Origin of the sequence: Crenobacter oryzisoli (assembly GCF_030385785.1) — a bacterium.
GTDB lineage: Bacteria > Pseudomonadota > Gammaproteobacteria > Burkholderiales > Chromobacteriaceae > Crenobacter_A > Crenobacter_A oryzisoli.
Genome location: NZ_JAUEDK010000003.1, coordinates 1 through 55,655, shown reverse-complemented (window position 1 = coordinate 55,655; position 55,655 = coordinate 1). Strand labels below are relative to the sequence as shown.

At 65.2% G+C, this 55,655-nt stretch carries 52 protein-coding genes; 24 read left to right on the top strand and 28 right to left on the bottom strand.

The window, feature by feature from the left end:
• Positions 1-131 precede the first annotated feature (131 nt).
• The 6 genes from QU481_RS02275 to QU481_RS02250 all read left to right on the top strand — a co-directional run bounded on the left by QU481_RS02275 (position 132) and on the right by QU481_RS02250 (position 8,525).
• Complete coding sequence (locus QU481_RS02275; protein ID WP_289828254.1) at positions 132-1,211, top strand: tartrate dehydrogenase; 1,080 nt, start codon at positions 132-134, stop codon at positions 1,209-1,211.
• A gap of 570 nt (positions 1,212-1,781) precedes the next feature.
• The gene (locus QU481_RS02270) at positions 1,782-3,392 is read left to right on the top strand and encodes a BCCT family transporter (protein ID WP_289828253.1); all 1,611 of its coding nucleotides are present in this window, start codon (positions 1,782-1,784) and stop codon (positions 3,390-3,392) included.
• 10 nt (positions 3,393-3,402) lie between these two features.
• Positions 3,403-4,395, top strand: coding sequence for an alpha/beta hydrolase (locus QU481_RS02265; RefSeq protein WP_289828252.1), 993 nt, complete (start codon positions 3,403-3,405; stop codon positions 4,393-4,395).
• A 218-nt stretch (positions 4,396-4,613) separates the two neighbouring features.
• Entirely contained in the window at positions 4,614-5,732 is a 1,119-nt protein-coding gene (locus tag QU481_RS02260; protein ID WP_289828251.1) for an aromatic ring-hydroxylating oxygenase subunit alpha, read from the top strand.
• Between the two features lie 202 nt (positions 5,733-5,934).
• Entirely contained in the window at positions 5,935-7,383 is a 1,449-nt protein-coding gene (locus tag QU481_RS02255) for an NAD-dependent succinate-semialdehyde dehydrogenase (RefSeq protein WP_289828250.1), read from the top strand.
• 173 nt (positions 7,384-7,556) lie between these two features.
• Positions 7,557-8,525, top strand: coding sequence for a PDR/VanB family oxidoreductase (locus QU481_RS02250; protein WP_289828249.1), 969 nt, complete (start codon positions 7,557-7,559; stop codon positions 8,523-8,525).
• Between the two features lie 284 nt (positions 8,526-8,809).
• On the opposite strand, the gene alkB is transcribed toward QU481_RS02250, so the two are convergent.
• Positions 8,810-9,490, bottom strand: a complete 681-nt coding sequence (gene alkB / locus QU481_RS02245; protein WP_289828248.1) for a DNA oxidative demethylase AlkB — start codon at positions 9,488-9,490, stop codon at positions 8,810-8,812.
• Positions 9,491-9,609: 119 nt separating this feature from the next.
• The gene (locus QU481_RS02240) at positions 9,610-11,169 is read right to left on the bottom strand and encodes a jacalin-like lectin (RefSeq protein ID WP_289828247.1); all 1,560 of its coding nucleotides are present in this window, start codon (positions 11,167-11,169) and stop codon (positions 9,610-9,612) included.
• 302 nt (positions 11,170-11,471) lie between these two features.
• On the opposite strand from QU481_RS02240, the gene QU481_RS02235 reads away from it, so the two are divergent.
• Positions 11,472-12,836 carry a PAS domain S-box protein gene (locus QU481_RS02235; protein WP_289828246.1) on the top strand — a complete coding sequence of 455 codons (1,365 nt, stop codon included), beginning with the start codon at positions 11,472-11,474 and terminating at the stop codon, positions 12,834-12,836.
• Positions 12,837-12,916: 80 nt separating this feature from the next.
• Here QU481_RS02235 and QU481_RS02230 read toward each other — a convergent pair whose 3' ends face one another.
• From QU481_RS02230 to QU481_RS02195, 8 genes are all read right to left on the bottom strand, one after another.
• On the bottom strand, positions 12,917-13,615 hold the full coding sequence (locus QU481_RS02230; RefSeq protein WP_289828245.1) for a dienelactone hydrolase family protein: 699 nt from the start codon (positions 13,613-13,615) through the stop codon (positions 12,917-12,919).
• Positions 13,616-13,953: 338 nt separating this feature from the next.
• A complete protein-coding gene (hutI, locus tag QU481_RS02225) occupies positions 13,954-15,195 on the bottom strand; it encodes an imidazolonepropionase (RefSeq protein ID WP_289828244.1) in 1,242 nt (413 codons plus the stop codon).
• Positions 15,192-15,794, bottom strand: coding sequence for a HutD/Ves family protein (locus QU481_RS02220; protein WP_289828243.1), 603 nt, complete (start codon positions 15,792-15,794; stop codon positions 15,192-15,194). The genes hutI and QU481_RS02220 overlap by 4 nt, the downstream gene beginning before the upstream one ends.
• The gene (gene hutG, locus QU481_RS02215) at positions 15,795-16,760 is read right to left on the bottom strand and encodes a formimidoylglutamase (RefSeq protein WP_289828242.1); all 966 of its coding nucleotides are present in this window, start codon (positions 16,758-16,760) and stop codon (positions 15,795-15,797) included.
• A 12-nt stretch (positions 16,761-16,772) separates the two neighbouring features.
• Complete coding sequence (hutH, locus tag QU481_RS02210; protein ID WP_289828241.1) at positions 16,773-18,323, bottom strand: histidine ammonia-lyase; 1,551 nt, start codon at positions 18,321-18,323, stop codon at positions 16,773-16,775.
• 112 nt (positions 18,324-18,435) lie between these two features.
• Positions 18,436-20,139 carry a urocanate hydratase gene (hutU, locus tag QU481_RS02205; RefSeq protein WP_289828240.1) on the bottom strand — a complete coding sequence of 568 codons (1,704 nt, stop codon included), beginning with the start codon at positions 20,137-20,139 and terminating at the stop codon, positions 18,436-18,438.
• A 492-nt stretch (positions 20,140-20,631) separates the two neighbouring features.
• Positions 20,632-21,342 carry a histidine utilization transcriptional repressor HutC gene (hutC, locus tag QU481_RS02200; RefSeq protein ID WP_289828239.1) on the bottom strand — a complete coding sequence of 237 codons (711 nt, stop codon included), beginning with the start codon at positions 21,340-21,342 and terminating at the stop codon, positions 20,632-20,634.
• A gap of 257 nt (positions 21,343-21,599) precedes the next feature.
• The gene (locus QU481_RS02195; RefSeq protein WP_289828238.1) at positions 21,600-22,724 is read right to left on the bottom strand and encodes a succinylglutamate desuccinylase/aspartoacylase family protein; all 1,125 of its coding nucleotides are present in this window, start codon (positions 22,722-22,724) and stop codon (positions 21,600-21,602) included.
• Between the two features lie 555 nt (positions 22,725-23,279).
• Between QU481_RS02195 and QU481_RS02190 the strand changes: the two genes are divergently transcribed.
• From QU481_RS02190 to QU481_RS02175, 4 genes are all read left to right on the top strand, one after another.
• Complete coding sequence (locus tag QU481_RS02190) at positions 23,280-24,047, top strand: ABC transporter substrate-binding protein (protein ID WP_289828237.1); 768 nt, start codon at positions 23,280-23,282, stop codon at positions 24,045-24,047.
• Between the two features lie 134 nt (positions 24,048-24,181).
• A complete protein-coding gene (locus tag QU481_RS02185; protein ID WP_289828236.1) occupies positions 24,182-24,871 on the top strand; it encodes an ABC transporter permease in 690 nt (229 codons plus the stop codon).
• The gene (locus QU481_RS02180) at positions 24,868-25,581 is read left to right on the top strand and encodes an ABC transporter permease (protein ID WP_289828234.1); all 714 of its coding nucleotides are present in this window, start codon (positions 24,868-24,870) and stop codon (positions 25,579-25,581) included. Before QU481_RS02185 ends, QU481_RS02180 begins: the two co-directional genes overlap by 4 nt.
• A 49-nt stretch (positions 25,582-25,630) precedes the next feature.
• Positions 25,631-26,398 (top strand): ABC transporter ATP-binding protein, encoded by a 768-nt coding sequence (locus tag QU481_RS02175; RefSeq protein WP_289828232.1) that lies wholly within the window; start codon positions 25,631-25,633, stop codon positions 26,396-26,398.
• A gap of 62 nt (positions 26,399-26,460) precedes the next feature.
• Here QU481_RS02175 and QU481_RS02170 read toward each other — a convergent pair whose 3' ends face one another.
• Both QU481_RS02170 and QU481_RS02165 read right to left on the bottom strand, forming a co-directional pair.
• A complete protein-coding gene (locus QU481_RS02170) occupies positions 26,461-26,940 on the bottom strand; it encodes an Mpo1 family 2-hydroxy fatty acid dioxygenase (protein WP_289828231.1) in 480 nt (159 codons plus the stop codon).
• 119 nt (positions 26,941-27,059) lie between these two features.
• A complete protein-coding gene (locus tag QU481_RS02165; protein ID WP_289828230.1) occupies positions 27,060-27,503 on the bottom strand; it encodes a multidrug/biocide efflux PACE transporter in 444 nt (147 codons plus the stop codon).
• A 230-nt stretch (positions 27,504-27,733) separates the two neighbouring features.
• Between QU481_RS02165 and QU481_RS02160 the strand changes: the two genes are divergently transcribed.
• Complete coding sequence (locus tag QU481_RS02160; RefSeq protein WP_289828229.1) at positions 27,734-28,594, top strand: LysR family transcriptional regulator; 861 nt, start codon at positions 27,734-27,736, stop codon at positions 28,592-28,594.
• A 184-nt stretch (positions 28,595-28,778) separates the two neighbouring features.
• Here QU481_RS02160 and QU481_RS02155 read toward each other — a convergent pair whose 3' ends face one another.
• On the bottom strand, positions 28,779-29,603 hold the full coding sequence (locus QU481_RS02155; protein ID WP_289828228.1) for a hypothetical protein: 825 nt from the start codon (positions 29,601-29,603) through the stop codon (positions 28,779-28,781).
• Positions 29,604-29,632: 29 nt separating this feature from the next.
• On the opposite strand from QU481_RS02155, the gene QU481_RS02150 reads away from it, so the two are divergent.
• Complete coding sequence (locus QU481_RS02150; RefSeq protein ID WP_289828226.1) at positions 29,633-29,758, top strand: hypothetical protein; 126 nt, start codon at positions 29,633-29,635, stop codon at positions 29,756-29,758.
• Positions 29,755-30,078: a hypothetical protein gene (locus QU481_RS02145; protein ID WP_289828225.1), complete on the top strand. Its 324-nt coding sequence runs from the start codon at positions 29,755-29,757 to the stop codon at positions 30,076-30,078. Before QU481_RS02150 ends, QU481_RS02145 begins: the two co-directional genes overlap by 4 nt.
• A gap of 86 nt (positions 30,079-30,164) precedes the next feature.
• On the opposite strand, the gene QU481_RS02140 is transcribed toward QU481_RS02145, so the two are convergent.
• Both QU481_RS02140 and QU481_RS02135 read right to left on the bottom strand, forming a co-directional pair.
• A complete protein-coding gene (locus tag QU481_RS02140) occupies positions 30,165-31,370 on the bottom strand; it encodes a DUF1501 domain-containing protein (RefSeq protein ID WP_289828224.1) in 1,206 nt (401 codons plus the stop codon).
• Between the two features lie 26 nt (positions 31,371-31,396).
• Positions 31,397-32,836 (bottom strand): DUF1800 domain-containing protein, encoded by a 1,440-nt coding sequence (locus QU481_RS02135; RefSeq protein ID WP_289828223.1) that lies wholly within the window; start codon positions 32,834-32,836, stop codon positions 31,397-31,399.
• A gap of 327 nt (positions 32,837-33,163) precedes the next feature.
• Between QU481_RS02135 and QU481_RS02130 the strand changes: the two genes are divergently transcribed.
• The 3 genes from QU481_RS02130 to QU481_RS02120 are packed head-to-tail and all read left to right on the top strand — an operon-like array spanning position 33,164 to position 36,718.
• Complete coding sequence (locus QU481_RS02130) at positions 33,164-34,189, top strand: thiamine ABC transporter substrate-binding protein (protein WP_289828222.1); 1,026 nt, start codon at positions 33,164-33,166, stop codon at positions 34,187-34,189.
• A gap of 23 nt (positions 34,190-34,212) precedes the next feature.
• Positions 34,213-35,775: an ABC transporter permease gene (locus QU481_RS02125; protein ID WP_289828407.1), complete on the top strand. Its 1,563-nt coding sequence runs from the start codon at positions 34,213-34,215 to the stop codon at positions 35,773-35,775.
• Positions 35,768-36,718, top strand: coding sequence for an ABC transporter ATP-binding protein (locus tag QU481_RS02120; protein ID WP_289828221.1), 951 nt, complete (start codon positions 35,768-35,770; stop codon positions 36,716-36,718). Before QU481_RS02125 ends, QU481_RS02120 begins: the two co-directional genes overlap by 8 nt.
• A 431-nt stretch (positions 36,719-37,149) precedes the next feature.
• On the opposite strand, the gene QU481_RS02115 is transcribed toward QU481_RS02120, so the two are convergent.
• The 3 genes from QU481_RS02115 to QU481_RS02105 form a co-directional block, all read right to left on the bottom strand.
• On the bottom strand, positions 37,150-37,482 hold the full coding sequence (locus QU481_RS02115; protein WP_289828220.1) for a hypothetical protein: 333 nt from the start codon (positions 37,480-37,482) through the stop codon (positions 37,150-37,152).
• A 131-nt stretch (positions 37,483-37,613) separates the two neighbouring features.
• Positions 37,614-38,021, bottom strand: a complete 408-nt coding sequence (locus QU481_RS02110) for a hypothetical protein (protein ID WP_289828219.1) — start codon at positions 38,019-38,021, stop codon at positions 37,614-37,616.
• Between the two features lie 184 nt (positions 38,022-38,205).
• Positions 38,206-39,342 (bottom strand): cation diffusion facilitator family transporter, encoded by a 1,137-nt coding sequence (locus QU481_RS02105; RefSeq protein WP_289828218.1) that lies wholly within the window; start codon positions 39,340-39,342, stop codon positions 38,206-38,208.
• 121 nt (positions 39,343-39,463) lie between these two features.
• Between QU481_RS02105 and QU481_RS02100 the strand changes: the two genes are divergently transcribed.
• Positions 39,464-40,567 (top strand): FUSC family protein, encoded by a 1,104-nt coding sequence (locus QU481_RS02100; protein ID WP_289828217.1) that lies wholly within the window; start codon positions 39,464-39,466, stop codon positions 40,565-40,567.
• 934 nt (positions 40,568-41,501) lie between these two features.
• Here QU481_RS02100 and QU481_RS02095 read toward each other — a convergent pair.
• From QU481_RS02095 to QU481_RS02065, 7 genes are all read right to left on the bottom strand, one after another.
• Entirely contained in the window at positions 41,502-42,350 is an 849-nt protein-coding gene (locus QU481_RS02095; RefSeq protein ID WP_289828216.1) for an ATP-binding cassette domain-containing protein, read from the bottom strand.
• Positions 42,347-43,216, bottom strand: a complete 870-nt coding sequence (locus tag QU481_RS02090) for an ABC transporter permease (protein WP_289828215.1) — start codon at positions 43,214-43,216, stop codon at positions 42,347-42,349. The genes QU481_RS02095 and QU481_RS02090 overlap by 4 nt, the downstream gene beginning before the upstream one ends.
• Positions 43,217-43,330: 114 nt before the next feature.
• A complete protein-coding gene (locus tag QU481_RS02085) occupies positions 43,331-43,603 on the bottom strand; it encodes a 2TM domain-containing protein (protein ID WP_289828214.1) in 273 nt (90 codons plus the stop codon).
• A 52-nt stretch (positions 43,604-43,655) separates the two neighbouring features.
• Positions 43,656-44,699: an ABC transporter substrate-binding protein gene (locus QU481_RS02080; protein ID WP_289828213.1), complete on the bottom strand. Its 1,044-nt coding sequence runs from the start codon at positions 44,697-44,699 to the stop codon at positions 43,656-43,658.
• 90 nt (positions 44,700-44,789) lie between these two features.
• The gene (locus QU481_RS02075; RefSeq protein ID WP_289828212.1) at positions 44,790-45,599 is read right to left on the bottom strand and encodes a phosphate/phosphite/phosphonate ABC transporter substrate-binding protein; all 810 of its coding nucleotides are present in this window, start codon (positions 45,597-45,599) and stop codon (positions 44,790-44,792) included.
• Entirely contained in the window at positions 45,596-46,441 is an 846-nt protein-coding gene (locus tag QU481_RS02070; protein ID WP_289828211.1) for a fatty acid desaturase, read from the bottom strand. The genes QU481_RS02075 and QU481_RS02070 overlap by 4 nt, the downstream gene beginning before the upstream one ends.
• Positions 46,442-46,596: 155 nt before the next feature.
• A complete protein-coding gene (locus tag QU481_RS02065; RefSeq protein WP_289828210.1) occupies positions 46,597-46,932 on the bottom strand; it encodes a DUF2325 domain-containing protein in 336 nt (111 codons plus the stop codon).
• A 219-nt stretch (positions 46,933-47,151) separates the two neighbouring features.
• Here QU481_RS02065 and QU481_RS02060 point away from each other — a divergent pair, with 219 nt between their 5' ends.
• The 6 genes from QU481_RS02060 (at position 47,152) to QU481_RS02035 (ending at position 53,322) form a co-directional block, all read left to right on the top strand.
• Positions 47,152-48,558: a sigma-54 interaction domain-containing protein gene (locus QU481_RS02060; protein ID WP_289828209.1), complete on the top strand. Its 1,407-nt coding sequence runs from the start codon at positions 47,152-47,154 to the stop codon at positions 48,556-48,558.
• A 399-nt stretch (positions 48,559-48,957) separates the two neighbouring features.
• Complete coding sequence (locus tag QU481_RS02055; protein ID WP_289828208.1) at positions 48,958-50,349, top strand: GntP family permease; 1,392 nt, start codon at positions 48,958-48,960, stop codon at positions 50,347-50,349.
• Between the two features lie 60 nt (positions 50,350-50,409).
• Positions 50,410-51,186 (top strand): 3-hydroxybutyrate dehydrogenase, encoded by a 777-nt coding sequence (locus tag QU481_RS02050; RefSeq protein ID WP_289828207.1) that lies wholly within the window; start codon positions 50,410-50,412, stop codon positions 51,184-51,186.
• 207 nt (positions 51,187-51,393) lie between these two features.
• A complete protein-coding gene (locus tag QU481_RS02045; protein ID WP_289828206.1) occupies positions 51,394-52,095 on the top strand; it encodes a CoA transferase subunit A in 702 nt (233 codons plus the stop codon).
• Positions 52,096-52,105: 10 nt separating this feature from the next.
• Positions 52,106-52,750, top strand: a complete 645-nt coding sequence (locus QU481_RS02040) for a CoA transferase subunit B (protein ID WP_289828205.1) — start codon at positions 52,106-52,108, stop codon at positions 52,748-52,750.
• A gap of 143 nt (positions 52,751-52,893) precedes the next feature.
• Entirely contained in the window at positions 52,894-53,322 is a 429-nt protein-coding gene (locus tag QU481_RS02035) for a CHRD domain-containing protein (protein WP_289828204.1), read from the top strand.
• Between the two features lie 215 nt (positions 53,323-53,537).
• Here the strand turns inward: QU481_RS02035 and QU481_RS02030 are convergent, their stop codons facing one another.
• From QU481_RS02030 to QU481_RS02020, 3 genes are all read right to left on the bottom strand, one after another.
• Positions 53,538-53,795, bottom strand: coding sequence for a hypothetical protein (locus QU481_RS02030; protein ID WP_289828203.1), 258 nt, complete (start codon positions 53,793-53,795; stop codon positions 53,538-53,540).
• A 134-nt stretch (positions 53,796-53,929) separates the two neighbouring features.
• Complete coding sequence (locus QU481_RS02025) at positions 53,930-54,220, bottom strand: hypothetical protein (protein WP_289828202.1); 291 nt, start codon at positions 54,218-54,220, stop codon at positions 53,930-53,932.
• Positions 54,221-54,492: 272 nt separating this feature from the next.
• On the bottom strand, positions 54,493-55,512 hold the full coding sequence (locus QU481_RS02020; RefSeq protein WP_289828201.1) for an IS110 family RNA-guided transposase: 1,020 nt from the start codon (positions 55,510-55,512) through the stop codon (positions 54,493-54,495).
• Positions 55,513-55,655 lie beyond the last annotated feature (143 nt).

Sequence of the window (55,655 nt, the reverse complement as noted above, 5' to 3'; positions counted from 1 at the left end):
AGCCATCCCAGCGTAGCGGTCCTGCCTAGGCGCTCTGCCGCAGACAGTACGACTAGTACGGCAAGGCAGAGCAACAACGCCAGGAGGGATGGGGGAGTGGCGGCAAAGACTGGTCTGCACCGGAGAACTGTATGAGCAAGGTTTACAAGATCGCCGCTATCGCCGGCGACGGCATCGGTAACGAGGTACTGCCGGAGGGCCTGCGCGTGCTGCGCGCCGCGGCCGCAAAATTCGATATCGAGATCGAGGTGACCTCGTTCGAGTGGGCGAGCTGCGATTACTACCTGGCACACGGCAAGATGATGCCGGACGACTGGTTCTCGACCTTGAAGGAATTCGATGCGATCTACTTCGGCGCGGTGGGGTGGCCGGACAAGGTGCCGGACCACATCTCGCTGTGGGGTTCGCTCTTGAAGTTCCGCCGCGAGTTCGACCAGTACGTGAACCTGCGTCCGGTGCGGCTGCTGCCGGGCGTGCCGTGCCCGCTGGCCGGTCGCAAGCCGGGCGACATCGATTTCTACGTGGTGCGCGAGAACACCGAGGGCGAGTACACCTCGGTGGGCGGCAAGATGTTCGAGGGTACCGACCGTGAGTTCGTACTGCAGGAGGCGGTGTTCACCCGTCACGGCGTCGACCGCATCCTGAAGTACGCGTTCGAGCTGGCCGACAGCCGCCCGCGCAAAAAACTGACCGCGGCGACCAAGTCGAACGGCATCGCGGTGAGCATGCCGTACTGGGACGAGCGCGTGGCCGAGGTGGCCGGTGCCTACCCGGATGTGGCTTGGGACAAGCAGCACATCGACATCCTGTCGGCGCGCTTCGTGCTGCAGCCGGACCGCTTTGACGTGGTGGTGGCCTCCAACCTGTTCGGCGACATCCTGTCGGACCTGGGCCCGGCCTGCACCGGCACCATTGGTCTGGCCGCTTCCGCCAACCTCAACCCGGAACGTACCTTCCCGTCGCTGTTCGAGCCGGTGCACGGCTCGGCGCCGGATATCTACGGCAAGAACATCGCCAACCCGATCGCGATGATCTGGTCGGGGGCGATGCTGCTGGACTTCCTGGGCGATGGCCAAGGCCGCTTCCGCGAGGCACACGATGCGATCCTGAAGGCGATCGAGAAAGTGCTGCAGGAAGGCCCGCGCACCCCGGACATGGGCGGTGCGGCCAATACGACGCAGGTCGGCGAGGCGGTCGCGGCAGCGCTGTAACAGCAACGTCGTGTTGTCACTAGCCGACGAACGGCAAAAATGCAGCATCAGGGACGAAACCGACATAGAGCGATGGCTCGGTCGGATTGTCTGGCAGTTTATGTGGTGAACAGCGCGTAGCACCGCGATTTCGTGCACGGCGCGCTGGCAAGGACAGGGTCAGGCGGTGGCGGAGTGATTGGTTGCCGGCCTGGCCTCTAGTAATCTCAGTTTGTTAACCAATGAATTATTGTAAGTTAATGGTTAACAAGCGAGGTGCAGGGATCGCAGAATTCTGCCGATGCGGCAGGTAGAGCTGCTTCACAGGGGGTTGCGAGTGATGCTCCACCGCCCGGGCCGACTGGAACGGGCGGGGCGGGTACGCCGGTTATCGGCACTGTTGGATGGCTTGGCAGTTTGTGTGGTATTCGGCAGGTGGGCCGTGGGTTGCTTGGCCAGCTTGCCTGCAGGAACGCGGCAGCGGTCGGACATCGTCCGTTGTCGTGGTAGTCGGTGAAGTCACACCCAGCAACAACACCCAGCGTGAACAACAACAAATACACGCTGCACAGCCCTACAAAAGGAGAAACCGTGAATAACCTCAAAAAAAGCAGGCGTGATACGCCGCTGGCCGTGGTCAGCCTGCTGATCATCTTTTCCCTGGTGGGCGGCATGACCGCCTTTCCGAAGACGTCGATCGACGGGGCCGAAAAGGTCCTGTACTGGTGCACGACGATCTTCGCCTCGCCGATTCTGCTGTTCGCCTTCTTCGCGGTGCTGTTCGTCGCGTGGCTGGGCTTTAGCAAGTACGGCAAGATCCGCCTGGGCGAGGGCAAGCCGGACTACTCGACCGCCTCGTGGATCTTCATGTTCATCCTGTCGGGCCTCGGCTCCTCGACGCTGTACTGGGGCTTTCTCGACTGGGCCTACTACTACCAGACTCCGGGCCTGAACCTGACGCCGGAGTCGCAGGAGGCGCTGAAGTACAGCGTGGCCTACTCGTTCTTCCACTCAGGCCTGAGCGCGTGGGCGATCTATGCAGTCGGCGCGGTGGCGATGTGCTACCACTTCCACGTGCGCAAGAACAAGGGCCTGAGCCTGGCGTCGATGATCGAGGCGATCACCGGCTGCAAGGCGAGCGGCCCGGTGGGCCGGTTGGTCGACCTGTTGTTCATGCTGTGCATGTTCGGCGCGCTGACCATCTCGCTGGTGCTGACCGCGATCACCTTCGCCAAGCTGCTGTCGATCCTGACCGGCATCCCTGACACCTTCACCACCCAGGTGATCATCATCCTGGCGGTGTCGGTAGTGTTCACGCTGTCCTCCTACGTGGGCATGGACGGCGGCATGAAGCGGCTCAGCCACATGGTGTGCTGGGGCGTGGTGATCCTGGCGCTGTACATCTACGTGTTCGGCCCGACCCAGTTCATCACCAGCAACTCGCTGTCCAGCCTGGGCCTGATGCTGACCCACTTCGTCGACATGAGCCTGTTCACCGACCCGATGGGCGACGGCAAGTTCACCCGCGAGTGGACGGTGTTCTACTGGCTGTGGTGGATCTCCTACGCGCCGGGCGTGGCGCTGTTCGTTACCCGTGTGTCGCGCGGTCGAACCATCCGCGAAGTGCTGATGGCGATGGTGGTGGGCGGCTGCGTCGGCATCTGGTTCGTGTTCGGCGTACTGGAAAACTACAGCGTGCACAGCTTCATGAGCGGCCTCGTCAACGTGCCGGATGTGCTGAGCAAGCAGGGCGGTGAAGTGGCGATCGGCATGCTGCTCGACCACCTGCCGGCCGGCCGCGCGGTGATGGCGTTCTTTCTGGCGGTGATGGTGGTGTTCCTGGCCGCGCACATGGACGCGGTGGGCTATGCGGTATCGGCCACCTGCACCCGCGACCTGGAAGAGGGCGAAGACCCGGCCCCGGCCGACCGACTGTTCTGGTGCGTGATGCTGACGCTGGTGCCGCTGGCGATGATCTTCGCCAAGGCCCCGCTCAACACCATGAAGACCGCGGTGATCGTGACCGCCATCCCGTTCGCGCTGATCATCTTGGTTAAGGTGTACGGCCTGCTCAAATGGCTGCGCGAGGACTACGGCCACGTGCCTAGCCACCAGATCGAAGAGTACCAGCGTCCGCTGCAGGTGGTGGCCGAGGAAGCGCCGACGGCCGGGCCGGTGGTGGCCAGCAAGCAAGCGGTGTAAGGAGACGGTGATGGCCCACTATCCGTTGAGCGAGGCGATGCAGGAGTTCGTGCACACCAGTGGCACCTTCACCGGCGCCGACGACAGCATCGACTCGGGCCGCGCCGCCTACGACGCGCTGTGCCGCTACTTCACCCCGGTGCGTACCGGCAATCCTGGTGTAGAGGACCTGGTCCTCGCCGCGCCGGGGCGGGACATCCCGTTGCGCGTCTACCGGCCACTGGGCGAGGCCCCGGCACAAGGCTGGCCGAGCGTGCTGTATCTGCACGGCGGCGGCTGGGTGGTGGGCGGGTTGGACTCGCACGAGTTCGTCGCCGCCCCACTGGCCTGCGACACGCAGTCGGTGGTGGTGGTGGTCGACTACCGGCTGGCGCCGGAGCATGTGTTCCCGGCGGCGTTCGACGATTGCCTAGCCGTCTGGCATTACCTGCAAGCACAGGCGGCGTCGCTCGGCATCGACCCGGCCAACGTCGTGGTGGCCGGCGACAGTGCCGGCGGCAATCTGGCGGCGGCGCTGTGCCTGGCCGTCGCCCCTAACGGAGGTCCGGCGCCGGTCGGCCAGGCGCTGATCTACCCGGGCCTGGGCACCGACCACAGCTTGCCGTCTTACCGCGACAACGCCGATGCGCCACTGTTGACCAGTGCCGATGTCGAGTACTACCTGAAGCTGTACGCGCCGGACCCGGCCACGCACGACGACCCGCGGCTGTCGCCGCTGTCGGCCAAGAGCCTGGCCGGGCTGCCGCCGGCCTTCGTGGCGGTGGCGGAGTTCGACCCGCTGCGTGACGACGGGCAACTGTACGTCGAACGGCTGCGCGGTGATGGCGTGGACGCGCAGTACCACCTGGGGCGCGGCCTGCTGCACGGCTGCCTGCGCGCACTGCACCGCTGTCCGGAAACCGCCCGGCTGTACCGGGCCTTTGCCGAAGCGGTCTCAGCGATGCAGGCGCAGGGTAAGGGCAAGGTCGGCGGAGCCTGGCCAGCCATGAGATTGTTGGGGTGACGTCACGCTAAGCGCGTGATCTGTCCCAGCCGGCCGCAAGGTCGGGCAGGGGGCCTGAGGCGATTCCGGTTGGCCGTTCCTCGGAGCGGGCTTGACAGCTGGGTGGACTTAGGCCAAATTTTTTCGCATGTATGTTAACCAATAGTATGTAGTTAACTATTAGATAACAAAGCCGGGCGGGCAGGCTCCGTCCCACCACTCAAGTAGAGGAGAAACCGATGAACGCCTTCACCAAACTGAACCCCGAGTTCTGCACCGATCCGGACAATGCCTGGACCATGCCGGCCGAGTACTACACCAGCGACGCGGTATACCAGTACGAGAAAGAGAAGATCTTCGCCAACAGCTGGATCTGCGTCGCTCACCGCAGCGAGCTGGCCGAAGCCAACGACTACATCACCCGCAAGGTGATCGGCGAGAACATCATCGTGGTACGTGGCCGCGACGAGGTGCTGCGCGCGTTCTACAACGTCTGCCCGCACCGCGGCCATGAGCTGCTGGAAGGCAGCGGCAAGGCCAAGAACGTGATCACCTGTCCGTACCACGCCTGGACCTTCAAGCTGGACGGCGACCTGGCCCACGCCCGCAACTGCGACAACGTGGCCAACTTCGACAAGGAAAAATCCAGCCTGGTGCCGGTGAAGGTGGAGGAATACGCCGGCTTCGTGTTCATCAACATGAACCCGGAGGCAGGCAGCGTGGAAGAACAGCTGCCGGGCCTGGAAGCCAAGCTGCGTGCCGCCTGCCCGGTGATCGACGACCTGCACCTGGGCGCCCGCTTCGTCACCGACACCCCGGCCAACTGGAAGACCATCGTCGACAACTACATGGAGTGCTACCACTGCGGTCCGGCCCACCCGGGCTTCGCCGACTCGGTGCAGGTCGACAAGTACACCCACGCCCTGAACGGCAACTGGACGCTGCAGTTTGGTCTCGCGAAGTCGTCGGAGAAGTCGTTCAAGATCGACGAGTCGGTGAAGGACCCGAGCTTCAGCGGCTTCTGGGCATGGCCGTGCACTATGTTCAACGTGCCGCCGGGCGCCAACTTCATGACTGTGATCTACGAATTCCCGGTCGACGCTGAAACCACGCTGCAGCACTACGAGATCTACTTCCTCAACAAGGAACTGACCGAGGAGCAGAAGGCGCTGGTCGAGTGGTACCGCACCGTGTTCCGCCCGGAAGACCTGCGCCTGGTGGAGAGCGTGCAGCGCGGCCTGAAGTCGCGCGGCTACCGCGGCCAGGGGCGCATCATGGTCGACCAGCAGCGCAGCGGTATCAGCGAGCACGGCATTGTGCATTTCCATCAGTTGGTGGCGAAGCAGCACGCCGAGTAAGGGAAACCTAACAAACCTGCTGCGCGGCACGGAGGCTTCGTTGGGCAGTGCTCGGAATCCTCATGGACATCGAGTCCATTCCGGTTCCTGCGCGCTGTCCGCCTCGCCTGCGTGTCGCTCGCGACGGTTTGCCGCAGTTCCCCAATGCCCGAATTCACATTGCGGCGGTGCCATGGCACCGCCGCAGCCTGAGAGTCACACGATGAAACTGAATGATCCCTTGTTGTTCCGCCAGCGCGCCTATGTCGACGGCGCCTGGTGTGACGCCGATAGCGGCGCCACCGTGGCGGTGCTGGACCCGGCGAGCGGCGAGACCATCGCTACCGTACCGCTGATGGGCGAGGCTGAGGCCGAGCAGGCCATCGAGGCGGCCCACGCCGCGCTGCCGGCCTGGAAGACCAAGCCGGCGAAGGAGCGCGCCAAGATCCTGCGCCGCTGGTTCGACCTGATGGAGCAGCACGAAGACGACCTGGCGCGGTTGATGACCTGGGAACAGGGCAAGCCGCTGACCGAGGCGGTTGGCGAAATCCGCTACGCCGCGTCGTTCATCGAATGGTTCGCCGAGGAGGCCAAGCGCCTCTATGGCGACGTGATCCCGTCGCCGACCGCCGACAAGCGCCTGGTGGTGGTGCGCGAGCCGATCGGCGTGTGCGCGGCGATCACCCCGTGGAACTTCCCGGCGGCGATGATCACCCGCAAGGCCGCACCGGCACTGGCCGCCGGCTGTACCATCGTGATCAAGCCGGCCAACGAGACACCGCTGTCGGCGCTGGCGTTGGCCGAGCTGGCCGAACGCGCCGGCATCCCGGCTGGGGTGTTCAACATCGTTACCGGAGATTCGGCCGCGATCGGCCGCCAGCTCACCGGCCACCCGCTGGTTCGCAAGCTGTCTTTCACCGGCTCGACCCCGATCGGCCGCCTGCTGATGGGCCAGTGCGCCAGCACCATCAAGAAGGTGTCGCTGGAGCTGGGCGGCAACGCGCCGTTCATCGTGTTTGACGACGCCGACGTCGATGCCGCAGTCGAGGGCGCGCTGATCGCCAAGTATCGTAATGCCGGCCAGACCTGCGTGTGCGTCAACCGCTTCTACGTGCACGACGCGGTATACGAGGAGTTCGCCAGCAAGTTCGCCAAGCGCGTCGCCGAGCTGCGTGTCGGCAACGGCTTCGACGCGGCGACGCAGATCGGCCCGCTGATCACCGCCAAGGCGGTCGGTAAGGTACAGGAGCTGCTCGACGACGCGATCGAGAAGGGCGCGCGCGTGCTGACAGGCGGTGCTTCCCTGTCGGAAGGTCTGCAGTACTTCGCCCCGACCGTGATCGCCGACGTCGGCGCCGGCATGCGCCTGCTCGACGAAGAAATCTTCGGGCCGGTGGCGCCGATCGTGAGCTTCAGTTCCGAGGACGAGGTGGTGCGCCTCGCCAACGACACGATCTATGGCCTCGCCTCGTACTTCTACAGCCGTGACGTGGCACGAGTGTGGCGCGTGGCCGAGCGGCTCGAGTACGGCATGGTCGGCATCAATACCGGACTGATTTCGAACGAGGTCGTGCCGTTCGGCGGGGTGAAGCAGTCGGGTCTGGGCCGCGAGGGCTCGAAGTACGGCATCGAGGACTACCTGGAAATGAAGTACCTGTGCATGGCCGTCTAAGCCGGCACTGATAGGCGGTTCGGCCAGCCCCAAGGCTGGTCGAACCGCCAGGGTTGATTCAAGGAGAAACCGGCCGCAATCCGCAGCGCCGATCACCGAGGCACCGACAGGGCGGGACACAAGATCGGGCAAGGTGGTGGTGTGCAGGGCCGGAAGGAATGATGGAGGCAGTAATGGCAAACAACTACCAGATGATGACCGTGCGGGTGACCGCAATCGAACAAGCGACCCCGCAGATCAAGCGCTTCACGCTAGCCGCCGTCGACGGCAGCGAGCTGCCAGCGTTCACCGGCGGTAGCCACGTGATCGTGCAGATGCAGGACGGCGACAAGCGCCACAGCAACGCCTACTCGCTGATGAGCTCGCCGCGTAATCTCGCCCACTACCAGATCGGCGTGCGCCGCGAGGAGCAATCGAAGGGCGGCTCGGCCTTCATGCATGACAAGGTGCAGGTGGGCGACGAGTTGACCATTTCCACCCCGAACAACCTTTTTGCGCTGACCTACGTGTCGGCCAAACAGGTGCTGATCGCCGGCGGCATCGGCATCACGCCGTTTTTCCCTCAGATGGTCGAGCTGGCCGAACAGGGCGCCGACTATGAGTTGCACTACAGCTTCCGCAGCCCCGAGCACGGCGCGTTCGCCGACGAGCTGGCGAGCAGCGCGCATGGCGCGAACTGCCACTTCTATGTCAATAGCGAGGGCCGCCCGCTGGAGGTCGATGCGCTGGTCGACCGCCTGCCGCGCGACGCACATGTCTACGTATGCGGCCCGCGCCCGCTGATCGACGCGGTGATCGACGCCTGTCGCAGCAAAGGCCTGGCCGAGGAGCAGATCCACTGGGAACAGTTCGCCGCTGCGCCGCAGAGCGGGGCTGGCTTCACCGTGGTGCTGGCCAAGTCCGGCCGCGAGATCGCGGTGGGCGACGACGAGAGCATCCTCAAGGCGATCGAGAAGGAAGGCAGCGTGCCGGTGGAGTGTCTGTGCCGCGAGGGCGTGTGCGGTACCTGCGAAACCAAGATTCTCGAAGGCGAGGCCGAGCACCGCGACCAATACCTGAGCGACGGCGAGAAGGCCGCGCAGAAGACGATGATGATCTGCGTGTCGCGCGCACGAGGCGCGCGGCTGGTGCTGGACCTGTAATACGCGGTGACGGGACACACACCGTCGCCATCCCCTTATCCATCCGTCTCCTGACGACCCTGTTCGGCCCGCCTAGGCGGGCCGTTTTTTGATGGGGAGGGGACATGCACATGGTCCATGGTGCTGGCGCCGCGAACAGAACGGGGTCTGCCGAGTTTCATTCGGCGCAGTGCTCTCGGTCAGGCAGGCTGCTGCAAACAGGCTCACCGACACGACGTCGCTACAGGGATTGGGTACCGCGTTTTGGGGCTACGGCTGGGGGAGACTCAGGCGGCCGATCGGTCTTACAAGGCCTTGCGGAAAGTCAGGTTGACCCGGCAGTGGCCGAACACCGGGTCGATCCCGTCCGCCACCGGCTTGACGCCATGAAAGGCCATGCGCGACGGCCCGCCCCACACCACCACGTCGCCGCTGTACAGCCAGACGGTGCGGGTCTTGTCGCTGCGCTCGTTGCCGCCGAACAGGAATTCGGCCGGCAGGCCGAGCGACAGCGACACGATCGGCGCGTTCGGGTCACGCTCGTCCTTGTCCTGATGCAGGCCGAGCTTGGCGCCGGGGCGATAGTAGTTGATCAGGCAGAAGTCCGGCACGAAGTCGGGGTAGTCGGCGGCCCGGGCGGCGGCCAGGGCCAGTTGCATCAGCGGTTCTGGAATCGGCGGCCACTCGCTGGCCCCGTGGGCGCGCACCCGGGCGTAGCGGTAACCGTGCTCGTCGCTGACCCAGCCGGCGTTGCCACAGCTGCTGGTCTTCACCGTCATCGGGAGACCCCCCGGCGTGTGCATCGCCTTCAGCGGCGCCCGGCGCAGCACGCCGCGGATCGCTTCGGCCATCTCCTCGACCCGGTCGCGCGCGAAGTTGCGCAGGATCACCGCGCCGGGCGCGAGCGCCTCCCGGTACGGCCCGGTGTCGGGCACCGGGTCGAACAGGTCGTTGACGAACGGAACGGGGCTGGTGGAGCGGCTCATGCTTGCATTTTATCGCGTCCGTTTCGCCGTGGCGGGCCGTTTGCTTAGGCGGTTCGGCGCGCAAACGACACAGCCCCCGCCGGGGCGGGGGCCGTGATTCGGGGAAACGGACTAGCGGCTTACTTCACCCACTGCGCCGGCTTCAGCGTCGCGTAGGTGACGCCGATCTGGTCCAGATACTTGCCGCTGCGGCCGTAGAAGCCCAACACCACGCTGCCGGACGGCACGTTCCAATCGAAGGCGCCGCCGCCGCTGCCGCCACCGCCGACATGGCGGCCGTCGCTGATGGTGATGTTGAGCTGATCCACGTACTTGCCAGAGCGACCGTTCACTTTGGTGATGAACTGGCCCGGCTGCAGCGTCAGCGTCTGGCTCTGGCCGCCGCCGCCGCCGCCGTGGTAGTCGTTCCAGCTATCGCCGGTGCTGTTGGAGCGGTAGGTGACGCTGATCGCATCCACGTAGCCGCCGCTGCGCAGCTGGATGCTCGACACGTAATCCTGGCGCTGGATGAAGGTGTTGATGTCTACGTCGTCGAACGGGCCGCCGCCATCGCCGCCCTGGGCCGGCGATTGGGCGATCTGGTACTGCAGCTTCGGCGAGCCCTGCTGCAGCGACGGCGTGGCCGGGCGGCTCAGCTTGGCGGTTGGGTCGTTCACGTAGCGGGTGAACTGCTCGTTCAGCGCCTGCTGGTCGGTCTGGGCCTGGCTGTCCACCTCGTTAAGCTTGGAATCGTTGAAGCCTTGGTAGAAGGCGTAGATCGATTTGAGCCAGTCGATCTGGTTGATCAGCTGGGTTTCCTTCACCAGGTCCTGCGCCAGGCCACCGTCGCTCTGGTTGCCGATCAGGAAGGCGCGGTTGCCGGCGATCGGCTCGAAGTTGCCCACGTCCGGCACGTGCTCGTAGCCGGTCAGGCCGAACGACAGGATGGCCGGGGCGTCGATCGGGATGCTCGGGAAGTCCAGCGCGTACTGCACCAGTTGCTCCGGCGTCGGCAGTTTCGGGTTGGCGATGCCGGCCACGTTCTGGTTGAACGAGATGCGTACCTGGGTTTTCTCGGTGACGCGGTTGAGCTTGGTCTGCAGGTCGGCGCCGACGCTGCCGAAGTCGAAGATGCCGTTGGCCTTCAGCTCGGCGCTGACGCTGTCCTGTTCTTCCCGGCTCTGCGCGTAGAAGGTGTAGACCGCGTAGTATTCAGCGCCGGTGGTGATCGACGACACGAAGGAGTCGCCATAGCTGCGGAAGAAGTTGCGCAGCGCCGCGTCGTCCTGCGGCGGCGTGATGCCATCTTTCAGCTTGAAGGCGGTGGCAGTGTCGGTGCCTTTGACGTGGCGCGCGTGCACCACGATGTTCAGGCTGTAGCTGGTCAGGCTGAGCTGCTGGACGAACTCACTCTTCTCGCTGACGCTGCCGAACGGCCCGAAGCCCACCGACACCGACTGAGAGATGTCCAGAGCCTGGTACAGCGTCTCCACGTCCAGCGCCACCTGGTAGAACACGCTGCTGGAGCCGCCGTGGCTGGCGTAAGTGCCTTCCACGGCGGTGGAGATGCCGTAGCCGTTCACACTGTCGCTGCCCTGGAACAGGCTGGCGGGCGGCGGCGGGGCGACGGTATTGGCGGCGAGGCGTTCGGCGCTCGTCGGTACTTGGGCGTGGAGGGCGACTTCACGGGCACTGGTCATGGGGCAATTCCTCTTTCAATTGACGGTTGAAGCTATCTTTAAACGACAAATTGACTAGGTGAGGCATTTGCTGCTGCGGTCAGAGTGATCTGTCCACAAGCCATGCTAGGACGGATGCAATTTATTACAAGAAAATTTTTATGTAATTTGAATATTCACAATGCGTTTAAAGGGGACGCCGCTTCCGGAAACCATCTGGGAGCGGCTTTGGCCACAGGTCCGGCGCAGCAGGGCAGGTGACGACGCCCCGGGCCGGGTGTACCTTACGCCGCACCATTTCGCTAACCCATGCCGATTGATTCATGACCGAAAACAGCTTCGCCTTCCGCCTGAAAGAACTGCTCGAACACAAGAAACTGACGCTGCAGGCAGTGGCGACGGCGCTAGGCGTGTCGCGCCCGGCGGTGCACAAGTGGACCCGCGGCGGCGAGATCGACTACGACAATCTGCGCCGGCTGGCGGCATTCCTGAACGTCAACTGGATCTGGCTGCGTTACGGCGAGGAGGCACAGCGCGATCTGGCCAACGCCGAGCCGGTCGAGCTGCCGATGACCGATGTGCGCCGCCGCTACACCGCCGAGATCATGGAGAACGAGGCGCGGATGAAGCTCGCACAGGAGAACGCGCGCATCGTCACCTGGGAGTGGAATCTGATCACCGACGCGGTCACCTATTCGACCAACGTTGAAGCGGTGTACGGCTGGCCGATAGGCCGCAACGAGGATTTCTGGCCGCATGTGCCGGACGCCGATGCGGCGATGATGCGTGGGGTATACGAGCATTCGATCGCCAGCGGCGAGCCGCATGAGATTGACTTTCGCATCGTTGATCCGGCCGGCGAGACGCGCTGGATCGCATCGCGGGCGACACCGATCCGCGATGCTGACGGACGCATCGTCAAGATGGTCGGCATCAGCATGGACAACACGGCGCGCAAGACCGCTGAGGAGGCGTTGCGCAGGAGCGAGGCGCGTTTTCGGGCGATCTTCGAAAACGCTTCGGGTGGCATCGCCTACATCGGGCTAGACGGCCGCTGGCTAAAGGCCAACCAGACGCTGTGCGAGCTGCTCGGCTACACGGCCGAAGAGCTGTCTACTTTGACCTTCCAGTCACTGACGCTGGAGGACGATCTGGCCGACAACCTGGTCCAACTCGACCGCCTGCTGGTCGGCGAGATCTCGATGTACTCGCTGGAAAAGCGCTTTCGCCGCAAGGACGGCAGCGTGATCTGGGTAAACGTGAAGACCTCGCTGCAGCGCAACCCCGACAACGGCGAGCCGGAGCACCTCGTCACCGTGATCGACGACATCACAGCACAGCACACCAGGATGGCGGCCTTGGAGCAGGCGGCCGGCGAAGCCGAGCTGCTGTTCGACGCGGCGGGTATCGGCCGCTGGCGCTTCGATACCGCAAGCGGCCGCGTGACGGCCGATGCGGTCGCGATGGGGCTGCTGATCGACCAGGAACGAGCCGGTGAACTCGGCCAGGCGCAGTGGTGGCGGCTGTGGTCGGCGGAGAGTGCCGAATGGCTGGAGGCCGCATTGCGCGATGTACGCTTCGACGGCGTGGGGCGTCGCCAGAATGGTGTGACGTTGAGGTTGTTCGCCGCGCGCCACCCGCGTGAGGGTGGGGTATGGCTGGGAGGGGTGAGCCGGCTGGATGGCTAGTCCGAACCCAGCTCGGCCATGTGGATACGACAACGCCGCCGCCCAAAAGGCGGCGGCGTTGTTTTTACCGCGCTAGCGGCTTACAGATGCTGCGACAGGAACTCGAGCGTGCGGCCCAGCGCCAGTGCGGCGGCGCGCTGATTGTAGACCGCGGTGCGGCCCCAGCAGTTGAAGCCGTGGTCGACGGCAGGGTAGTCGAAGAAGTTGGCGTTCGGTTTGCCGGCGAAGCGCGCCTTCACCTCGGCCACCGCGCTTTGCGGGATGTGGCCGTCCTGCTCGGCGTAGTGGAACAGGATCGGCTGGGTGACCTTGTCGGCTACGTCGAGGTGCTGGTTGATGCCGCCGCCGTAATAGGCGACTGCCGCATCCGGCTGGCCGATCGCCGCGGCGCGGTAGGCGAGCTGGCCGCCCAGGCAGAAGCCCAAGGTCGCGACCTTACCGGTCACCTCCGGCAGACCACGCAACGTGGTCAGTGCGCTGGCGACGTCGGCGGCGGCTTGCGCCGTGTCGACCTTCTGGTAAAGCTCGAATGCTTTGGCGGTACCGGCCTCGTCGTAGTTCAGGTCGACGCGCGGTTCCAGACGCCAGAACACGTCCGGAGCCAGCACCACGTAGCCTGCCAGCGCGTACTGGTCGGCAACGGCGCGGATGTGTTCGTTAACGCCCCAGATTTCCTGTACCAGCACGATGCCCGGGCCCTTGCCGGCCGGCGGCAGCGACAGATAGCCGGAGAAGGTTTCGCCCTGGGCGGTGGTGATGTCGATCCAGCGAGAATTCAAGGTGGACTCCTTAAAGGTTGACCGAACAAAGCGCCGGCTCGGGGCCGGCTTGTCAGACGATATCGGGGCGGGCCGGTCGATCAGCAAGAGCGACGGCGGCCATCCTGACGATATTAGGCGGAGGAGTGGCCCGATCCAAATCGGCGGGTGGTTTTGGGGCGGCGCCGACGTGACAGACCCGGCAAGTGTCCAGGCGTTGGCCTGGCATGCCTGTCTGGTGTGACGGTACAGGCGGTGCGGCAAGACGGAGTGACAACCCGGAAAGGGCAGAACTGGCACAAAAAAAGCCCCGCCCAGGAGCAAACCAAGGCGGGGAACACAAAGCATGAAGGAGAAAATTAATGCGGTGCGCGGGCGATACCGGCGTTGACCACCTGACGACAGGGGTTCAGGCCCATCGTGTAGGCGAGGTCGGCTGGTCGGTCGATGTCCCACAACGCGAAGTCGGCGATCTTGCCCACTTCCAGTGTGCCGAGCTCGCCGCCCAGCCCCAGCGCCGTGGCGGCGTGGCGGGTGAAGCCGGCCAGCGCCTCCTGCGGCGTCAGGCGGAACAGCGTGCACGCCATGTTCATCGTCAAGAGCGGCGAGGTCAGCGGCGAGGTGCCCGGGTTGCTGTCGGTCGCCAGCGCGATCGGCACGCCGGCATCGCGAAGCTGGGCGATCGGCGGCAGCTTGGTTTCGCGCAGGAAGTAGAACGCGCCGGGCAAGAGCACCGCCACCGTGCCGGCTTCGCGCATCGCGGCGATGCCCGAGTCGGACAGGTATTCCAGGTGGTCGGCTGAAAGGCCCTTGAAGCCCGCGACCAGCGCCGCGCCGCCCTGGTCGGACAGCTGCTCGGCGTGCAGCTTCACCGGCAGGCCGAGCTGGTGCGCCACGTCGAACAGCCGCGAGGTCTGCGCTGGAGAGAACGCGATCTTTTCACAGAACGCGTCGACCGCATCGACCAGCCCCTCTGCCGCCAGCGTCGGCAGCCAGTGGTCTGCCAACGCAGTCACGTAGTCGTCGGCGCGGCCCGCAAACTCGGGCGGCAAGGCGTGCGCGCCGAGGAAGCTGGTGCGCACCCGCACCGGCAGGCGTTCGCCGATGTTGCGCGCTACCGTCAGCATGCGCCGCTCGCTGTCCAGCGTCAGACCGTAGCCGGACTTGATCTCCAGCGTCGTCACGCCTTCGGCCAGCATCGCATCGACACGCGTGCGGCTGGCGGCGAACAGCTGCTCCTCGTCGGCGGCGCGCGTGGCGCGCACGGTCGACAGGATGCCGCCGCCGCGCTGGGCGATTGCTTCGTACGGCACGCCGTTCAGACGGTCCTCGAATTCATCGCTGCGGTTGCCGGCGTAGACGATGTGGCTGTGGCAGTCGATCAGGCCCGGGGTCAGCCAGGCGCCACCGCCGTCGTGCTCGACATCGGCCGACGCGCCGGCTGGCAGGTCGGTCTCTTCACCGAGCCAAGCGATGCGGCCATCCTTAACCGCGATAGCGGCGGCACGGATCTCGCCGTAGCCGTCGTGTTCGGCCAGCGTTGCCAAGTGCACATTGCGCCACAGCGCGTCCCAACGCGGGCCGGATGAAGAAATGCTCATGCAAGGTCTCCTTGCGCAATCCCCTGCGCAATCAAGATAACGATGAACAGCCGGCAGTCCGCTTCGGCCTGCAGCGAGACCATGCCGTCGGTCGGTGCCAGCAGCAGGCTCTCGGCCGCGGCGAGCACTTCGTTGTCGATGTTCAGTCGACCAGCGAAGCAGTGCACGAAGCGGATTGCATCGCCATCACTGGCGAGCGGCAGCGTCTCGCCGGCCGCCAGCGCGTGATGGGCGACGCGGTGCGCGAAACGGCCGCGCCGCGTCATCACGTTGAAGTCCTCGACCGCGTCGTCATTGATCAGCTCGGCGGCGACCGGCGTTTCGCCGGTGAAGCGCCAGACGCTGCCGTCGGCCTTGAGCGTGAGCGGGACAAAGCCGTCGCCGGTCAGGCGCAGCCCGGCGCCACTCAGCAGCGCGAGGCTGCGGTCAATGCCGGGAAACGCCGAGAACGGTCCAGCAGCACCGACACGAGCACGGCTGATGCGCCAGTCGAAGCTATCGAGGCCGGCATCGGCCGGGAACACCGCGAGCTCGACGGTGGTACCGGCGCCGTTCTTCCATGGTTGCTGACGGTAGTCGGCAGGACAGAGGCTCTGCATTCAGCCCCCTTGTTGCTCGGCGATCGCATCGGCGACGCGCGCGATCAGCCGCGCGGCGACGCGGGCGGTATGCGAGTCGATGTCGAGGCGCGGGTTGAGCTCGGCGACATCGGCGAGCCGCAATTTACCCGACGACAGCACCGTGTCGATCAGCGCTTCGACCACCTCCAGTGCCACGCCGTGCGCGGCCGGCGCGCTGACGCCCGGCGCAACCGCGGCCGGCAGCACATCGAGGCAGACGGTCAGGTACACATGGTCGACACCGGCCAGAAATTGCTCGAGCTGGGCGCGCGATTCGGCCAAGCGGTCGATGCCCATTTCCTCGTCGCGCCGCCAGCACACGCCCAGTTGCTCGGCGCGCTCGAACAGCGCGCGAGTGTTGGCGTAATCGCTGACGCCGAGGCAGGCGTAGTGGAACGGCCAGCCGCGCTCTGCGCAGTCCTCGGCGATCTGCCGGAACGGTGTGCCGGAGCTCGCGCGTTCGGCCAGGCGCAGGTCGAAGTGCGCGTCGAAGTTCACCACGCCGATGCGTGGCGCCGATCCACCTTGCGCTGCCAGATGACGTGCCAGCCCGCCGAACGAACCGTAGGCGATCTCGTGACCACCGCCGAGCGTGATCGGAAAGGTGCCGCGGCCGAGCAGGTCGGCAAGACGCTCGGACAGCTCGGCCTGGGCCGGCTCCAGCGCATCACCGTCGCAGCGCACATCGCCGGCGTCCCACAGCTTCTGGACGTGGCGCACCGGGGTGTTGCCGAGCAGGGCGCGCAGCGCGGCCGGGCCCTCGGCAGCACCGATGCGGCCATGGTTGCGCGCCACGCCGGCATCGCAGGCGAAGCCGACCAGCGTCACGCCGTCCAGAGGACCCGAAGCCGGCGCGGCGGCGGCGAGCTGGTGCCAGCGACGGCCCAGCTCGCCTTCCTCGGCGTCGATGCGGCCTTGCCAGCCTTGCAGGGTAGCTTGACCCATCGTCGCCTCCGCTTAGTCGAACAGCGCGTCGAGCAGGTCGCTCTGGGCGCTGGCCAGTTCACCCTGGCGCACCAGCGCGGTCGCCGCGTCGATTTCCGGTGCGAACAGGCGGTCGCGGTCGTAGAACGGCACCTTGGCGCGCAGCTGCTGGTGTAGCTTGGCCAGACGCGGCGAGGTCGCCAGCGGCTGGTGGAAGTCCACGCCCTGGGCGGCGGCTAACAGCTCGATGCCGACGATAGTGGCGGTGTTCTCGGCCATCTCAGCCAGGCGACGGCCGGCGAAGGTCGCCATGCTGACGTGGTCTTCCTGGTTGGCCGAGGTCGGCAGGCTGTCGACGCTGGCCGGGTGCGCCAGTGACTTGTTCTCCGACGCCAGTGCGGCGGCGGTAACGTGGGCGATCATGAAGCCGGAGTTCAGACCCGGTTCCTTCACCAGGAACGGCGGCAGGCCGGACAGGGTGGAGTCGATCAACAGCGCGATGCGGCGCTCGGACAGCGCACCGATCTCGGAGACCGCCAGCGCCAGCGTGTCGGCGGCGAAGGCCACCGGCTCGGCGTGGAAGTTACCACCGGACAGCACTGCGTCCGGCTCGCCGTTCTCGCCCGGGAATACCAGCGGGTTGTCGGTGACGGCGTTGGCTTCGGTCAAGAGGGTGCGCGCGGCCTGGCGGATCAGGTCGTGGCAGGCGCCCATCACCTGCGGCTGGCAGCGCAGGCTGTACGGGTCCTGCACGCGGTTGTCGTTTTCGCGGTGCGACTGGCGGATCGCGCTGCCGGTCAGCAGCTCGCGGTACACGCCGGCCAGGGCAATCTGGCCCGGCTGGCCGCGTACGGCGTGGATGCGCGGGTCGAACGGTGCATCGCTGCCCTTGGCGGCGTCCACCGACAGTGCGCCGGTGACCACACCTGCCTTGAACACGCGTTCGGCCATGAACAGGCCGTTCAGCGCCAGTGCGGTCGACACCTGGGTGCCGTTGATCAGCGCCAGGCCTTCCTTCGACGCCAGGCGCAGCGGGGTGATGCCGGCTTGTTCCAGCGCCTCGCGTGCCGGCATGCGGCGGCCGTCGAGGTAGGCATCGCCTTCGCCCATCAGCGTCAGCGTCATGTGCGACAGCGGGGCCAGGTCGCCGGAAGCGCCCACCGAACCCTTGGCCGGGATGTGCGGCAGGATGCCGGCGTTGAACACTGCCAGCAGCGTGTCGACGACCACGGCGCGCACGCCGGAGAAGCCGCGAGCCAGGCTGCCGATCTTCAGTGCCATCACCAGGCGGGTCACCGCCGGGCTCAGCGATTCGCCCACGCCGACCGAGTGCGACATGATCAGGTTGCGCTGCAACAGTTCGAGCTGCTCGTCCGGGATGCGGGTGAGGGCCAGCTTGCCGAAGCCGGTGTTGATGCCGTAGGCGGCGTCACCCTTGTCGGCGATGCGGCTTACGACGGCGGCCGAAGCGGCCATTGCCGGGTAGGCCTCGGCCGGCAGCACGAGGGTGGTCGGGTTCTGCCACAGCTGGCGCAGTTCGGCGAGGCTCAGTTGGCCGGGACGGAGGGTCAGGGTCTTGCTCATAATCTGTCTCTTTAAGCGAAATGAACGGGTGGCGGGGTAGTCGTCACGGGTTCGATATTTCGGGCGGCCCCCGCCAGAGGCGAGGGCGCTACAGGGTCGCGGATAGCGACGCTTATTTAATCATCGGCAGTTTCAGGCCGAAACGCTTAGCGCAAGCAATCGCGGTTTCGTAGCCGGCGTCGGCGTGGCGCATTACGCCGCTGCCGCAGTCGTTCACCAGTACGCGGGCCAGACGTTTCTCGGCTTCTTCGCTACCGTCGGCAACGATCACCATGCCGGAGTGCTGGCTGTAGCCCATGCCCACGCCACCGCCGTGGTGCAGCGATACCCAGGTCGCGCCGCCTGCGGTGTTCAGCAGGGCGTTCAACAGCGGCCAGTCGGACACGGCGTCGGTGCCGTCGCGCATTGCTTCGGTTTCGCGGTTCGGGCTTGCTACCGAGCCGGTGTCGAGGTGGTCGCGGCCAATCACGATCGGAGCCTTCAATTCGCCGTTGCGCACCATCTCGTTGAACGCGAGGCCAGCGAGGTGACGCTCACCCAGACCCAGCCAGCAGATCCGCGCCGGCAGGCCCTGGAAGGCGATGCGTTCACGCGCCATGTCGAGCCAGCGGTGCACCATCTTGTGCTGCGGGAACAGTTCCTTGATCTTGGCGTCGGTCTTGTAGATGTCTTCCGGATCGCCGGACAGCGCCACCCAGCGGAACGGGCCACGGCCTTCGCAGAACTGCGGGCGGATGTACGCCGGCACGAAGCCCGGGAAGTCGAAGGCGTTCTTCACGCCCTGGTCGAGCGCGACCTGGCGGATGTTGTTGCCGTAGTCGACAGTCGGGATGCCCATGGACTGGAAGTCCAGCATCGCCTGTACGTGCACCGCGCAGGAGCGGGCGGCTTCTTCGGTCAGGCGGGCGTGCTGCGCCGGGTCGCGCTGCGCGGCGCGCCAGTCTTCCACGCTCCAGCCGGTCGGCAGGTAGCCGTTCACCAGGTCGTGTGCCGAGGTCTGGTCGGTCACGAGGTCCGGCTTGATGCCACCGGCGCGGGCGCGCTTCACCAGTTCCGGCAGGATGTCGGCGGCGTTGCCCAAGAGGCCGATCGATACCGCTTCCTTGCGTTCGGTGTGGTAGCGCACCAGTTCCAGCGCCTCGTCGATGTCGCGAGCCTGCTTGTCGAGGTAGCGGGTGCGCAGGCGGAAGTCGATGCTCGACTGCTGGCATTCGATGTTCAGCGACACAGCACCGGCCAGGGTGGCGGCCAGCGGCTGCGCGCCGCCCATGCCGCCGAGACCGGCGGTCAGGATCCAGCGGCCGGCCAGGTCGCCGTTGTAGTGCTGGCGGCCGGCTTCGGCGAAGGTCTCGAAGGTGCCCTGCACGATGCCCTGGCTACCGATGTAGATCCAGCTACCGGCGGTCATCTGGCCGTACATGAACAGGCCGGCACGGTCCAGCTCGTTGAATTTTTCCCAGTTGGCCCACTTCGGCACCAGGTTGGAGTTGGCCAGCAGCACGCGTGGTGCGTCCGGGTGGGTCTTGAACACGCCAACCGGCTTGCCCGACTGGATCAGCAGCGATTCGTCGTTTTCCAGGTTCTTCAGCGACTCGAGGATCTGGTCGTAGCAGGCCCAGTCGCGTGCGGCGCGGCCGATGCCACCGTACACCACCAGGTGCTGCGGATTCTCGGCGACGTCCGGGTCCAGGTTGTTCTGGATCATGCGGTAGGCGGCTTCGGTCAGCCAGTTCTTGCAGGTCAGTTCGCTGCCGTGCGGGGCGCGGATGACGCGGGTCGGGTCGAGGCGCGGATCGGTGTTGTGCGACGAGTTCATTCGAGTCTCTCCTGGGTTCGACACCTTGCTGGTGCTTGTCAAATTGGGTTGCCGGGTTGTCTGGCCGCCTGAGAGGCCAGTCCCTGGCCAGCTGTCTTGGCGGATGGCACAGCCTGCGGCGTCTAATGCGATGTAACGCAGCCATGTCTATACAACGTGATCAAACTGTAGCGCACAATGTTTGTATATACAAGTACTGTCGATAAATTTTTTCGCGGCTTACCGGGCTGGATTGATGAGCGGTGCTGGTGTCGAGGCGCTGGGGCCTGGTCGGTTGTCAGGGAATGCCAGTGGAGGTAATGGCTAGTGACTTGATTATCGGCCGTTTTTCAGGCTTTGTCGTGCGGTTTTCGGACAGGGAAGCAGGGGGAGATTCAGGCGGTTCAGTGCGACGATCGGCGTGGCAAGAGCTGCCGGATCGCCCGCCTGGTTGGTGTGATCAAAGTATATACAACAGTGAGGTGGCACCGGCAGCGTCGCCGGGCCGCCTGATCAGAAGCTGCCGGAGAACTGGTAGCGCGAACTCGGGTGCCACAGCGTGACGTCGGTCGCGATCTGTTCGTGCGCCCAGGTGCGGCGGTGCAGCACCAGACAGGGGTCGCCGATGTCCATGCGCAGGCGGTGTCGTGCGGTTGCATCGGGCATGCGGGCGGTGATCACGTATTCGGCCCGTTGCAGCGGCGCCTCGAGCGTCATGTATTCGTTCGGGGTGATGGCGCGGAAGTCCTGCTCGAGGTAGTGCGGGTACAGCTGCGGGTTGACGAAGCGGTCCTCCAGCTGGATCGGCACATCGTTCTCGAAATGCACGATGCGCGAATGGAACGCCTCGGCCCCGGGCGGCAGGCCCAGCGCCTCGAGTGCCTTGGCATCGCCGGTGCGCTCCAGGATCAGCACCTCGCTGTGGTGCTGGCCGCCGCGGCTCTTGATCTCGTCGGAAATGCTTTTGATCTCGACCAGGGTGGACTGGTATTTCTGCGAGGCGACGAAGGTGCCGGCGCCCTGTACGCGGTGCAGGATCTGGTCGTCGGTCAGCTCACGCAGCGCCCGGTTCACCGTCATGCGGGAGACACCGAACTGCTTGAGCAAGTCGTGTTCGGACGGGATCAGGCTGCCCATGGGCCATACGCCGGTCTCGATTTGATTGCGGACGTAGTCCTTGATCTGGACGTAGGCGGGAACCGGTTTGGTGTTGGCGTAGGACATGGCGCGGGTATGGGAGGTGACGACAAACTATAGCACGCTCTATGCTTGTATAGTCAATTTGCCGTGGCATGCCTACCCCGGCCCTTGAATCGGGGCCGGGGCGATCGCTCAGAACCTGTCACGATCTGCTGCGTTTGATCTTCTAGAACTTGGGTGATCCTGCACTGAAATGACGTTCAACATGCTTATCTACTCGATGAGTCCATTCCGCTTTTTCGCGTCATTGCCCCTTCGTTCGCGAGATCGTGAACAAGTTCTCAAGCGTCCAGCAATTTTCCCTTCTTCAGTATGGCTTTGCCCGCCACCTTGGCGACGCTGTCGCCGGTCATCACGTAGCGTTTGCGCACCGTCGCGTAGAGCAGCCCTTCGGTCGGGCTGTGCACGTCGGTGGTACGGCCTGCGACCGGGTCGACGATCTGGGCGACCAGCTCGCCCTCGCTGACCCAACTGCCCAGTGGCAGGCGCAACACGAGCACACCATAGCTCGGCGCCTTCATTGTTTCGGAACCTTCGAGTGGGGTCGTCGGGTAGGGCAGCGGTGCCGGCGGCGGCACGTCGTCCTCGACCAGGCCGGCGCGTACCAGAGAGGCGTAGATCGCGGCGGCGTCCTTTTGGGCCAGCTCGGCCGTGACATCCTGCTGTCCGCGCAGTTCCACCGTCACCGCGACGCTGTCGTAGGGGATCGGATGATCGGGGAAGCGGCGGCGCAGCTCCTGCCACGGCATGAAGATGGCTTCGTCGAACGGTGTATCCCCGTAGTGGTCGGCCAGCAGCGATACCGGGCACTCCAGGTAGCGGGCCAGTTCCTCGACTCGCTCCCACTGGCCTCGCGCCGCGTAGATGTGCATGAGTCCTTCCCATTCGCAGTGCAGGTCGATGACCAGGTCCGCATCGTGCGCCAGGCGGTGCAGCGTCAGCCGCAATGACTCCAGCTCGGTCGTCGGCGTCGCCGCGGCGAGTAGCTCGCCCAGTTCCTGACGGATCAGTCGCTTGTTGGCCGCCGCGTCCGGCCCCAGCTTGCCGGCGAGTCGTTCGGCCAGCTCCGCGCCGGGCGACAGGTAGTGGCGGTTGAAATTCTCGCCGCTGCCGAGCTCGAACCGGCCGATCGGCTGTTGCAGCAGGCTCTGCGAGAGGCCGATCGGGTTGGCGACCGGCACCAGCACGATCTCGCCGAGCAGGCGCTGCTCCGCTTCTGCCTTGGTCAAGAGCTCGCGCAGGTAGTGCGAAACCAGCATGCCGGGGATTTCGTCGGCGTGCAGGCTGCTCTGGATGTAGACCTTCCGCGGCCAGCCCCCTGCGCGGGCAGCGCCGAAATGGAAGCTGGTGACGTGGCGCTGGGTGCCACAGCTTGGGCTGACGAGGGGGTGCTGCTGGATGTGCATGCTGTCTCCTGGTGGGCGTTCACCGCCCAACGATGCGAATTGGGCCGGGGCATTGCTGCGCTATTCGATCCAGCGCCTGTGCCTGCCTTGGCGAGGGGAAATCCAGTCTAGTGGACTTTTTTTGTATAGACAATGTCGACATGTTCGGCGCTACCTTAACCCGCCGGAATGGGGGCTTGCGGACGGAGGATCGGCCTTGTCCTGGATGGGGCTTACTGATGGTAAACATTCAGGGTTCCTTCGCTATAGCAATGATTTTATCAGTTAACCTGCTGTTTTTAAGGTGTTTTCATCTGTTTTCGATCGTGTGTCGATACAAGTATGACGGTCTGCCCGTCGCATTTCTTTCCATGCCGTTGAGATAAAGTGATGCGGTGTTCGATAAAGCGATTGCAGTTTGAGAAATTTCGATTTAGCTTTGTATATACATGTTTGGAGCCGGGCATAGACCGGGCCCAGGCTGTTAGGGTCGCGCGAGCACGGTGATGAGGAATGCAGTCCCGGCAGGCCGATCCGAGTTCACGCGCAACAGAGATGGAATTCAAAGGAGATACTATGAAGAAGCTTGTCGCTTTCGCCGCCCTGACCCTGTGCGCCACCGGCGCCTTCGCCAATGAACCGAGCGTCATCCGCTTCGGTGTTGACCCAACATTCGCCCCGTTTGAATCGAAAACGCCGGACGGCAAGCTGGCGGGCTTTGACATTGATCTGGGCAATGCGATCTGCGCCAAGCTCCATGCCAAGTGTGTCTGGGTCGAGAACGCCTTCGACGGCATCATCCCCGCCCTCAAGGCCCGCAAATTCGATGCGGTGCTCTCGTCGATGTCGGTGACCGAGAAGCGCCAGCAGGAAATCGCCTTTAGCGAGAAGATCTACGCTACGCCGAACCACCTGATCGCTCACAACGGGTCCAATCTGCTGCCGACGGTGGCGTCGCTGCGTGGCAAGCGCGTCGGCGTGGAGCAGGGCTCGATCCAGGAAACCTACGCGAAGACCTACTGGGAGCCCAAGGGCGTGAATGTGGTGTCATACCAGAACCCCGAGCTGGCCTACCAGGACCTCGCCTCCGGCCGGCTTGATGCCAGCTTCTCCGACGCCGTCGCCGGCGAATACGGCTTCCTGAAGCGGGCAAACGGCCAGGGCTTCGGCTTCTCCGGGCCGGCCGTGCAGGACTCGAAGACGCTGGGTCATGGGGTCGCAATCGGCCTGCGCAAGGGAGATGACGAGCTACGCCTGGCCATCAACAAGGCGATCGCCGAGCTGGTCAAGGACGGCACCCACAAGCGGCTGCAGCAGAAGTACTTCTCCTTCAGCATTTACTGAGCACTTCTTTGTCGAGTGCCGGCGCCACGGTTAATCCTGGGCGTCCGGCAAGGCTGGGAAAAAGCGCGGTGCAGCTGACTGCACCGCCAGAATGGCCCGCGTCGCCGGGCTGTCGGCAAAGGAGTAAGGTAATTATGTTTCTGCAAGGCTATGGCCCATTGATCCTCGACGGGACCGTCTCGACCATCAAGCTTGCCGCGCTGTCGCTGCTGGTGTCGGTGCTGCTCGGCCTGATCGGGGCCAGTTCCAAGCTGTCCCGCCACCGCATGCTGCGTCTCGTCGGCACCGCCTACACCACGCTGATCCGCAGCGTGCCGGACCTGGTGATCATGCTGCTGCTGTTCTACAGCCTGCAGCTGTTGCTCAACCAAGTGACCGACTGGCTGCACTGGAACCAGGTCGACATCGACCCGTTCATCGCTGGCGTGATCACGCTCGGCTTCATCTACGGCGCCTATTTCACCGAGACCTTCCGCGGCGCGTTCGAAGCGGTGCCGCGCGGCCAGATCGAAGCGGCGCACGCCTTCGGCATGTCGCCGTGGAAGGTATTCCTGAGGGTGCTGTTCCCGCAGATGATGCGCTACGCGCTGCCGGGCATCGGCAACAACTGGCAGGTAATGATCAAGGCCACCGCGCTGGTATCGATCATCGGCCTGATCGACATCATCAAGGTCACCCAGGATGCCGGCAAGAGCTCGATGCAGCTGTTCTACTTCAGCATCGTCGGTGCCGTCGTCTACCTGTTCATCACCACCGCGTCGAACTTCGTGCTGCTCTGGCTGGAGCGTCACTATTCGGTCGGCGTTAGAAAGGCCCAGCTATGATCGGCATCTTCCAAGAGTATTGGCACGCTTTCCTGTGGAGCGACGGCTACCGTCTGTCCGGCGTGGCGATGACGCTGTGGCTGTTGGCTGCATCGATTGCGTTCGGCTTCTGTCTCGCGGTACCGATGTCGGTGGCGCGGGTGTCCGAGAAGCTCTACATCCGCGGGCCGGTGTGGTTCTACACCTATGTGTTCCGCGGCACGCCGCTCTATATCCAGCTGTTGATCTGCTACACCGGCATCTACAGCCTGCAGGTGGTGCGCGACAATGTGCTGCTTGACGCCTTCTTCCGCGAGGGCATCAACTGCACCATCCTCGCATTCGCGCTCAATACCTGCGCGTACACCACCGAGATCTTCGCCGGGGCGATCCGCTCGATCCCCTACGGCGAGATCGAGGCGGCGCGCGCCTATGGCATGTCGGAGTGGAGGCTGTACCGCCACATCATCATCCCCTCGGCGCTGCGCCGCGCGCTGCCGTATTACAGCAACGAGGTGATCCTGATGCTGCATTCGACCACGATCGCGTTTACCGCGACCGTGCCGGACATCCTGAAGGTGGCGCGCGACGTGAACTCGGCGACCTACGCGTCGTTCTCGGCCTTTGGCATCGCCGCCATCCTGTACGCCTGCATCGCCTTCGCGCTGGTGTGGGGCTTCCGCCGCTGCGAATTGCGCTGGCTGGCCTTCCTGAAACCGATGGGACATTGAGGTGGCGTGGGTCCGCTTTGCGACCGACGACATCGATGGAGAGACAAAAATGTACAAGCTGTCTGTAGACGATCTGCACAAGAAATACGGTAACCACGAGGTGCTCAAGGGCGTGTCGCTGAAGGCCAAGGCCGGCGACGTGATCAGCATCATCGGCTCGTCCGGCTCGGGCAAGAGCACCTTCCTGCGCTGCATCAACTTCCTGGAGCAGCCGTGTTCCGGGCGCATCACGGTGAACGCCGACGAGATCCGCACCGAGAAGGACAAGACGGGCGCGCTGCGCGTCGCCGACCCGAAGCAGTTGCAGAGCATGCGCACCAAGCTGTCGATGGTGTTCCAGCACTTTAACCTGTGGGCGCACATGACGGTGCTGGAGAACATCATCGAGGCGCCGATGCACGTGCTCGGTATCTCGAAGGACGAGGCGGTGGCGCGGGCGCGCAAGTACCTCGCCAAGGTCGGCCTGCCGCAGAGCGTCGAGGAGAAGTACCCGTCGCACCTGTCCGGCGGCCAGCAACAGCGCGTGGCGATTGCCCGGGCGCTGGCGATGGAGCCGGAGGTGATGCTGTTCGACGAACCGACCTCGGCGCTCGATCCGGAATTGGTCGGCGAAGTGCTGAAGGTGATGCAGTCGTTGGCCGAGGAAGGCCGCACCATGGTGGTGGTGACGCACGAGATGGGCTTCGCCCGCAACGTGTCCAACCATGTGATGTTCCTGCATCAGGGGCGGGTCGAGGAGGAGGGCCACCCGCACGAGGTGCTGGTGAACCCGAAGAGCGAGCGGCTGGCGCAGTTCCTGTCCGGCCGGCTCAAGTAAGCCGCCGTCGCATCACGCAAAAGGCCAACCCGCGGGTAGGCCTTTGTCGTTGCCGGCGGCGCTCAGTAGGAAATGCCGAGGCGCCGGTACAACGGAACCAGCGTCCACGCCGGACCGATCAGCAGGAACTGTAGGTCGCGGAAGAACGACGGCTGCTGGCCCTCGATCTTGTGGCCGATGAACTGGCAGACCCAGGCGATCGCGAACGCGGCCATCGACAGCGTCAGCAAGTCGACCGCGTGCTTTTCCATCAGCCCCAATATCAGCAGCATGGTGAAGGTCAGCATCGCCATGCCGATGGTTATCGGCGTCGACAGTCGCGAGTAGAACACCAGGCCCAACAGCACCGCCAGCGTTGCGAGGTTCGCATAACCGACACCGTTGAATACCAGCAGCGTGCGCCAAGCGGGCGGCAGGGGCACGCACCACAGCAGTCCGAGCACCGTGAATACGATCACGGGCACGCATACCTTGTGGATCACAATATTGATGGGGTGCTGGTGACTTTCCCCGTAGAGCATCAGCCATTCGCGCATAGTCATGATCGATCTCCTATCTACGGGGGGTGTATTTTGATACTAGCTGGGTGAATTCGGCGCTCGCAAGCACGTGTTCGGCCAACCCTTTGGCTGGCCGAAACGGGGCGACGAAGCGAGGGAAATCAGGTACTAACGGTGAGTTCGCGCCGTGTGAGCCAGCGGTCGCGCAGCATGTCATAAACCCAGTTGAATGCCACCGTATATGGCATGAAAAACAGCAGGATGCCAAGGTCGAGCAGCAGCGCTTCGAAGAGGCTCACGCCCAGCCACCAGGCTGCCAGCGGCACCACCGCGCAGATTAGTCCCAGCTCGAACAGCGCCGCGTGGCCGATGCGCACCGGCAGGCTGCGTTCAAAACCCAGGTGGCGCTGCAGCCGGTCGAACAGAGTGTTGAATAGCATGTTCCACAGCATCGCGATCAGCGAAATCATCACGGTCAGCGCGCCCATATGGCCGAGCGACACGCCAAGCAGCCAAGAGAACACCGGCGCGCAGATCGCCAGCGCCAACAGTTCGAAGCTGGCGGCGTGAAAGAGCCGCTCCTTCAGCGATTTGTCATTGGTCATCATAAGCTCCCGGTAGTGAGAACCTGTTCACGATCTGCTGCACTCGGGTGATCCTGTGTTGAAATGGCGCTCAACATGCTCATGTACTCCATGTACATTCCGCTGTTTCGCGCCATTTCGCCTTGGCTGACCCTTCGTTAGCGAGATCGTGAACAGGTTCTGAGTGGTAGGCTTGTATTTTCATCGGCATTCTAGATAGAGTGAAACGAGACACCATCGGAAAAACCGATATGAATTTTTCACCCGAATCGCTGCAAGCATTCGCCGAGGCCGCCGTGCAGGGCTCGTTTAGCGCTGCGGCACGCAAGCTTGGCAAGAGCCAGTCCACCGTCAGTGAGGCGATCGCCAATCTGGAAATCGACCTGGGCGTGGCGCTGTTTGATCGCAGCGCCCGTCAGCCGGTGCTGACCGAGGCGGGTCGGGCGTTGCTCGGCCGCGTCGACGAGGTGCTGGCTGCGCACGACAGGCTCGGCCGTGCCGCCGGACAGCTCGCCGGCGGCATGGAGCCGCGCCTGACGGTGGTGGTGTCCGACACCTACCAGTCGGTGCAGTATGAAGCGACGCTGACCGAACTCGATCAGCGCTATCCCGAGCTGGAGTTCGAATGCCTGGTCGCCGAGCACAGCGATGTGCTGGCGCTGATCCAGCAAGGGCGGGCGCAGCTCGGGCTGATGGCGGCTCAGCCGGCGTATCCGCCCGACATCGGCGCGGCGACAGTGGCCGAGCGCGCCCAGATCGGTCTCTACGCGGCCTGTCACCATCCGCTCGCGGCGCTGGCGGCACCAAGTGCCGAGGACTTGGCAGGCCATCGCGCGCTCCGCCTCAACACCTATCTGGACGACGTCACGCCATCGGGCGCCGGGCGCTGCTGGTCGGCGCCGAGCTATCTGCTCTTGATGGAAATGGCGGTGTTCGGTTTCGGCTGGGCCGAGCTGCCGCGCTGGCTGGTCGAGCGCTTTGCCGTCGGGCGATTGGTGGAACTGCCGGTGGCCGGTTGGCCGAAGAGCCTGGCGGTGGACGTGGTGTGGTCGCGCGGTCATCGCCTCGGGCCGGCCGGTAGCTGGTTGCAGCAGCGGTTGCTGCAACGATGACAAAGGCGGGGTTCCCCGCCTAGTAAGCCGTTAGGCCGATTAGAAGCTGCTCAGCATCTGTCGCGAGCGGCCCTCAGCGAGGTGAAGAGCAGCGCAGGAACCAGAATGGGCTCGGTGTCCATGACGGTTCCGAGCGGCGCACGAGCCCCGATCAGGACGGCGCAGCAAGATGATGAGCAGGTTCTTACCAGATCGCCCAGAATAACGTCGCCACCAGCACGGTCAGCAGGATGCCGGACAGGATCTGGTTGATGCTGCGTTCGCGCTGCAGCTGGCGCTGCAGGCTGGCGCGCCCCGAATCGAGGTTGGCGAGCTGGCCCTCCAACTCGTGGCGGTGCGCCTCCTGGCGCGAGATGCTCTCAAGCAGCGCCGCGCCGCTGATCTCGCTGGCGGCATTCTCGTCGGCCATGCCGATCAGCCGGTGCACCTTGTCCTTGCTGTAGCGGCCGGTGCGCTGCTCCGGGTCCAGCCACTCGAAGTCGAAGCCCTGGGCGGCGAAGAAGGCTTGGCGTGCCAGCTTCTCCTGCTCGGTCAGGTTGTCGGACAGCGCGAATGCGCCCGGGGCAACACTGTAGTCAGGATAGTGGGCCTTGGCCCAGTTGATCAGCTGCACGAGCAGATAGTTGGCAAGCTCGCTTTGTTCAAACAACGGCTCGATGACGATGCCGGTGCTTGGGCCGAAGCTGACCGACTGGCTCGGAAAGTTGGCCTTGATCCAGGCGCAGTGCTCGTTCGTCGCGTAGTTGTGGCTGACGTTGTCGAGCGGCTGCCAGTTGCTGCTGTCGACTAGCCGGGCGACGCCGCGAAACTGCACGCACAGGTATTCGTTCTGCTCGGTGCGCACATGGCTCTTGCGCACCAGACCGTATAGCGGGCCGGCGCCGTCTTGCAGCATGAGCACCGTTTCGCTGACCGGCATCGCGCGAGCTGCGAGCGACTTGTCGCTTTCCGGCGGCGGCAGCTTCAGGTTGGCGGCGCTGGTCGAGGGGGAGGGACTTAAGGTTTCCATGTGCCTATCATATCAGCCTGGGGTCTGTAATGAAGCTGTTCACGCATCGCGTCGGTGCGGCCGGGCTCAGCTTCATCACCGACACGTCAAGCCCTTGCGGTCAGGGGAAAAACGGCAAATATCTTCTTTATCGGGTGCAAGAGGGGAAAACATGACTACAAATTCGGCTGGGTCCCTCAAACTGCCGGCGCTCGCCGCGCTGGTGGTCGGCTCGATGATCGGTGGGGGCATCTTTTCACTGCTGCAGAACATCGCCCATTCGGCCGGCGCCGGCGCCACGCTGATCGGCTGGTCGATCAGCGCGGTGGGCATGTTTCGGCATCGAGGGCGCCAGGGTGTATTCCTCGCGCGCGATGCATCGCGCCGACGTGGGCTGGGTTTTTTGATCACGCCTGCTGATGGCGGTGTCGGTGCGGTCGCTGGGGGCGCGGCGGTGTCGCTGTGGGGGCTGTGGAGCAGAAAGCTGACGCTGTAGGGGGGCAACAGAGGGGATGATGACGTTGCGGCCAACCCTATCTGGTTGGCCGAAGCGTTTTTGGAGCAGGTCGGCCGGGAGCTCTGTCAGGCGCGCAGCAACGGCACCGGCGCGAAGTGTCCACCCAGCACCGCCGCGGCATCCTGCCCCCACCACGGGCCGAGCGCGGTGGCGTAGAGCTGGCGGAAATCCACCCCGTAGTCGAGGTTGCCATCGCTGATGCCGGCAAGCTCCGGCGCCTTGCCGTAGAAGCCGCCCTTCACTTGGCCGCCGGCGACGAAGTGCACATTGGCGGTGCCGTGGTCGGTGCCGTTGTTGCCGTTCTGGCGCGGCCGGCGGCCGAACTCGGCATAGCTCATCACCAGCGTGTCCTGCCAGCGCCCCTGAGCCTGCAGGGACGAGCGCAGGCTCGCGAGCCCTTCGGCCAGTTCCTTGAGCAACCGGCCCTGCGTCGCCAGCTGGCCGCCGTGGGTGTCGAAGCCGGTCTGCGTCAGCCGCGCCACCGCCACCTGCGAGCCGCGCGCCAGCGTGTCGGTCAGCGTCTTTATCGCCTTGCCGAAGGCGCCCGGCGGCGGCGGGATCTTGCCCTGCGCCTCGGCGCTGTTTGGGTCGTGCTTGGCCGTCATTGCCGCCATGCCGTTGCCGGCCAGCCCCTCGGCGGCATGGCGGATGTCGCCCTCCACCTTGAGGATGTGCGCCAGCGCGCCCGGCGCGTTGCCGCTGCCCATGTCCGACGCGAGCTTGGCCTCGCGCGCGAACGCGGCCGGGTCGTTCAGCACCACCACCCGTGCGCCGCCCTCGAAGGGGCCGAGCGTCTGGCTCGCCAGCACCACGCCGTCGGCGGCGAACTGGCCCGACAGCGGCGCGCGGCGGAATTGCCGGCTCAGCCAGCCGGTCTGCAGCACCTGGTCGCTCGCCGACGCGGTGTCCCAGATCTCGATCGAGCGGAAGTGCGACAGGTTCGGCTCGGGGTAGCCGACGCCCTCGACCAGCGCCAGTTCGCCGTCCTGCCACATTGGCATCAGCGCCGAAAGCGAGGGGTGGAAGCCGGCGCGTTCGGACAGCGTCAGCACCTGGTCGCGCGCAATCGCCAGGCTGGGGCGCAGCCGCGCGTAGTCGGGCGAGGCATAGGGAATCACCGTGTTGAGGCCGTCGTTGCCACCCTTGAGCTCGACCAGCACCAAGAGGCGGCCGTAGTGCGCCGGGTCGGCTGAATAGGCCAGGGTCAGTTCGGGCAGTACCGCCAGGGTCAGCCCGGCGCCGAGCACTTGCAGGAATTCGCGTCGTTGCATGTCATCAATCCTTGTTGGGCGGAGCCTCAGTCCACCTGATAGGCGGCGTCCAGCAGCAGCTCTCTTACCACTTCGCCCGCATCGCCGGCCTGCGGCGGGCTCGCCGGCTTCACCGGCAGCAGTAGGTGGCTGGCGCGGTGTACGCTGTCGACGTGGTAGCGCTCGGCCCAGTCGGCGGTGTCGAGGTTGAGCCGGGTCAGCCGACGTTCGGTGGCCTTCTGCGACGGGTCGTCGAGGCCGGTGGCCACCGGCAGCATCGCCGGCCCGCCCGAGGGCAGGTTGATGCCGCCGCCGGACAGCCGCGCCAGGAACTGCTTGCGGGCGAGCAGGGTGGCGCTGTTGATCCAGTCATCGCCGCCCGGCCAGCCCTTCACGTTGGGCGGGCTGAACAGGTCCTGGCCCAGGTTGCGGTTGAACAGCGCCAGCGGCCGGTAGTCGGCCGGGGTCAGGTCGAAGGTGACCAGCGTGCCGACGGTCAGCTCCACCGGTGATTTCACCAACTGGCCGCCGCTCTTCCAGAACGCGTCGGTCATCAACAGCGCGCGCACCAGCGGCTTGATCTGGTAGCCGGAGTCGTAGAAGCCTGCGGCCAACCGGTCGACGCTGCGCGGATCGGGGGTGGGGGAGACGAGGTAGCGCCACAGCTTGGTGGTGACGAAGCGGGCGGTGTCGGGGCGCTGCAAGAGCAGGCCGAGCACCTGGTCGCCGTCGTAGTTGCCGCTCTGGCCGAACACGGTCTTGATGCCATCGTCGTGCAGGCGTGGCCGGTTGACGAAGTCGCCGCTGCCGGGCTGCATGCCCCAGCCGGTGAAGGCGCGCGCCGCCTCGCGGATGTCCTGCTCGCTGTAGTGGCCCTCGCCCAGGGTGAATAGCTCCATCACCTCGCGGGCGAAGTTCTCGTTGGGCTGGCCCTTGCGGTTATTGGCGGTGTCGAGGTAGCGCATCATCGCCGGGTCGTGGGCGATCTCGTGCAGCAGCGTGCCGAAGTTGCCCAGCGCCTCGCGGCGCAGCAGCAGGTTCTGCCGCGCCATCAGTTCGGGCGAGTTCACCTTGTCCAGGCCCGACACGAAGTGGTTGTGCCAGAACAGGGTCATCTTCTCGCTGATCGGCGAGTCGGTGGCGCGCATCTCGCCCAGCCACCAGCCCTTCAGCTCCAGCGAGCGCTGGTTTTCCTGCTGGCGCAGCGCCTTCTTCTGGTCCTCGGGCAGCTGTGCATAGCGCGGCAGCTCGATCGGCTGCATCACCCAGCCCGGCGGCGGGGTCAAGGGCTCGGTGCGCGGGTTCGCCAGCACCCGGTCGACCGCCTGGGCGCGGGACAGCGGCGCGAGTTCGGCGATCTTCGCCGGGTTGGCGCCGAAGCCGGTGCGGGTGAGCAAGAGCCGCGCGCCGTCCTCGCCGATGCCGGCCGCCTGCGCCAGCGCCGGCAGCAGCGCGCACAGCGCCAGAACCAGCCTCAAACGTGTCATTTTTCTTCCTCGAGTGGTTTCCCTGATGCTAGTCCGGCACCTGAATCCAGGCTGTTACCAGTTGTTAGCAAATGTGTCGGGGTGTCTTGGCCCCAAGGTATACTTAATGGATTCGTCACCGGGGGTGCCGATGCGTGGCGCATCGTGCTGAGAGAGTCCCCTCGAACCTGATCAGGATGTCGAGTCGTCGACAAAAGCCAGCAACGCGGCAATAAGGCCGGGCGGGGCTTGTCGACGACTCTGGAAACCTGCGTAGGGAGGTGCCGCCCCTGGCTTCGGCCGCGTCGCGACTCCCTGCGCCTTGCCGCATTGCCACAGGGAGTATCGATGTTCACCCAGCGTCTGTTGCCGCTCGCGCTCGTCGCCACCGGCCTCGCCCCGCTCGCCCCGCTCGCCCACGCCGCCGAACTGCGCGTGCTCACCCACGATTCCTTCGAGCTGCCCAAGCCGCTGATCGCCCAGTTCGAGAAGCAGTCCGGCGTGAAGCTGTCCATCATCAAGGCCGGCGACGCCGGCGCGATGGTCAATAAGTTGATCCTGACAAAAGCCAACCCGATCGCCGACGTCGCCTACGGCATCGACAACAGCCTGGTCGGCAAGGCCGCCGCCGCCGGCGTGATCGAGCCCTACGCCCCGGCCGGCAAGGCGGTGCAGAATCTTCCCAATGGCGTCGTCAGCGTCGACTATGGCTATGTGACGCTCAACATCGACAAGGCCTGGTTCGCCAAGCACGGCAAGCCGCTGCCAACCTCGCTCGACGCGCTGACCACCCCGGTCTACAAGGACCTGCTGGTGATGCCGAACCCGGCCACCTCCAGCCCGGGCCTGGCCTTCCTGTCGGCCAACGTGCAGTCTATGGGCGAGGACAAGGCCTTCGCGTTCTGGGGCAAGCTGCGCGACAACGGCGTGAAGGTGGCCAAGGGCTGGAGCGAGGCCTACTACACCGACTTCAGCCGCAACGGCGGCAGCCGCCCGATCGTGGTCAGCTACGCTACCAGCCCGGCCGCCGAGGTGTTCTACAGCAAGACCAAACTGACCGAATCGCCCACCGCCAACCTGAACCTGCCGGGCGGGGTGTTCCAACAGGTGGAAGGCGCCGCGCTGATCAAGGGCGGCGGCGAGCGCGTCGCTGCCCGCCAGTTCATCGATTATTTGCGCAGTGTCCCGGTGCAGCAGGCACTGCAGACCACGATGTGGATGTACCCGGTCAACCCGGCCGCCGCCATCGATCCGGTGTTCAGGCACGCCGACAAGCCGGCGGGCGTGAAGCCGGCCGATAGCCAAGCGATCGCCGCGCGCGGCCAGCAATGGGTGGCGCGTTGGACCCGCGTAGTGCTCAAGGGCGGGCAGTGATCAATCGGTTTGACCCCAAGCGCATGGCGCTGACGCTGTTGCCGCTGGCGTTCCTGGCGGTGGTGGTGGTCGCGCCGTTGTCGCGGCTGCTGGCCGAAGGCTGGGACCATCTTTCGGCCAACATCCTCACCGACGCCTATCTGCGCTGGCGCATCGTCTGGTCGCTGATCCAGGCGGCCGTTACCTGCATGCTGACATTGCTGCTCGGCCTGCCGCTCGCCTGGGCGCTGGCACGCTTCGACTTCGCCGGGCGCACGCTGGTGCTGCGGCTGTTGATGCTGCCCTTCGTGATGCCGACCCTGGTGGCCGGCCTCGGCGTGCTGGCGCCGGCCGGCCCGCACGGCGTCTTGCCCATCAATGGCCAGGACACGCCGTGGCTGCTGCTCTACGGCAACCTGTTCTACAACCTGCCGCTGGTGTTGCGCGCCGGCGTGGACGGTTTCGCCGCGGTGCCGGCGTCGCGCCTCGCCGCCGCGCGCAGCCTGGGCGCCACGCCGTGGAGGGCGTTCTGGCGCGTCGAGTGGCCGGCGGTGCGGCCGTGGCTCGCCTCGGCGTTGTGCCTGGTGTTCCTGTACTGCTTTTCCGGCTTCGGGCTGGCGTTGCTCTTGGGCGGGCAGCGCTACGCCACCGTCGACGTGGAGATCTATTCGCTGGTTGCGTACGAGCTGAACCTCGGCGACGCAGGCGCCTTGGCGCTGGCGATGATGGCGATCACCGGCGCTGCGGCGCTCGGCTATGCCTGGGTGGAGAAGCGCTTGGCTGCGCCGGGCAGGGTCGAGCCGATCGCGCCGCGCCGGCCTGCCACTTTGGCCGAATGGTCCTGGCTCGCCGTCGCGCTCGCGATGCTGATCGCGTTTAGCGGCGCACCGCTCCTGGCGGTGCTAGGCTGCGCGCTGGCCGCCGGTCCGGAGGCGTGGGCGGTGCTCGTCGAGCCTGACACGTTGGCGGCACTCGCCAACAGCGGCCGTTTCAGCCTGATCGCGCTGGCGCTCGCCAGCGTGGTCGGTGTCGCGCATGCGCTGATCGCAAGCCGCTCACTGTGGCTGCGCGGCGCGGTGTTCCTGCCCTTCGTGGTGTCGCCGGTGTGCGTCGCGTTTGGCCTGTTGCTGCTCTACCCATCGTGGACGGCGAGCCTCGCGCTGCTGTTGTCCGCATATGCCTTGTTTGCGTATCCGTTCATCGCGAAGGCGATCGCCGCCGCGCTCGACGCGCTGCCGGCAAGCCAGCCGCAGGCGGCGCAGAGCCTGGGTGCGACGCCGTGGCGGGCGTTCTGGCGGGTGAGCTGGCCGTGGCTGTTGCCGGCGTTCCGACGCGGCCTCGCGTTCGCCGCTGCGACCACCGTCGGCGAGTTTGCGGTGACGCTGTTCCTGTCCCGCCCGGAGTGGATGACGCTGACCACGCTGATCTACCAGCGCCTGGGCCGGCCCGGCGCGGCCAACCTGGCCGAGGCGCTGGTGTTGTCGGCGCTGTTGATGCTGTTCGCGCTGGCAGCCTTTGTGCTGATCGAGTGGCCGACCCCGCTGGAGCGGGCGCGCCGCGCACTCGCCACCCGGCCGCCCGCCGCCACGGAGTTACCCCATGCTTGAACTGATCGATATCTGCAAACGCTTCGGCCAACGTTGCGTGGCCGAGCGGCTGTCGCTGACCGTCGCCGCCGGCGAGACGCTAGCGCTGCTCGGCCCCTCGGGCTGCGGCAAGAGCACGCTGCTGAAGATCATCGCCGGGCTGGAACAGCCCGATGCCGGCCGCGTGCGCTTCGCCGGCACCGACATCACTGCCGCCGCGCCGGAGGCGCGCGAGTTCGCGCTGATGTTCCAGGATTTCGCGTTGTTTCCGCATCTGGATGTGAGCGGCAACGTTGGCTTCGGCCTCGTCGAGCGGCGGGTGAAGCGCGCCGAGGTACGCGAGCGGGTCGAGGCGGCGCTCGCCCAGGTGGGTCTGGCTGGTTACGGTGCGCGCCGGGTGTTTACCCTGTCTGGCGGCGAGCAGCAGCGCGTGGCACTGGCCCGCGCGCTGGTGACCCGGCCGCGGCTGATGCTGCTCGACGAGCCATTCTCCAGCCTGGACACCAACCTGCGCCAGAGCCTGCAGCAGGTGTTCCGCCGCCTGCTCACCGACGCTGGCATCCCGGCGATTCTGGTCACCCACGACCGAGCCGAGGCGTTTGCGCTGGCCGATCGGGTGGCGCTGCTGCGCGACGGACGCATCGTGCAGCAGGCGGCGCCGGCCGAGCTGCTGGCCCACCCGGCCGATGCCTGGGTCGCGCGCTTCGTCGGTTTCGACAATGTGCTCGGCAGCGCACTGGTTCCCGAGCAGGCGTTCTGCTTTGGTGACGCACAGCCGCTGCGCCGGATCGAGGCGCTCGAGAACCTGGCGGCGGGCATCCGGCTGACCGTCGCGTTCGACGAGGGCCCGTTGACGCTGACGCTGTCGCCGCGCGAGGCGGCCGGTCTCGGCGAAGGCCTGCGCGTCGGTGGCAAGGTCCGCGTCGGCATCGACCCCGCCAGAATGATCCCGCTGCCGGCTTGAAAGTCAGGCATTACTACCGCGATGCCGCTCACCTCAGCAGTGAGCGGCATTTTTCATCGTACTCCTGCCATTGGGCCTGCAATAAACCGCCAGGTTTTTAAGAAAAACTGCCCGTCAATCCGCATTAAGCCGTTGTCAAAATCCGGACATATCTCTTAACGAATTATCGCTGCCTCGATGAAGGACATACACGCCGGGTGCAGGTCAAAGTAAATGAGCAGAGTCGTTCTGCTTGAGCGCGTGAGGTGTCATCATGGGGCGCAATCTTTTGCCCCTGTTAGGCGGGGTTGTTGCGGCGGTTATGCTCAGTGGCTGTGTCGCGGTGCCTGACGAGAGACCCGTTTATCCCAGCGATATGGGATGCATGCCGAGCTATTATCCGGGTTATTACTATGGTCCCGACTGTTACCCCATGTTCTACGGTGGGGTATTTATCGATAATCGGTTTCATCACGACCACGATCATGATTTTCACCACCATCACGACCACGACTTTCAGCACGCTCAGGGCAGTCAGAAGATGATGGGGCAGACCGGAGGGCACGGTAATTCATTTGTCTTTCCACATCGGGGAGGTGGCGGGATGGTGAGAAGATAAACCCGATATCATTTAGCTGATCGAAAAGAGGTTGATCGTTTAAGTTAATGTCGAAGTCGACAAGCGAGAAAAGTATAAGAAACGCAGCATAGTGCATGGCTGGCCCATCACCGTGCGGCAAGCAGCCGATAAATGCAGCTGCTTGGCGATTTGTAGTGAAGTCCACGCAACCAGAAGAACAGCAAAGGCCGTTCCTCGACAGAGGAAACGGCCATTTTTGCTTCTGGGCCGCTAGTTCATCCCTCCCGGTGTTGCTGCCTGTTGTTCCCGGGGCCGGCGATTCCGGGTTGCCTGGGGTTAGAGCGTTGCGGAGGGCAGCACTTCAGGTTGCGCCTGCAGGCTGGCCGGCCTGTCCGTGAGGGTACAGAACCTGGCATTGCAGGCGAGGCAGCAGCGGTGTGAGCCGAGCGGACCATGGTACCGGTGTCGAATCAGCAGGCCGCGGCAGTTGGCGCAGCTGGCCAGACCGCCCATGGCCCACGCGGCAAGCACCGCGGTCAGGGTAAGCGCCATACCCAACGCTGCAAAGCTCAGTACCGCGATGGTAACGAAGACGACAAGGAGCAGAGTGTCCGGAGCAGGAATCGCCCGGATGGTGTCGGAAACCAACAGCCAGGCGCAGAGCAGCAGCAGCGCGGCCACCCCCAGTACGATGGGCAGGCGATAAAGCCCGACGAGCATTCGATTGAATTGCTGTTGATCCATGGTCGACCATCATTGAGTCGTCATTACACATGATCTAGCACAGACTTTTTATATTGGCGTGACAAAGGTGATGCCGGGGGGCGCTCTTAACCATTTACACGGTTCGAGATCGACCCCAAGGACTCAAAGAGGGAGCGAAGGAGCGCCGCTCGGCCTGTGGCATTCGGCCGAGCGGAGGAGGGGGTCAGCCCATGCGCTGGAACAGCTGCACCGAGCGCAGCTGCGGCAAGGTGGCCGCTGCGCGACGCAGTTCGACCTCGCGCGCCGCGTCGTCATCGTCGACGTAGATTTCCAGTTCGATCTTGCCGCCGAGATAGTGCGCGCGCAGGTCGTCGAACGCGAGCGGCACGCCAAGCCGCGAGTTCAGCATGTCGAGCAAGGCACGGCGGCTCGGCAGCGACGGGTCGTCTGCATTCTGGTCCGGGTCGGCATCGATGTGCAGCGTCACCGTCACCACCGGGAAGCGTTCGCTGACGCGCTGGTGAGCCTTCAGCGCCAGCTGGTGGCCTTCGGACACGCTCAGGTGGCTGTCGACCAGGAGGTGCGCGTCGACCACCGCCAGATCGCCCATCTTGCGGGTGCGAAGGTCATGCACATTGCGGATGCCCTCTGTTTCGGCCAGGGTGGCGCGGATCGCCTTCACTTGCTGCTCATCGAGGGCGCGGTCCATCAAGTCGTTGAGCGCCTCGCGGCTGAAGTTCCAGCCGGTGCGGCTGATCATGAAGCCGACGATGGCGGCGGCGAGCGGGTCGAGCAGCGGCAGCCCCATCAGGTTGCCGACAATACCGATCGCCACCACCAGTGACGAGGCGGCGTCGGAGCGGGCATGCCAAGCGTTGGCAATCAGCATGCTCGACTTCACCCGCCTGGCCACCGCCAGCATGTAGCGGAACAGCCCTTCCTTGGCGCCGAGTGTCGTCAGCGCCATCCACAGCGCGATGAAGTGCACGGTCGGGATCTTGCTCGGGTCCTCGAACTTCATTGCCGCCGCCCACAGCATGCCGACGCCGACCACCAGAAGCAGCACGCCGATCGCCAGCGAGGCGGCGGTTTCGAAGCGGGCGTGGCCGTACTGGTGGTCACTGTCGGCGGCCTTGTGGCTGTGCTTGTTGGCGTACAGCACCACGAAGTCGGACACCAGGTCCGACAGCGAGTGCACGCCATCGGCGATCAGTGCGCTCGAGTGCGCGATGGTGCCGATCACAATCTGACAGGCCGACAGAGCCAGATTGACCGCCACGCTGACCAGCGTGCTGCGCTTGGCCGCCTGCTGCTTGTCGAGGGCGAACTGGCGGTCGGTATCCGGCGACAGGATGGGCATTGCAGGTACTCCGGGGAGGTATCGGTCAGACTGCTATTATGCACCAAGCCGATGACGAGCAGGTTGGCCGTCGCCGTGGGCCGATGCGATACTGCTAGGGTGTTTTCCGACCGGCCCGTTCATGGTGCGTCTTCCTTCCTTTGGCCGCTGGGTCTCGCCGTATTTCATTCACCAGCACTATGCCGTGTTGCATGCGTTTCGCGTCGCGCTGGCCTTCCTGACCGTGTTGGTGCTGGTCACGCAGTTCGCCATCCCACACGGTGCCTGGATGCTGATCACCGTGTTAGTGGTGATCGGCTCGCTGCCGCATCTGGGCAGTGTGTTCCGCAAGGCAGGCCAGCGCATCGCCGGAACGGTGATCGGCGGCGTGGCGGGCATCCTCGCCATCGTGCTGCACCGCTATTCGGTGCCGCTGTCGTACGGCTGGATGGTGCTGTTCGCCGGCCTGAGCAGCTATTTTGCCTTGGGCCGTGCCGACTACATCGCGTTGTTGTCCGGCATCACCATGGCGGTGGTGGCCGGCTACGGCGATAACGACATCAACGGTGCTCTGTGGCGCTCGGCCAACGTGCTGGCCGGGGCGCTGATTGCGCTCGGCTTCGCCAGCCTGCTGCCGCAGAAGGCGGTCAACCACTGGAAATACCTGCTCGCCGACAATCTGCGCGAGGCCGGCATGTTGTACGCGCGGCTGCGCCACCACGAGCTCGCCCCATCTGGCGAGATCGAGGCGGCGTTTGCTCGGCTCAACGCGCGGCTGACCAAGCAGCGCAGCCTGTTCCCCGCGGTGTGTAAGGAGGTACCGATCAGTGCCAGGGAGCTGGAGCATATCCAATTGTTGCAGCGGGGCATCCTCACTACCCTCGACCTGTTGGGCGAGACCGGCGCGCAGCGGCTGGAGCGCGACGAGCACCAGTGTCTGGAGGAAGCCTGCGAGAAGGAACAGCTGTTGATCAAGCACACGCTGCTCGGCATGGCGCACGCATTGCGCTTCGACCGCCCGGACCGGCTGCAGCCGTTGCAGGACGAGCGCAAGCATGACCTGGCGGCGCTGCCGTCAGCGGAGTTCGGTTTCGAGGGGCGGGGCTATCTATGGCTGACGCTGAAGCTGCTCGACCAGGTGGAGCGGCTCAACCGGCAGATTCTGGACAGCGCGCCGTACTGGTGTGCGGTGGGGCTGGTGGTGGGGCCGCCGAAGGGGGTGGGCGGAGGTTCTCTGTCGGAGTGAGGTGCTGTTGCGCGGGATGTGTTTGGCCAATCTTTGGGGGGGGGGGGGCCGAATTTGTTTGTGCGGCGTGTGGTGGTGCTTCGACTTACAAGGGTGGGGCTTGTGGCTTTGTCGGTCTCGCCCGACTGGCGAGTTCCTTTCTTTTGCTTCGCCAAAAGAAAGGAACCAAAGAAAGGCGACCCCGCGACGCCGGCCCGCTATTGCGGGCTGCCCTGCGGGCGACACGGCCAACGGGCGGCTGCGCAACTCGCGCCGGCTGACTCCGGCACTCGGACAGTGCTCGCCGACTGCCCCCGTTGGCCGCGCTGTCCTCGGCGGCGTCGAAGAGGGAGAGGCAGACCGTTGGAGGCATTAGTTACGTTTGACCGGACAACGGTTAGATGCCAGAGACGGGGTATAAGGGAATTGGATGGGAGCTCGAACTGGTGTGTTCGGCCAACCTTGGCCGTTGCTGTAGTCAACTCTGGGCACAGTGGGGGCGAGGTGAGGCAGCGTTCTTCTGGTGACCGAACAAGGGGGCCGTGCCATTTCGGCCAACGCTCGGAGGGACTCCATGCATTTTCACCAACACGCCATGCGACCAGCCCATCCCCTTCTGTGCTGCCGAGCGATCGTCAAGCGGCCAGGTTTTAAGCCGCCGCATGTTCGAGTGGGCGGACGTTAGCCGTCCGCGAGTTCGGCGGCGCCTGGCCGCTTGGCAGGCGCGAGGGAAGCCGCATGCCAGCGCGGTGGGGTCGTCTTTCTTTGGGTACTTTCTTTGACGAAGCAAAGAAAGTGCCTCGCCAGTCGGGCGAGACCGACAAAGCCACAAGCCGTACTAACCTTGGCCGAGCAACACCAACGAGCTCACGCAGACCGTGCAGCAAGAAAAAAGCGGCCCCATCAGGCCGCTCCATCCTTCCTCATCACAGGGACAACAGCCCCCAACCAACTCTCACCCCGTCACCACCACCTGCCGCTGCTGCACAAACCGCCTCGTGTAATCGTCGACCGGATGCTGCACCAGCTCCGCCGGCGCGCCGTGCTGCACGATCTCGCCGTCGCGCAGTAGCACGATCTCCTGGCCCAGCCGCAGCGCCTCGTCCACGTCGTGCGTCACCAGCACGATGGTCTTGTTGAGGCTGGCCTGCAGCTCCAGTAGCTGATCCTGCAGCTCGTGGCGGATCAGCGGGTCGAGCGCCGAGAATGCCTCGTCCATCAGCAGCACTTCGGTGTCGACCGCCAGCGCCCGCGCCAGGCCCACCCGCTGACGCATGCCGCCGGACAGCTCGTCCGGATAGCTTTGTGCGTGGCTGGCCAAGCCGACCCGGTCCAGCCAGTGCCGTGCCGCGGAGAGGCAGTCGGCCGGCTTGTCGCCGCGCAGCCGGCAGCCGAAGGCGACGTTGTCGAGCACATTGCGGTGCGGCAGCAGGCCGAAGCCTTGGAACACCATGCTGACATGGTGGCGGCGCCAGTCCTGCAGCTGTTTTTCCGAAAAGCTCAGGATGTCGGCGCCATCCCACAGCACCTGGCCCCGGCTCGGGCTGATCAGCCGGTTCAGGTGTCGGATCAGGGTGGACTTGCCGGAGCCGGACAGGCCCATGATCGCGGTAATCTGGCCCGGGGCGATGGCGAGGCTGACGTTGCGCAGCGCCAGCGTGGCGCCGGTGGCGGTGAAGATCGCCTCGCGGGTCTCGCCCGCATCGGCCATCGCCAGCGCCCGGTCGGCAACGCGCTTGGAGCGGGCGCCCTTACCACGCGGGGCGAAGAGGGTGGTGATGTCGTTGAGGACGATGCGGCTCATCGCGCGTCCCCCCGGCTCAATGCCAGCTTCTGGCGGCGGTCCTGGCCGAAGGCCTGGCTGATGCGGTCCATCACGATGGCCAGCACCACGATGGCGAGGCCCGCCTGCAGGCCGCGGCCGACGTCCAGGGTCTGGATGCCGACCAGCACGTCCTCACCCAGGCCACGCGCGCCGATCATCGAGGCGAGCACCACCATCGACAGCGCCAGCATCGTCGCCTGGTTGACGCCGGCGAGGATGCTCGGCCGCGCTAGCGGCAGCTGCACCAAGAACAGCAGTTGCCAGCGGTTGCTGCCGAACGCTTCGGCCGCCTCCAGCACCTCGCTGTCGACCTGGCGGATGCCGAGGTCGGTCATCCGCGCCAAGGGCGGCAGCGCGTAGACCAGGGTGGCGAAGATCGCCGGCACCTTGCCCAGGCCGAACAGCATCAGCACCGGGATCAGGTAGACGAAGGACGGTAGCGTCTGCATCACGTCGAGCACCGGCAGCACCACGGCCCGCAACCGGTCGTTGCGAGCCATGGCGATGCCGAGCGGCAGGCCGATCAGCACGGTCAGCAGGGTGGACAGCAGCACGATCGCCAGTGTCTGCATCAGCGCATCCCACAGGCCGAAGCAGCCGATCAGGAACAGCAGGCCTACCCACAGGGCGGTGCGCTTCCAGTCGCGGGTGGCGTAAGCGGCTAGCCCCGCCACGATTAGCAGCACCAGCCACGGCGGGGTGCCGCGCAGCACGCTCTCCAGCGGCACCAGCAGCCACTGCAGCAGAAAATCGCTGACGGCATGCAACTGGTCACCCCAGTGGGCGACCAGCCAGTTGACCAGGGCATTGATGCTGTCCTTGATCGATAGTGCGGGAAACGTCATCCGCAGTACTCGCTTTCTGTTACGGGGTCCAGGAAGGACAAGATTGGCCGAACGCGGTGCAGGGCGATGCCGCGCCGTCAGTGGCGACGGCGCGGTGGCTGTTCAACCCAGCACTCAGCCGCGTCGCTTCAGTTGTTCGAGCTCGGCCCGGCCCAGCCGGTCCCTGCTCGTGTCGAGCCGGCCTCGGCCGAACACGCTGAAGCAGTGCATTGCCAAGCCGAAGCCCCAGCCCAGGAAGGGGGCCAGGCTCCACGGCTTGGGCGAGGTCAGGTAGTTCAGGAGCGTAAGGCCCGCCATCACCAGCACGAAGATCAGCACGTGGATGTAGAAGCCAAGCTTGGCGCCGGCGCGGCGGCGGGCGAGTTGCTCGAGTTCCTGTTCGGTCATGGGGATTCCTGTTCGGGCCAGGCGCCGGCATCGCGTCGCCCGGCCGGTTTGCTTACTTCGCCGCGGCGATCACCTTGGCCGACACGTCGGCGGGCACCCATCCCTTCACCACCTCGGGATGCTGGCGCACGAAGTCGCGGGCCAGCTGCGGCCACGGCGTCTTGTGCTCGGCCTGGTCGGCCAGTGCCTTGTTGAGAAGCTCGATCGGCACGTTGAACTTGCTGAACAGCGCCACCAGCGCCGGATCGCTGTCATTCAGCGCCTTGGACACGCCGACCTGGATCAGCGCGGCCGGCGAGGCCGAGCCGCATGGAGCCGGGTTGTCCTTGTCAGACAGCGTCTTGAAGCAGGCCTCGTTGTAGATCGGTTCCCTCAGCTGCACGAAGCGGTACTTGCCGAACAGCGCGGTCGGTGCCCAGTAGTAGAACAGCACCGGCTTGCCGCGCTGGTAGGCCGAGGCGATCTCGGCATCGAGTGCCGCGCCGGTACCGGGGCGGAAGTTGGTATAGGCATCGGTCAGCTTGTAGGCCTTCAGCTTCTGGCTGTTGACGCCCTCGCAGCTCCAGCCGGTCGGGCAGTTGAGGAAACGCCCCTTGCTCGGCTCCTCGGCATCTCGGAACACCGTCTTGTATTTGGGCAGATCGCTCACCGAGACCAGGCCGGCCGCCTCTGGCCTGATGCCCCGCTTGGCATCGCCCTTTACCAGGTAGTCGGGCACATACCAGCCCTCGCTCGCGCCGACGATGGTCTTGCCCAGCGCCTTGACCTTGCCGGCCTTGGCCGCGTCGTTCCAGGCATCGCTGCGGCCCACCCATTCTTCGGCCAGCACCTGCACGTCGTTGTTGGCCAGCGCATTCTCCATTGTCACCGTGCTGCCGGGGATCGCTTCGGTCCGACAGCCGTACCCCTTCTCGGTGACGAGACGCAACAGCTCGGTCAGGAAGGAGGCGCTTTCCCAGTTTAGGCCGGCAAACTTCAGCGGCTTGCCGGCGCTGCACCAGGACGAAGTGGTGGCGGCGCCGGCGGGCAGGGCGGCGAGGCTCAGGCCGCCGGCGAGGGCGGCGGCGAGCGCCAGTAGACGGGGAGAACGGCTCATAGATGGTTTCCTTCTGCTGGGGGGCAGTTTGAGTTATAAGCGTTTATGCCAAGGTTGCCGCACCGGCATGAAGGCTTGGTCAGGTCTGGCTCAGGCCAGTTCCGGGTAGCCATGCTGCTGTGCGCTCGTCTCCAGCGACAGAATGGTGCGGTAGTCGCGCCAGTGGCAGGGGACGAAGCGGTCAATGCCAAGAGCATCAAGAATAGACCGATCCTGCTGCGAGGAGGCAACGATCAGGCCGGTCAGCACGCTGCGCCATTGCGGCGGCACGCGCCTGCCGGCGATCAAGGGCAGGCCCGGGGCCGGAGCGGTCCAGCCGATGCGGCGCAGCGCAGTCTTCAGGTCAGGGCGCTGACGCAACAGATAAGCGTGGGTGACCGCGTCGATGGCGGCGAGGTCGGCCGAACCGGCCAGCAGCGCCTCGATGCTGGCCGCATGGCTGCCCGACCAGCGCACCTCGGCGAAGAAGCGGCCGCCTTTGGCCAGCGGTGCCACCGCGGCGCGCAGCGCGTTCATGCCGCTGTGCGAGTCGGGCTGGTTGGCCGCCACGCGCCGGCCGCGCGCGTCGGCCAATAGGCGGATCGGCGAATCGGCCGGCACCAGCAGGGCGCTGCGGTAGAAGCCGCTCTGGCAGCCGGCGTAGCGATAGGCGGGAATCGCCAGCGGCACCACCCGATCGCGCAGCCGCGTCATCAGCGGATAGCCGCAGGTCTGCGACAGCAAGAGATCATCGCGTTGCCACCAGTCGAGCAGCGACTCGCCCGGTTCAGCCAACGTGACCGACTCGCGAAAACCGCGTGCCACCAGCCGCGCCAGGATGCGCTCCAGCCACAGCCGGTACAGCCCGGCGACCTCGTCGCCGACGTTGTACATCGGTAGGGCGGCCAGCCAGCGGCTCATGGTCGCGCCTCCGGCAGCACCGGCGAATCGACCCGCCGCCAGGCAAAGCGCCGCCACAGCGCACCGTAGCCGGGCAGCAGGAAGCCGCCGCTCTGGGCGATGTAGTCGTCGCGCCGCGCGCGGTACACCGCCGGGATGCGGTACCACGGCAGCGACGGCTGTTCGTGGTGCACCAGGTGGTAATTGTTATTGAGGAACAAGAGCCGCCACAGCCAGCCCGCCTCGTTCAGGCAGATGCGGTGCGCCGGCGTGTCGGCCGGGCGATGCTCGTAGAAGGAGCGCACCAGGCCGAGCGACAGCGCCGGGTAGGCGATGGCGGCCAGATAGAAGGCCGGCGAGAGTCCGGCATAGCGGTCGAGCACCCACAACAGCGCCGCCAGCAGCGCCAGGTGTTCGAGCCAGCTCGTGGTGTCGTGCCAGTCGCCCTGCCAGGGCTTGGTGACGATGTCGCGCCAGGCGAGCGCGATGGTGAAGGCCGGTCCGACCAGCGCGCGGCCGAGCAGGGTGCGCCGCGCCAGGTACACCCCGCGCAGCGGCGCGGCGAGGCCGGCCCAGTCGCGTTCGGTCACGTAATTGCTCTCCGGGTCCTCGCCGGGCAGGGTCAGCTGCGGGTCGCGGTGGTGGCGCAGGTGGCTGTCGCGGTACAGGTCATACGGGAACCACACCGCCAGCGGCGCCAGGCCCAGCAGGCGGTTGAGGCGCGCCGAACGGGTCGGGTGGCCGTGCAGCAGCTCGTGCTGCAGCGAGCCGTACCAGCAGGTGACCAGCGTCAGCAGCACGGCGGTGATCCAGGGGCCGAGTTCGCGGGCGTAGGCGGCGACGGCCAGCCAGCTGCCGTACACGGCCGCAACCAGCAGCCAGGTCGGCCATTCCTGTTCGGTGGGCAGTTCGTCGCGCCAGTGGCGCGGGGGGGTTGGGGTGGGGGCCTTGGCGGGCTTTCTCAGCGGGCCCCAGCGGACGGGGCCGGCTCGGCCGGCCCCGGGGCTGTCGGTCAGGCTCAGTTCAAGCGGCGTCTTCGCTCGGTGCAGTCATCGGTCGGGCAGCGGCGCAGGCCGCTGCTGGTCAGCTGCGCCTCCACCGCGCACACCGAGCGGCAGCACGCCACCACCGGCACGCCGCGTGCTTGCGCCAGCGCCTTGAAGTTGTGCATCACGTTGTGCCCCAGGAAGTCGGTGAACAGGATCATCAGGTCGGTCCCCTTGGGCAGGCTCGATGGCTTGCGCTTGTGCGAGGCATTGCGGCCGGTGATGTGCCGGCTGATGTCGATGTCGTAGGCAGCCAGGAGCTGGGGGATGTTGCCGAGCGAATCGGCGCCGATCACGAGTGCCTTCATGTCCGTCCTCCGTTTCTTCCGTGATGGTGGGCAATCTCAATGCTGCAGTGCAGCGGGGTTGCCTCGACTATACGGCGCCGGCATAAGTCTTTGAAGTGATAAGAAGTGCGTTTTTTATTGCTATTTTATCTATGCAGGGCGGGAGCGGTCCCTCCGGGCAATCGTGCTACCCTGTGGGTGGATTGCGGACGACAGGGGCAGGCAGTGGCGGGACAAGGCTTGAGCGAACGGTTGGGCGACTACGGCAGCGTGCGGCACTGGGCGATCCAGTCGCTGTTCGAATCGCTGGAGGACTACAGCGAGGGCACGGTCATCGTCGACGCCGGCGCGCGCATCGTCTGGATCAACGCCCGCTATGCCGACCGCTTCGGTTTCGCCGATCCGAATGCCGTTATCGGCCGACCGGTCGAGGAGGTGATCCCCAACAGCCAGATGCGCGAGGTAGTGACCACCGGCCGGCCGATGCTGCTCGACATCATGCAGACCCGCCAGGGCACGCTGGTGGTAACCCGCCTTCCGCTGAAGGACGACCAGGGCAGGCTGGTCGGCGCGATCGGCTTCGCGCTGTTCGACGAGATCCAGACCATGTCGCCTTTGCTGGCCAAGTTCGCCCGGCTCAACGAGGAGCTGGCCGCCACCCGCGAATCGCTCGCCCAGGCGCGCCGCGCCAAGTACACCTTCGATAGCTTCATCGGCAGTAGCGAGGCGGCACTGGCGCTCAAGCGTCAGGCCGAGCGCGCCGCGCAGATGGATTCATCCCTGCTGTTGTTGGGCGAAACCGGCACCGGCAAGGAGGTGCTGGCGCACGCGATCCATGCCGCCAGTCGCCGCGCTCACAAGCCGCTGGTGACGATCAATATGGCGGCCATCCCCGAAACGCTGCTCGAGGCCGAGTTCTTCGGCGTGGCGGCCGGTGCCTACACCGGCGCCGACCGCAAGGGCCGGGTCGGCAAGTTTCAGCTCGCCGACGGTGGCACGCTGTTCCTCGACGAGATCGGCGACCTGCCGCCGGCGCTGCAAGCCAAGCTGCTGCGCGTGCTGCAGGACAAGGAGTTCGAGGCACTCGGCTCCAACAAGGTGCTGCAGTCGGACGTGCGCATCATCGCCGCCACCTCGGTAAAGTTGGCCGAGAAGGTCGAGCGCGGCGAATTTCGTGCCGACCTGTTCTATCGGCTGAACGTGCTGGCCATCGAGCTGCCGCCCTTGCGCGAGCGGTTGTCGGACTTGGCCGAGCTGTGCGAGGCGCTGCTCGACGAACTGGCCGGCAGCAGCGCGGCGGGACGGTACCGGCTCAGCCATGCCGCGCTGGCTCGCCTCGCCGACTACGACTGGCCGGGCAATGTGCGCGAGCTGCGCAACATCCTGGAGCGGGCGATCATGCTGGCCGACACCACGCTGCTCGATGCCGACGACGTGGCGCCGCTGCTCGGCCCGGCCCGCCCGCCGCGTGGCGAGCCGGTGGTCGCCAGTTCCCACCAGGCCGCGATGGCGCAGTTCGAGACGCAGCTGCTGCGCGAGGCGCTGGCCGCCTGCGATGGCCATGTGCCCAGCGCCGCCGCCCGGCTCGGCATTGGCCGTGCCACCCTGTACAAGAAGCTGGCCGCGCTCGGCATCGCGCCGCGCTGAGCCTTGCGCGGTCGGTCGTTCGGCCGACCCGATCCTTACCCAGATCATTCTGGCGTTTTCTCCGGGCTAGTCTCGAAATCGAGACGGCCGTCTCCGAATGGAGACGATTCCCGACCGCTTCTTAAGCCGCTGATTCTGCACGAGTTGTTGCAATGCAATAGTCATATCGTCAGTCTCTAATTGGAGACTTCTGCCGATGTCTCGTGAGTGTTCTCTAGCTAAGCTATTGATTTTTATAAGCTGTTAGTCTGGCATGCTTCCTGCTCATAAGGGGCAGGCCTAGCGTGCCGTTATTGATATGTCATTGACCGGTCATGCCGCTCTGCCTCTAGTAAGAAACGGATTGCTGCTGACGATCCTCGTGCCGATCCCGCACAACAACACAAAGGAGACAGTCCAATGACGTTCATCGTGGTGCTTGCCGCCCTGATCTTTCTGATGCTGGCCGCCTATCGCGGCTACAGCGTCGTACTGATGGCGCCGCTCGCCGCGCTCGGCGCGGTGCTGCTGACCGAGCCGTCGGCGGTCGCGCCGGCCTTCTCCGGCGTGTTCATGGAAAAGATGGTCGGCTTCATCAAACTGTACTTTCCGGTATTCCTGCTCGGCTCGGTGTTCGGCAAGCTGATCGAACTGTCGGGCTTCTCCAAGGCCATCGTCGCGGCGGTGATCCGCTGGATCGGCGACAAGCGAGCGATCGCGGTGATCGTCACCGTGTGCGCGCTGCTGACCTACGGCGGCGTGTCGCTGTTCGTGGTGGTGTTCGCGGTCTATCCGTTCGCCGCCGAGCTGTTCCGCCAGAGCAATATCCCTAAGCGGTTGATCCCGGGTACGGTGGCACTGGGCGCGTTCTCGTTCACCATGGACGCGCTGCCGGGCACGCCGCAGATCCAGAACATCATCCCGACCACCTTCTTCAAGACCACTGCGTGGGCGGCGCCAGCACTCGGCGTCGCCGGAGCGGTGTTCATCATCCTAGTCGGCATCAGCTACCTCGAATGGCGCCGCCGTAGCCTGATGGCGAAGGGGGAGGGCTACGGCACCAATCTGTCCAACGAGCCGGAACCGGTCGACACCGCCAACCTGCCGTCGCCGTGGCTGGCCATCGCGCCGCTGGTGCTGATCGGCATAGCCAACTTCAGCTTCACCAAGCTGATCCCGCACTGGTACGGAGCGAACCATGAGCTGTCGCTGCCGGGCTTGGCCAAACCAGTGTCGATGCAGATTTCCACCGTCACCGCGATCTGGTCGGTGGAGGCAGCGCTGCTCTTGGGCATCCTGTTCGTGGTGGTCACCGCCTTCAAGACCATCCGCTCCCGCTTCGCCGAAGGCGCCAAGGCGGCGATCGGCGGCGCGATGCTGGCGTCGATGAACACCGCGTCCGAATACGGCTTCGGCGCAGTGATCGCCGCGCTGCCGGGCTTCCTCTTGGTCGGCAAGGCACTGGAGAGCATCCCCAACCCGCTGGTGAACGCGGCGGTGACGGTCAGCTCGCTCGCCGGCATCACGGGCTCCGCCTCGGGCGGCATGAGCATTGCGCTGGCGGCGATGAGCGAGAAGTTCATCACGCTGAGCCAGGCGGCCGGCATCCCGCTCGACGTGCTGCACCGGGTGGTGGCGATGGCCAGCGGCGGCATGGACACGCTGCCGCACAACGGCGCGGTGATCACGCTGCTGGCGGTCACCGGCCTGACCCACCGTGAGGCCTACCGCGACATCTTCTCGGTGACGGTGATCAAGACGCTGGCGGTGTTCTTCGTGATCAGTACCTTCTACCTCACCGGCCTCGTTTAAGCCTTTCCCTGTATTTCTTTTCCAGGCGGCCGATAGGCCGCCTGGGCGGAGTATTGCCCCATGACATCGCTACATGGAAAAACCGCCCTGATCACCGGCTCGACCAGCGGCATCGGCCTTGGCATCGCCACGGCCTTGGCCGAAGCCGGCGCCAACATCGTGCTCAACGGCTTCGGCGAGATTGACACCGCCCATAAGCAGATCGCCCAGCACGGCGTGGCCGTCATCCACCACGGCGCCGACCTGCGCCGTCCCGACGAGATCACCGACATGATGGCCTTCGCCGCCGGCGAATTCGGCGCGGTCGACATCCTGGTCAACAACGCCGGCATCCAGCATGTCGCCCCGGTCGACGACTTTCCGACTGAGAAATGGGACGACGTGCTGGCGATCAACCTCTCCGCAGCCTTTCACACCATCCGGCTCGCCCTGCCGGCGATGCGCGAGAAGCACTGGGGCCGCATCGTCAACATCGCCTCGGTGCATGGCCTAGTGGCCTCGAGCAACAAGTCGGCCTATGTGGCGTCCAAGCACGGCTTGGTCGGCCTGACCAAGACGGTGGCGCTGGAGCTGGCGCACACCGGCATCACCTGCAACGCGCTGTGCCCGGGCTGGGTGCTAACGCCGCTGGTGGCCAAGCAGATCGAAGCCAAGGCGCGCGAGCAAGGGCTCAGCCAAGCACAGGCGCAGGCCTTGCTGTTGGCCGAGAAACAGCCGTCCGGCGCCTTTGTCACCCCGGCGCAGTTGGGTGCGCTGACGCTGTTCCTCGCCAGCGAGGCAGCGGCCGAGGTGCGTGGCGTGGCCTGGACGATGGACGGCGGCTGGACCGCCCAGTAATGCCGATGGCCTGGGCACCTTCCGTGCACGTCACCTTGCTGATACTGTCGAGGGGGAGCCTCTTGGCTCCCAGGCTTTGTCAGTGTCACTTGGCTCGAAGCGTCACCCGCCTCAGGCCGCTGTTTTGCAGGAAGGACTGGTGCCAGTCGCACCGTCCGCCATGAACACCGGGTCGCAACCCGCGACCCGCTTTGCAAGGAACCGACGATGAACAAGCTTTATCCGAGCGCCGCCGCGGCGCTGGCCGACATCGTGCGCGACGGTCAGACCGTCGCAGTCGGCGGCTTCGGCCTGTGTGGCATCCCAGAGGCGCTGATCGCCGCGCTGCGCGACAGCGGGGTGGGGGGCCTCACCGCCATCTCCAACAATGCCGGCGTAGACGGCTTCGGCCTCGGCCAGCTGTTGGAGACCCGCCAGATCAAGAAGATGATTTCGTCCTACGTGGGCGAGAACAAGGAATTCGAGCGCCAGTACCTGGCCGGGGAATTGGAGCTGGAGTTTACCCCGCAGGGCACCTTGGCTGAAAAGCTGCGCGCCGGCGGCAGCGGCATCCCGGCCTTCTTCACCCGCACCGGCTACGGCACCTGGGTGGCCGAGGGCAAGGAGGTGCGCGAGTTCAACGGCCATCCGCACATCCTCGAGGAGGCGCTCACCGCCGACGTGTCGCTGGTCAAGGCCTGGAAGGCCGACCGCGCCGGCAACCTGATCTACCGCCGCACCGCGCGCAACTTCAACCCGAACGTGGCGATGGCCGGCAAGATCACCGTCGCAGAGGTGGAGGAGATCGTCGAGAACGGTGAGCTCGACCCAGACGCCATCCACACGCCGGGCATCTTCGTGCACCGTCTGGTGGTGAACGCCACCCCCGAAAAACGCATCGAACAGCGCACAATGCGCGCGGCAGACTGAGGAGTGCTCCATGGCTTGGACTCGTGACGAAATGGCGGCGCGCGCCGCTAAGGAACTGCAGGATGGCTTCTACGTGAATCTGGGCATTGGCCTGCCGACCCAGGTGGCCAACCATGTGCCGGACGACGTCGAGGTGTGGCTGCAGTCGGAAAACGGCTTGCTCGGCATCGGGCCGTTCCCGACCGAGGACGAGGTGGACCCGGACCTGATCAACGCCGGCAAGCAGACCATCACCACCCTGCCAGGCTCGGCAATCTTCAGCTCGGCCGACTCGTTCGGCATGATCCGCGGCGGCAAGATCAACCTCGCCATCCTCGGCGCGATGCAGGTGAGCGAGCAGGGCGATCTGGCCAACTGGATGATTCCCGGCAAGATGGTGAAGGGCATGGGCGGCGCGATGGACCTGGTCGCCGGGGTGGAGCGGGTGATCGTGCTGATGGAGCACACCGCGAAGAAGAAGGACGGCAGCGAGGACTTCAAGCTGCTGCCCAAGTGCACGCTGCCGCTCACCGGCGTCGGCGTGGTCGACCTGATTATCACCGACCTGGGCGTGATCAAAGTGGGGCAGGATGGCCTGACCGTGCTGGAGCTGGCACCGGGCGTCAGCCGCGAGGAGATCGTGGCCAAGACGGCGGTGCCGTTGCAGTTCGGCTGAGCCGGGTTTCTTCGGCGGCAAGCTGTCCTATAAGTAGTAGATGCGGCGCCCGGCGGCCTGGACCCGTCGAGCGCCGCGTTTTACATGTCGCGCCCCACCGCGAGCGAGGCGCGAGTCCGGAGGGCTGTCTCGGGAGGAGTGCCATGAAACTGTTCCGCCTTGCCGCCGTTGCCTGTCTGCTGCTTTCTTCTTCCCTGGTACTGGCCGAAACGGTAATGTTTCGTGCCATGCTGAACGTCGCCAGCGAGGTGCCGCCGAAAACCGGCAATGGTACCGGCTATCTGGAGGCGAGCTTCGATACCAATGCCAAGCTGCTGAAATACCAGATCAATTACGGTGGACTGTCCGGGCCGGCGATCGCCGCCCACTTCCACGGACCGGCCCCGGCCGGTAGCAACGCCGGGGTACAGGTGCCGATTCAGGCTAGTGCGCTCGCCAGCCCTATCAAGGGCCAGGCTGTGCTGACCGACGACCAGGCGCGCGACCTGATGGCCGGCAATTGGTACTTCAACGTCCACACCGCACAGAATCCGGGCGGCGAGATCCGGGGCCAGCTCACCAAGGCACCCTGATCCAGACGGATAGTAAAACGCCCGGTCCCTGACGGGGGGCCGGGCAGTGCTCGGTTTGTGAGCGGGTTGTCTCAGAACCTGTTTACGATCTCGTGAACGAAGGGTCAGCCAAGGCGAAATGACGCGAAAAAGCGGAATGTACATGGAGTACATGAGCATTTTGAGCGGCATTTCAACGCAGGATCACCCGAGTGCAGCAGATCATAAACAGGTTCTCAGCCGTTGCCGGCTGGCGGCAGGCCGCGACACAGCGGGCAGTTCGGGTTCCCGCAGCCGAGGCCATACTGGCGCAGGATGGCGTGCAGGCGGGCGGATTTCTCCTCGGCGGTCAGCGGCTTGGCACCCGTCTGGGCCTGCTCGATCACCACCGATGCCGTCTGTGGCGGCAACGCGATGTAGCCGGCCGCTTGGGCTTGGCCTGCCAAGCCGATGAGGCCCACCGCGCTGGTGGCCGCAAGATGATAGGGTTTCATCGGTTTTCCTTCTCGATGACCGCGGTTAACGGAGAACATGCCGTGTGCGGTTCACTGGGTAAGCAGCGTAGCCATTTGCCGCCGCCCTGGCCAGCGTCGGGTCAGGGCAATGCCTGCCATCTGGCGATGAGCCGTCAGCTGGTGGTCGCCCTAAGCGCCTGGCAGAGTGCACAGCCACAGCCTTGCATATGCAGCTTCACCTGTTCGCGCAGCCTTTCGACTCGGTCCTGGCTGTACGTGTCACCCGTCGAGAGCGGCGCAATGCTGGGTTCCGGCGAGTAGTGGTAGCTGGAAAAACCACCGGTATGGCCATAGCCGATCATCGGCGAGCCACCAAAGCTGCCAAAGCCGACCGCATGGGCCTGGCCAGCGAGGCCGAGCATGCCGGTCGCGACGCAGGCGGCGAAACGATACGTTTTGGTCATGATGGCTTATATGGACGCCTCCCGGCTTGGCAAGCGATGTTCGATGCGGGCTTCGAGATCTGGCTGCAGACTTATATCCGGCCTTTATTGCAGACTCGGAGTCTGCTGGCCCTGATGGAATTCGCAGGGGAAGGCCTCATCTCCTTGGAGTCCTCGAAGGACTGGCCATCATTCAGGCTTACTTCCCCACGGTCCGACCTGTTCTGCCATCAAGCGCACATCAACCTGCGCAACCTTTCAGCGATCCACCTCCTAAAGGGTTCGTTAATCTTTTACGCGGCCTTGGCCACGTAGTCCGTTTGATACGTCCGGCCATGGGCCAACAGCGCCCAGATCGTTCGTGCCATCTTGTTGGCCAGCGCTACCACCGCCGCATTGAACGGTCGTCGCGCCAGCAACTGGTCCAGCCAGGGATCGCGCACCTTCTGATGCGTCGCCACTGCCCTGGCGCCATGAATCAGCAGCGTGCGCAGATACACATCACCGCGCTTGCTGATCCCCAGCAACTTCACTCGCCCGCCGGTGCCGCTCTGGCGTGGCACCAGGCCGAGGAAGGCGGCAAACTCGCGCCCAGACTTGAATGTCTTGGCATCCCCAATCATTGCTACCGCCGCTGTTGCGGTGAGCAAGCCGACACCCGGAATGGCCATCAGTCGTTTGGCTGCTTCATCTTCCTTCTTCCACACCGCCAGCTTGTGCTCAAGCTCGGCGATGTCTTGGCCCAATGTCTCAATTCGCTGTAGTTGGCTACGGATCGCTTCGATCACCATCACTGGCAACGTGTCTTCCAGCCGCGCAAGCTCATCAGGAATCCGCTCCAGCGCCTTGTGTCGCCCCTTTGGCAGCTCGGCTCCGAACTCGTACAACAGCCCGTGTAGCTGGTTAGTCTGCATCGTCCGCATCTTCACCAACTGCTCGCGCATCCGGTGCAACATCAGCACGCTTTGCTGGCCTTCGCTCTTGAGCGCGACGAACTTCATCCCTGGCCGCTGCGCCGCTTCCCAGATCGCCTGCGCATCGGCTGCGTCGGTCTTGTTGCTCTTCACGAACGGACGGACGAACTGCCCGGGAATCAGCCTGACCTCATGCCCAAGCTCCTGGAACAGCCGGCCCCAGTAGTGCGCACTGCCGCAGGCCTCCATCGCGATCACCGACGTTTCCCGGTTGGCGAAGAACTCGTTCAGTTGCGCCCGTTTCACTTGCCGGCGGCAGATTTCACCGGTAGCGGTATCCACCCAATGCAGTTGGAAAACCCGCTTTGCCAGGTCCAGACCGAATGTCGTAATCTTCATATCGAGCCCTCCTTACCGTTTGTGGTTGTTGCTACACCACCACTTTGGCACTTTAGATGCCGTCAGGTATTGCGAGGGCTCCTGTCGTTCTGCAGACCGCCGTCGTCACCTTCGGGCAGGAGGGAGGCGTCCATTACATCTCC

Bases quoted from the DNA above. Each gene is read 5' to 3' on its own strand.
- QU481_RS02275 (WP_289828254.1), top strand. From the start codon at position 132: ATGAGCAAGGTTTACAAGATCGCCGCTATCGCCGGCGACGGCATCGGT.
- QU481_RS02265 (WP_289828252.1), top strand. From the start codon at position 3,403: ATGGCCCACTATCCGTTGAGCGAGGCGATGCAGGAGTTCGTGCACACC.
- QU481_RS02260 (WP_289828251.1), top strand. From the start codon at position 4,614: ATGAACGCCTTCACCAAACTGAACCCCGAGTTCTGCACCGATCCGGAC.
- QU481_RS02255 (WP_289828250.1), top strand. From the start codon at position 5,935: ATGAAACTGAATGATCCCTTGTTGTTCCGCCAGCGCGCCTATGTCGAC.
- QU481_RS02250 (WP_289828249.1), top strand. From the start codon at position 7,557: ATGGCAAACAACTACCAGATGATGACCGTGCGGGTGACCGCAATCGAA.
- alkB (WP_289828248.1), bottom strand. From the start codon at position 9,490: ATGAGCCGCTCCACCAGCCCCGTTCCGTTCGTCAACGACCTGTTCGAC.
- QU481_RS02240 (WP_289828247.1), bottom strand. From the start codon at position 11,169: ATGACCAGTGCCCGTGAAGTCGCCCTCCACGCCCAAGTACCGACGAGC.
- QU481_RS02235 (WP_289828246.1), top strand. From the start codon at position 11,472: ATGACCGAAAACAGCTTCGCCTTCCGCCTGAAAGAACTGCTCGAACAC.
- hutI (WP_289828244.1), bottom strand. From the start codon at position 15,195: ATGAGCATTTCTTCATCCGGCCCGCGTTGGGACGCGCTGTGGCGCAAT.
- QU481_RS02220 (WP_289828243.1), bottom strand. From the start codon at position 15,794: ATGCAGAGCCTCTGTCCTGCCGACTACCGTCAGCAACCATGGAAGAAC.
- hutG (WP_289828242.1), bottom strand. From the start codon at position 16,760: ATGGGTCAAGCTACCCTGCAAGGCTGGCAAGGCCGCATCGACGCCGAG.
- hutH (WP_289828241.1), bottom strand. From the start codon at position 18,323: ATGAGCAAGACCCTGACCCTCCGTCCCGGCCAACTGAGCCTCGCCGAA.
- hutU (WP_289828240.1), bottom strand. From the start codon at position 20,139: ATGAACTCGTCGCACAACACCGATCCGCGCCTCGACCCGACCCGCGTC.
- hutC (WP_289828239.1), bottom strand. From the start codon at position 21,342: ATGTCCTACGCCAACACCAAACCGGTTCCCGCCTACGTCCAGATCAAG.
- QU481_RS02195 (WP_289828238.1), bottom strand. From the start codon at position 22,724: ATGCACATCCAGCAGCACCCCCTCGTCAGCCCAAGCTGTGGCACCCAG.
- QU481_RS02190 (WP_289828237.1), top strand. From the start codon at position 23,280: ATGAAGAAGCTTGTCGCTTTCGCCGCCCTGACCCTGTGCGCCACCGGC.
- QU481_RS02185 (WP_289828236.1), top strand. From the start codon at position 24,182: ATGTTTCTGCAAGGCTATGGCCCATTGATCCTCGACGGGACCGTCTCG.
- QU481_RS02180 (WP_289828234.1), top strand. From the start codon at position 24,868: ATGATCGGCATCTTCCAAGAGTATTGGCACGCTTTCCTGTGGAGCGAC.
- QU481_RS02175 (WP_289828232.1), top strand. From the start codon at position 25,631: ATGTACAAGCTGTCTGTAGACGATCTGCACAAGAAATACGGTAACCAC.
- QU481_RS02170 (WP_289828231.1), bottom strand. From the start codon at position 26,940: ATGACTATGCGCGAATGGCTGATGCTCTACGGGGAAAGTCACCAGCAC.
- QU481_RS02165 (WP_289828230.1), bottom strand. From the start codon at position 27,503: ATGACCAATGACAAATCGCTGAAGGAGCGGCTCTTTCACGCCGCCAGC.
- QU481_RS02160 (WP_289828229.1), top strand. From the start codon at position 27,734: ATGAATTTTTCACCCGAATCGCTGCAAGCATTCGCCGAGGCCGCCGTG.
- QU481_RS02155 (WP_289828228.1), bottom strand. From the start codon at position 29,603: ATGGAAACCTTAAGTCCCTCCCCCTCGACCAGCGCCGCCAACCTGAAG.
- QU481_RS02150 (WP_289828226.1), top strand. From the start codon at position 29,633: ATGAAGCTGTTCACGCATCGCGTCGGTGCGGCCGGGCTCAGCTTCATC.
- QU481_RS02145 (WP_289828225.1), top strand. From the start codon at position 29,755: ATGACTACAAATTCGGCTGGGTCCCTCAAACTGCCGGCGCTCGCCGCG.
- QU481_RS02140 (WP_289828224.1), bottom strand. From the start codon at position 31,370: ATGCAACGACGCGAATTCCTGCAAGTGCTCGGCGCCGGGCTGACCCTG.
- QU481_RS02135 (WP_289828223.1), bottom strand. From the start codon at position 32,836: ATGACACGTTTGAGGCTGGTTCTGGCGCTGTGCGCGCTGCTGCCGGCG.
- QU481_RS02130 (WP_289828222.1), top strand. From the start codon at position 33,164: ATGTTCACCCAGCGTCTGTTGCCGCTCGCGCTCGTCGCCACCGGCCTC.
- QU481_RS02125 (WP_289828407.1), top strand. From the start codon at position 34,213: ATGGCGCTGACGCTGTTGCCGCTGGCGTTCCTGGCGGTGGTGGTGGTC.
- QU481_RS02120 (WP_289828221.1), top strand. From the start codon at position 35,768: ATGCTTGAACTGATCGATATCTGCAAACGCTTCGGCCAACGTTGCGTG.
- QU481_RS02110 (WP_289828219.1), bottom strand. From the start codon at position 38,021: ATGGATCAACAGCAATTCAATCGAATGCTCGTCGGGCTTTATCGCCTG.
- QU481_RS02105 (WP_289828218.1), bottom strand. From the start codon at position 39,342: ATGCCCATCCTGTCGCCGGATACCGACCGCCAGTTCGCCCTCGACAAG.
- QU481_RS02100 (WP_289828217.1), top strand. From the start codon at position 39,464: ATGGTGCGTCTTCCTTCCTTTGGCCGCTGGGTCTCGCCGTATTTCATT.
- QU481_RS02095 (WP_289828216.1), bottom strand. From the start codon at position 42,350: ATGAGCCGCATCGTCCTCAACGACATCACCACCCTCTTCGCCCCGCGT.
- QU481_RS02090 (WP_289828215.1), bottom strand. From the start codon at position 43,216: ATGACGTTTCCCGCACTATCGATCAAGGACAGCATCAATGCCCTGGTC.
- QU481_RS02085 (WP_289828214.1), bottom strand. From the start codon at position 43,603: ATGACCGAACAGGAACTCGAGCAACTCGCCCGCCGCCGCGCCGGCGCC.
- QU481_RS02080 (WP_289828213.1), bottom strand. From the start codon at position 44,699: ATGAGCCGTTCTCCCCGTCTACTGGCGCTCGCCGCCGCCCTCGCCGGC.
- QU481_RS02075 (WP_289828212.1), bottom strand. From the start codon at position 45,599: ATGAGCCGCTGGCTGGCCGCCCTACCGATGTACAACGTCGGCGACGAG.
- QU481_RS02065 (WP_289828210.1), bottom strand. From the start codon at position 46,932: ATGAAGGCACTCGTGATCGGCGCCGATTCGCTCGGCAACATCCCCCAG.
- QU481_RS02055 (WP_289828208.1), top strand. From the start codon at position 48,958: ATGACGTTCATCGTGGTGCTTGCCGCCCTGATCTTTCTGATGCTGGCC.
- QU481_RS02050 (WP_289828207.1), top strand. From the start codon at position 50,410: ATGACATCGCTACATGGAAAAACCGCCCTGATCACCGGCTCGACCAGC.
- QU481_RS02045 (WP_289828206.1), top strand. From the start codon at position 51,394: ATGAACAAGCTTTATCCGAGCGCCGCCGCGGCGCTGGCCGACATCGTG.
- QU481_RS02040 (WP_289828205.1), top strand. From the start codon at position 52,106: ATGGCTTGGACTCGTGACGAAATGGCGGCGCGCGCCGCTAAGGAACTG.
- QU481_RS02035 (WP_289828204.1), top strand. From the start codon at position 52,894: ATGAAACTGTTCCGCCTTGCCGCCGTTGCCTGTCTGCTGCTTTCTTCT.
- QU481_RS02030 (WP_289828203.1), bottom strand. From the start codon at position 53,795: ATGAAACCCTATCATCTTGCGGCCACCAGCGCGGTGGGCCTCATCGGC.
- QU481_RS02025 (WP_289828202.1), bottom strand. From the start codon at position 54,220: ATGACCAAAACGTATCGTTTCGCCGCCTGCGTCGCGACCGGCATGCTC.
- QU481_RS02020 (WP_289828201.1), bottom strand. From the start codon at position 55,512: ATGAAGATTACGACATTCGGTCTGGACCTGGCAAAGCGGGTTTTCCAA.